General features: G+C 67.5%; 47 protein-coding genes (1 of these 47 running past the window's edge). 21 read left to right on the top strand and 26 right to left on the bottom strand.

From position 1 onward, the window contains the following. From GXY47_01505 to GXY47_01495, 3 genes are all read right to left on the bottom strand, one after another. Positions 1 to 1696: the 5' portion of an aldehyde ferredoxin oxidoreductase gene (locus tag GXY47_01505; GenBank protein ID NLV29804.1), read on the bottom strand. 17 nt of this gene lie to the left of the window's left edge; only the first 1696 of its 1713 coding nucleotides appear in the window; it begins with the start codon at positions 1694 to 1696; the stop codon falls past the left edge of the window. A gap of 179 nt (positions 1697 to 1875) precedes the next feature. After that, positions 1876 to 3051, bottom strand: coding sequence for a MinD/ParA family protein (locus GXY47_01500; GenBank protein ID NLV29803.1), 1176 nt, complete (start codon positions 3049 to 3051; stop codon positions 1876 to 1878). Positions 3052 to 3153: 102 nt separating this feature from the next. Continuing rightward, a complete protein-coding gene (locus GXY47_01495; GenBank protein ID NLV29802.1) occupies positions 3154 to 4248 on the bottom strand; it encodes a hypothetical protein in 1095 nt (364 codons plus the stop codon). 284 nt (positions 4249 to 4532) lie between these two features. Between GXY47_01495 and shc the strand changes: the two genes are divergently transcribed. Both shc and GXY47_01485 read left to right on the top strand, forming a co-directional pair. Next, positions 4533 to 6524, top strand: a complete 1992-nt coding sequence (gene shc, locus GXY47_01490; GenBank protein NLV29801.1) for a squalene--hopene cyclase — start codon at positions 4533 to 4535, stop codon at positions 6522 to 6524. A 100-nt stretch (positions 6525 to 6624) separates the two neighbouring features. Then, positions 6625 to 7773 (top strand): endo-1,4-beta-xylanase, encoded by a 1149-nt coding sequence (locus tag GXY47_01485; GenBank protein ID NLV29800.1) that lies wholly within the window; start codon positions 6625 to 6627, stop codon positions 7771 to 7773. On the opposite strand, the gene GXY47_01480 is transcribed toward GXY47_01485, so the two are convergent. After that, positions 7770 to 8666 (bottom strand): TraB/GumN family protein, encoded by an 897-nt coding sequence (locus GXY47_01480; GenBank protein ID NLV29799.1) that lies wholly within the window; start codon positions 8664 to 8666, stop codon positions 7770 to 7772. The two genes, GXY47_01485 and GXY47_01480, sit on opposite strands and share 4 nt — an antisense overlap. A 96-nt stretch (positions 8667 to 8762) precedes the next feature. On the opposite strand from GXY47_01480, the gene GXY47_01475 reads away from it, so the two are divergent. Next, positions 8763 to 9254, top strand: coding sequence for an alpha/beta fold hydrolase (locus GXY47_01475; GenBank protein ID NLV29798.1), 492 nt, complete (start codon positions 8763 to 8765; stop codon positions 9252 to 9254). A gap of 176 nt (positions 9255 to 9430) precedes the next feature. On the opposite strand, the gene GXY47_01470 is transcribed toward GXY47_01475, so the two are convergent. Genes GXY47_01470 through GXY47_01460 form a run of 3 tightly spaced genes read right to left on the bottom strand, consistent with a single transcriptional unit; the run spans position 9431 to position 12745 of the window. Further along, a complete protein-coding gene (locus GXY47_01470) occupies positions 9431 to 10873 on the bottom strand; it encodes a hypothetical protein (GenBank protein NLV29797.1) in 1443 nt (480 codons plus the stop codon). Then, positions 10866 to 11813 (bottom strand): alpha-1,2-fucosyltransferase, encoded by a 948-nt coding sequence (locus GXY47_01465; GenBank protein ID NLV29796.1) that lies wholly within the window; start codon positions 11811 to 11813, stop codon positions 10866 to 10868. The genes GXY47_01470 and GXY47_01465 overlap by 8 nt, the downstream gene beginning before the upstream one ends. Continuing rightward, on the bottom strand, positions 11774 to 12745 hold the full coding sequence (locus GXY47_01460) for an NAD-dependent epimerase/dehydratase family protein (GenBank protein NLV29795.1): 972 nt from the start codon (positions 12743 to 12745) through the stop codon (positions 11774 to 11776). Before GXY47_01460 ends, GXY47_01465 begins: the two co-directional genes overlap by 40 nt. Positions 12746 to 12817: 72 nt before the next feature. On the opposite strand from GXY47_01460, the gene GXY47_01455 reads away from it, so the two are divergent. Further along, positions 12818 to 14071, top strand: coding sequence for an MFS transporter (locus GXY47_01455; protein ID NLV29794.1), 1254 nt, complete (start codon positions 12818 to 12820; stop codon positions 14069 to 14071). A 19-nt stretch (positions 14072 to 14090) separates the two neighbouring features. On the opposite strand, the gene typA is transcribed toward GXY47_01455, so the two are convergent. Beyond that, positions 14091 to 15884, bottom strand: coding sequence for a translational GTPase TypA (gene typA, locus GXY47_01450; protein NLV29793.1), 1794 nt, complete (start codon positions 15882 to 15884; stop codon positions 14091 to 14093). Between the two features lie 341 nt (positions 15885 to 16225). On the opposite strand from typA, the gene GXY47_01445 reads away from it, so the two are divergent. The 9 genes from GXY47_01445 to GXY47_01405 all read left to right on the top strand — a co-directional run bounded on the left by GXY47_01445 (position 16226) and on the right by GXY47_01405 (position 28457). Beyond that, a complete protein-coding gene (locus tag GXY47_01445; GenBank protein NLV29792.1) occupies positions 16226 to 16783 on the top strand; it encodes a heterodisulfide reductase subunit C in 558 nt (185 codons plus the stop codon). After that, positions 16780 to 17634 (top strand): disulfide reductase, encoded by an 855-nt coding sequence (locus tag GXY47_01440; protein ID NLV29791.1) that lies wholly within the window; start codon positions 16780 to 16782, stop codon positions 17632 to 17634. Before GXY47_01445 ends, GXY47_01440 begins: the two co-directional genes overlap by 4 nt. 59 nt (positions 17635 to 17693) lie before the next feature. Further along, positions 17694 to 22205, top strand: a complete 4512-nt coding sequence (locus GXY47_01435; GenBank protein NLV29790.1) for an FAD-dependent oxidoreductase — start codon at positions 17694 to 17696, stop codon at positions 22203 to 22205. Between the two features lie 13 nt (positions 22206 to 22218). Next, positions 22219 to 22680: a hydrogenase iron-sulfur subunit gene (locus tag GXY47_01430; GenBank protein ID NLV29789.1), complete on the top strand. Its 462-nt coding sequence runs from the start codon at positions 22219 to 22221 to the stop codon at positions 22678 to 22680. 59 nt (positions 22681 to 22739) lie between these two features. Beyond that, positions 22740 to 23411, top strand: a complete 672-nt coding sequence (locus GXY47_01425; GenBank protein ID NLV29788.1) for a hypothetical protein — start codon at positions 22740 to 22742, stop codon at positions 23409 to 23411. A gap of 36 nt (positions 23412 to 23447) precedes the next feature. Next, positions 23448 to 24368 carry a methylenetetrahydrofolate reductase gene (locus tag GXY47_01420; protein ID NLV29787.1) on the top strand — a complete coding sequence of 307 codons (921 nt, stop codon included), beginning with the start codon at positions 23448 to 23450 and terminating at the stop codon, positions 24366 to 24368. An 83-nt stretch (positions 24369 to 24451) separates the two neighbouring features. Further along, positions 24452 to 24817 carry a response regulator gene (locus GXY47_01415; GenBank protein ID NLV29786.1) on the top strand — a complete coding sequence of 122 codons (366 nt, stop codon included), beginning with the start codon at positions 24452 to 24454 and terminating at the stop codon, positions 24815 to 24817. Next, the gene (locus tag GXY47_01410) at positions 24814 to 26580 is read left to right on the top strand and encodes an ABC transporter ATP-binding protein (GenBank protein NLV29785.1); all 1767 of its coding nucleotides are present in this window, start codon (positions 24814 to 24816) and stop codon (positions 26578 to 26580) included. The genes GXY47_01415 and GXY47_01410 overlap by 4 nt, the downstream gene beginning before the upstream one ends. Then, positions 26577 to 28457 (top strand): ABC transporter ATP-binding protein, encoded by a 1881-nt coding sequence (locus GXY47_01405; protein NLV29784.1) that lies wholly within the window; start codon positions 26577 to 26579, stop codon positions 28455 to 28457. The genes GXY47_01410 and GXY47_01405 overlap by 4 nt, the downstream gene beginning before the upstream one ends. Before the next feature lie 16 nt (positions 28458 to 28473). On the opposite strand, the gene GXY47_01400 is transcribed toward GXY47_01405, so the two are convergent. Beyond that, positions 28474 to 29895: an aldehyde dehydrogenase family protein gene (locus GXY47_01400; protein ID NLV29783.1), complete on the bottom strand. Its 1422-nt coding sequence runs from the start codon at positions 29893 to 29895 to the stop codon at positions 28474 to 28476. A gap of 138 nt (positions 29896 to 30033) precedes the next feature. On the opposite strand from GXY47_01400, the gene GXY47_01395 reads away from it, so the two are divergent. Further along, positions 30034 to 30909, top strand: a complete 876-nt coding sequence (locus tag GXY47_01395; GenBank protein ID NLV29782.1) for a LysR family transcriptional regulator — start codon at positions 30034 to 30036, stop codon at positions 30907 to 30909. A 32-nt stretch (positions 30910 to 30941) separates the two neighbouring features. Here the strand turns inward: GXY47_01395 and GXY47_01390 are convergent, their stop codons facing one another. Both GXY47_01390 and GXY47_01385 read right to left on the bottom strand, forming a co-directional pair. Continuing rightward, positions 30942 to 31484 carry a nuclear transport factor 2 family protein gene (locus GXY47_01390; protein NLV29781.1) on the bottom strand — a complete coding sequence of 181 codons (543 nt, stop codon included), beginning with the start codon at positions 31482 to 31484 and terminating at the stop codon, positions 30942 to 30944. Between the two features lie 40 nt (positions 31485 to 31524). After that, the gene (locus GXY47_01385) at positions 31525 to 31977 is read right to left on the bottom strand and encodes a hypothetical protein (GenBank protein ID NLV29780.1); all 453 of its coding nucleotides are present in this window, start codon (positions 31975 to 31977) and stop codon (positions 31525 to 31527) included. A 644-nt stretch (positions 31978 to 32621) separates the two neighbouring features. On the opposite strand from GXY47_01385, the gene GXY47_01380 reads away from it, so the two are divergent. Beyond that, positions 32622 to 33155 carry a PEP-CTERM sorting domain-containing protein gene (locus GXY47_01380; GenBank protein ID NLV29779.1) on the top strand — a complete coding sequence of 178 codons (534 nt, stop codon included), beginning with the start codon at positions 32622 to 32624 and terminating at the stop codon, positions 33153 to 33155. Between the two features lie 161 nt (positions 33156 to 33316). Here GXY47_01380 and GXY47_01375 read toward each other — a convergent pair whose 3' ends face one another. From GXY47_01375 to GXY47_01365, 3 genes are all read right to left on the bottom strand, one after another. Then, positions 33317 to 34669, bottom strand: coding sequence for a hypothetical protein (locus GXY47_01375; protein ID NLV29778.1), 1353 nt, complete (start codon positions 34667 to 34669; stop codon positions 33317 to 33319). Between the two features lie 9 nt (positions 34670 to 34678). Next, positions 34679 to 34993 carry a hypothetical protein gene (locus GXY47_01370; protein ID NLV29777.1) on the bottom strand — a complete coding sequence of 105 codons (315 nt, stop codon included), beginning with the start codon at positions 34991 to 34993 and terminating at the stop codon, positions 34679 to 34681. Between the two features lie 66 nt (positions 34994 to 35059). Further along, entirely contained in the window at positions 35060 to 37657 is a 2598-nt protein-coding gene (locus GXY47_01365; protein NLV29776.1) for a protein kinase, read from the bottom strand. A gap of 220 nt (positions 37658 to 37877) precedes the next feature. Here GXY47_01365 and GXY47_01360 point away from each other — a divergent pair, with 220 nt between their 5' ends. After that, positions 37878 to 38714: an EamA family transporter gene (locus GXY47_01360; protein ID NLV29775.1), complete on the top strand. Its 837-nt coding sequence runs from the start codon at positions 37878 to 37880 to the stop codon at positions 38712 to 38714. Between the two features lie 14 nt (positions 38715 to 38728). Here the strand turns inward: GXY47_01360 and GXY47_01355 are convergent, their stop codons facing one another. The 6 genes from GXY47_01355 to xylB form a co-directional block, all read right to left on the bottom strand. After that, positions 38729 to 39772, bottom strand: a complete 1044-nt coding sequence (locus tag GXY47_01355; GenBank protein NLV29774.1) for a pilus assembly protein TadE — start codon at positions 39770 to 39772, stop codon at positions 38729 to 38731. A 3-nt stretch (positions 39773 to 39775) separates the two neighbouring features. Further along, positions 39776 to 40198, bottom strand: coding sequence for a pilus assembly protein (locus tag GXY47_01350; GenBank protein ID NLV29773.1), 423 nt, complete (start codon positions 40196 to 40198; stop codon positions 39776 to 39778). A gap of 170 nt (positions 40199 to 40368) precedes the next feature. After that, entirely contained in the window at positions 40369 to 41154 is a 786-nt protein-coding gene (locus tag GXY47_01345) for an SDR family oxidoreductase (GenBank protein ID NLV29772.1), read from the bottom strand. Between the two features lie 75 nt (positions 41155 to 41229). Continuing rightward, positions 41230 to 42477 carry a hypothetical protein gene (locus GXY47_01340; protein ID NLV29771.1) on the bottom strand — a complete coding sequence of 416 codons (1248 nt, stop codon included), beginning with the start codon at positions 42475 to 42477 and terminating at the stop codon, positions 41230 to 41232. A gap of 17 nt (positions 42478 to 42494) precedes the next feature. Beyond that, on the bottom strand, positions 42495 to 43508 hold the full coding sequence (locus tag GXY47_01335) for a hypothetical protein (GenBank protein NLV29770.1): 1014 nt from the start codon (positions 43506 to 43508) through the stop codon (positions 42495 to 42497). Continuing rightward, positions 43505 to 45022: a xylulokinase gene (xylB, locus tag GXY47_01330; protein ID NLV29769.1), complete on the bottom strand. Its 1518-nt coding sequence runs from the start codon at positions 45020 to 45022 to the stop codon at positions 43505 to 43507. Before xylB ends, GXY47_01335 begins: the two co-directional genes overlap by 4 nt. A gap of 118 nt (positions 45023 to 45140) precedes the next feature. On the opposite strand from xylB, the gene uxaC reads away from it, so the two are divergent. The 4 genes from uxaC (at position 45141) to GXY47_01310 (ending at position 50370) form a co-directional block, all read left to right on the top strand. Continuing rightward, positions 45141 to 46556: a glucuronate isomerase gene (gene uxaC, locus GXY47_01325; protein NLV29768.1), complete on the top strand. Its 1416-nt coding sequence runs from the start codon at positions 45141 to 45143 to the stop codon at positions 46554 to 46556. A 42-nt stretch (positions 46557 to 46598) separates the two neighbouring features. After that, positions 46599 to 47750: a sugar MFS transporter gene (locus GXY47_01320; protein NLV29767.1), complete on the top strand. Its 1152-nt coding sequence runs from the start codon at positions 46599 to 46601 to the stop codon at positions 47748 to 47750. 89 nt (positions 47751 to 47839) lie between these two features. Further along, entirely contained in the window at positions 47840 to 48949 is a 1110-nt protein-coding gene (locus tag GXY47_01315) for an ROK family protein (protein NLV29766.1), read from the top strand. An 89-nt stretch (positions 48950 to 49038) separates the two neighbouring features. Next, entirely contained in the window at positions 49039 to 50370 is a 1332-nt protein-coding gene (locus GXY47_01310; GenBank protein ID NLV29765.1) for a hypothetical protein, read from the top strand. On the opposite strand, the gene GXY47_01305 is transcribed toward GXY47_01310, so the two are convergent. From GXY47_01305 to GXY47_01280, 6 genes are read right to left on the bottom strand one after another with little or no spacing between them, the layout of a single operon-like run. Then, on the bottom strand, positions 50367 to 50735 hold the full coding sequence (locus GXY47_01305; GenBank protein NLV29764.1) for a PilZ domain-containing protein: 369 nt from the start codon (positions 50733 to 50735) through the stop codon (positions 50367 to 50369). The two genes, GXY47_01310 and GXY47_01305, sit on opposite strands and share 4 nt — an antisense overlap. A 46-nt stretch (positions 50736 to 50781) precedes the next feature. Then, on the bottom strand, positions 50782 to 51222 hold the full coding sequence (locus GXY47_01300) for a nucleoside deaminase (GenBank protein ID NLV29763.1): 441 nt from the start codon (positions 51220 to 51222) through the stop codon (positions 50782 to 50784). Next, on the bottom strand, positions 51107 to 52051 hold the full coding sequence (locus GXY47_01295) for an HAD family hydrolase (GenBank protein ID NLV29762.1): 945 nt from the start codon (positions 52049 to 52051) through the stop codon (positions 51107 to 51109). Before GXY47_01295 ends, GXY47_01300 begins: the two co-directional genes overlap by 116 nt. A gap of 50 nt (positions 52052 to 52101) precedes the next feature. Next, positions 52102 to 52779, bottom strand: coding sequence for a hypothetical protein (locus GXY47_01290; protein NLV29761.1), 678 nt, complete (start codon positions 52777 to 52779; stop codon positions 52102 to 52104). A gap of 29 nt (positions 52780 to 52808) precedes the next feature. Next, positions 52809 to 55586, bottom strand: a complete 2778-nt coding sequence (locus GXY47_01285) for a TonB-dependent receptor (GenBank protein NLV29760.1) — start codon at positions 55584 to 55586, stop codon at positions 52809 to 52811. Positions 55587 to 55638: 52 nt separating this feature from the next. Next, positions 55639 to 56337: a hypothetical protein gene (locus GXY47_01280; protein ID NLV29759.1), complete on the bottom strand. Its 699-nt coding sequence runs from the start codon at positions 56335 to 56337 to the stop codon at positions 55639 to 55641. A gap of 186 nt (positions 56338 to 56523) precedes the next feature. Between GXY47_01280 and GXY47_01275 the strand changes: the two genes are divergently transcribed. Beyond that, on the top strand, positions 56524 to 57671 hold a 1148-nt coding region (locus GXY47_01275), incomplete at its 3' end, for a DEAD/DEAH box helicase (protein ID NLV29758.1).

Raw genomic sequence — 57671 nt, 5'->3', positions numbered from 1 at the left:
TGTCGATCTCGGCCTCCGAGACGTCGAAGACCTGGGCGCCGGGGCCGAACGGCTCCTCCAGGAAAAACTCCGGCAGCCGGTCGTCCTTTTCGGTGAACCCGGCGGCCTTGTTGAACCGGCGCTCGATATCGAGCACCGATCGGCCGAGTTCGAGGACGTACCCGTCGCCGAGTTCCTCCCCGAGGAGGGCGGAGACACTGGCGGCGAGTTTTTTATCGAGTCCCGGGGTCTCCCTCATCGTCATCCCGATCATCATGCAGATGCCGAGGGTGTCGATGGCGGCCATCCATTCCTGCATGAAACGGGAGCGGCGCGCCTGCTCGGTGGGCTGGACCGGGCTGTACTCCGGGTCCCAGGGACCGGGGAGAACGATCCCCGCGGTATGGTCGGCCCCCTGGGGGGAGGTGGCGAAGGTCACCCCGGTCCCTTTCAGGATCCTGGGGTCGTAGGCCGACAGCCCCTGCCCCTTGACGTGAGGCACTCTCCGCACCCCGAGCATTTCGCCCGTCACCTTGACCCCGCACCCTATGATCCTGCTGTTTTCCTCGCCCCGGGCGATCCCCTCGATCAGCCGGATCGCCGCCGCACCGTCACCCCAGGGGAGCAGCCCCCCTTCCATCGCCACCGCCAGGGCGCTGCCAGCGTCCATGGTGTCGATCCCGACGTCGTTACAGGCCCGGTTGAGGCGGGCGACGGTGTCGAAATCGTCGATCAGGCAGTTCGGGCCGAGCAGGGCGATCGATTCATACTCGATCCCGGAGGAGATCAGCTCCCCTTTCTCGTCGGTGTAGACGTTGGAGCAGCTGACGATGCAGCCGTTCATGCAGTGGTGCGTCATCGTCCCGTTCGGCCTGCCCTGGACGATCTCCTCCATCCGCTCGGCCGACAGGTTTTCCGCCTTCTCCCACTGCCCCTGGGAGAAGTTCCTGGTGGGGAGGGCGCCCGCGGTCTGGGTGTTCATGAAGATCACCGGGGTCCCGAAGCGCCGCTGCAGTTGCACGAAGGGATTCGCCAGGATCTCCCTGGAGAGGGCCCCCACGTTCGCCTTCAGCCCGGCCTTGTCCTTGATCTCGACCTGGTTCGATCCCGTGTCGTCCACGACCACGGTCTTCAGCTTCTTCGAACCCATGACGGCGCCCAGCCCGCCGCGGGCCGCTATCCGGATGTGGAAATCGGGGGTCGTGAACTGGATGGAGGCGGCCAGCAGCTGCTGGTCCCCCGCCGGTCCGGTGCAGGCGACCGAGACCTTGTCCCCGTATTCGCTCTTGAGTTTTTCGACGATGGCGTAGCAGCCCAGACCCATGTAGGCCGCGCCGGAGGAGAAGCTCACGCCGTCGGCCGTGATCTTGACCGAGACGGGCTCCCGGGCCTGCCCCTCGAAGATGACGGCCTTCAGCCCCAGCCGGGCCAGCTTCTGGGCCATGGAACCGCCGGTGTTCGCCTCCTTGACGCCCCCCGTCATCGGGCTCTTGGCGCCGACGGAGAGCCTGCCGCTGCACGGGAAGGGGGTACCCGCCAGAATTCCCGGGGCCCAGATCAGCTTGTTTTCGGGGCCCAGGGGATCGCAGGTTGCGGGAACCTCGTGCTGCAGGATGCAGGCGGAGAGCCCCCGGCCGCCCAGGTTGCGGTAGGCTTCGGGCACCTCTTCGGTGGCCGAGGCGTGCGTCGACAGGTTGATTCTCAGTATCTTAGCCATTGGATTTTCCTCGCGCTGAGTGCGACTCAGAACAGTGTATTAAAGGGTGACGGTTCGCTCCTTCCCGTAATGAGACCCTCCGCCCCGGCCTGCGACCGGACTCGGGACGGATGGATTCTACATCAATATAGTCGGAATGCGCGTCTTTTGCCAGCGAACAAAAAGGGCGGAGGCCAAGGCTAACGCTTCAGGAAGAAGTTCCAGGACCGCTTCGGTTTGTCTCCCCCCCCCGGGGCGGTTTCGGTCCAGAGCGCCCGGGAGATCCGGTGAATTTCCCGGGCGATCTTCGACCTGGGGTTGGACAGCACGAGCGGGGTCCCCATGTTGATGGACCCGACCACCACCTCGTAGTCGCTCAGGATCGACCCGAAAACCGGTTCTTCGAGAAACTCCTCCACCTGGGCCAGCCCGAGATCGACCCTTTTGCTCCACCGGTTGACGACGACCCGGACCTTCGAGCGCGGGTAGCCCACCCGGTCGAAAATCTGCAGCGACCGCCTGGCGCTGCGGATGGCGGCCAGGTCGAGCGACAGCACGAGCACGATTTCGTCGGCCTGGTCCAGCGCCGTGAGGGTTATGGGGTCGAAGGTGTGCTGCGGGTCGAGGACCACGTGGTCGTAGGACTCCGTCAGCCGCTCGAGCGCCTCCAGGACATGCTCCGGCCGGATCTTCTCTACGGGGTCCACCTCCCTGGGCGCGGCCAGCAGATGCAGGCCGTCCGAATGGGGGGTGACGAAGGCGGCCACGACGCGCTCGTCGATGCGGCCGTGCCGCTCCACCAGATCGGCGATCGAATGCTTGGGGTTCAGCCCGAGAAAGAGCGGCAGATCCCCCGCCTCCAGGTTGAGGTCGACCAGCACCGTGCGCGCGGGGGCGGAAGCGGCGAGGTTGGCGGCTATGAAGGAGGCGCCGCACCCCCCCTTGCTCGAAAACACCGCCGTCATGCGCCCCCGCTGCTTCGTTTCCTCCCGCCCCTGACGGTAGTCGCAGATCCGGTCGATCACCGTCCTGAGCTCGTCCGGGTCCACGGGCAGCCTGAGGAATTCCTTCGCCCCCGAGCGCAGGCTCTGGAGGATCAGGTCCGCCGAGGTCTCCCGGGCCGCGGAGATGACGGCCGTGCCCGGGCACTCGGCCGTCAGGCGCCGGATCAGCCCGATGGCCTGTTCGGCGTTCCGGCCCAGGTTGATGATGGCGGCCGAGGGCTTGTGCCGCGACACCTCTTCAAACACCTGTTCGACGTCGTTGCCCCCGGAGAGGATCCGCGCCCGCGGGTCGGAGGCCATGGCCGCGCGGATGTCGTTGAAGTTTTCGAGATCGGTGCTCAGTACCACCAGGGTGACGGGTTGGGCTGTCATGGACCTCCCTCGATAATGGGGCCGACCGCAACGAAAGGAATACCTGCACCATGTTAACCCCAAAGCCCGCTTCCGCCAAAGCCCGATCGCGGGCGGGACGCGTCAGCGCGGGACCGGGTCGTTGCGCGCCGCGTCGATGGTGAACAGGACGCGCCCCGCCCCGTGTCGCCAGAAGCCCGCCTCCCCGGGCCGCGCGCGGCGTGCCGCCACTTTCCCGTCCGCGGGCCCGCTCGGCAGGGCGAAGACCGCCCCCACCTCGAAATGGGTCGGATCCACCACCCGGTAGTGGTAGGGCTCCGCCGTCACGCGGTCCGTCTTCTGGTCGACATAGGTCCCCGGATTCCCATCGAGGTCATGGAGCGAGGGGGGGAGAACTCCTTCGTTGCGGTAGTACCTTTCGACCCTTTCGCTGATCCGGCCGAGGTCCTCCGCGCGCCGGGCGTCCTGGGCCAGCAACCGCGCCTCCATGGGACTCCCCGCATACCAGAACCCGAGGCCGAGGGCCGCCAGGACCACCAGGATCATGGCCCCGAAGCCCGCCCGGGCGCCCGGCGAGAGCCTCAGTTCCGACGGGGGGGCGGCCTGGTCCCCGCCGAGGTTCCGGATGAAGTAGACGAATGCGGCACCCGCCATCATCGCGACCACCAGGACCTTGAGGCCGAACCGGGGCGTGACCTCCCCCTCCAGCAGCCGCACCACCAGGGTGATGAGGTCGGCGATGACGGCGATCGAGGCGATGAACAGGGTCAGGTAGGTGAGCCAGCGGCGGACCGGGGATATGCGCTGCCCGGGATTGCGCACCCCTTCGCGGGCCACGACGCGGCTCATGAACAGGAAAAGGGGGAAGGAGACGATGGTCGAGGCGATCCCGTACCGGAGCGAGACGATGGTCCCGTAGGTGAGGTCGCCCGGCTGCGGCAGCGCGAGATGGATCAGGTCGAACAGGACGGAGGCCAGGGCGAAAGCGGCCGTGTACAGGGAGGCGAAGAGCATCAGAAAAAGAAAAGCCTCCCGGGCGGAACCCGAAACCCGCTTGCGCGGTACCGGCAGCGGCAGATCGCTTTCCACGAAGCCGTCGAGCGCGCTCTCAATCTCCTTCGCGGACCACCCCCCCTGCTCGAGCGCCCGGACGATATCGGCGCGCGCGATGCCGCGCCCGAGCGCGGCATGGACAAACTCCGTAACCGAAGAACCCATGGTGCACCTCCCTGCTCCCCTTCAATGCATTTTGCGTTCCAGATCCGGGAAAATTTAAATGACTGGAATCAGTGGTTTTGGAATAATACCGCATCGATCCCTGGTCCTAACCTGTACATTTTATGACCATTTGATGTACATAGCACGCAGGGTGGTGCGGGCCGATCCAGGGGGCGGGACCCGGCGGAGGGCTGTTTAAGCGCTTGCTTTTCCAAAACCTGTAGTAAAATAACGGTTTTGACAAACAGGGGAAAAACCAGGTGCCCCCGGAAAGGTGTGCGAGTATGCGCGAACCTCTGGCTATCGTATCCAATCCCGATGTCGTCATTGAAGAAACGGCGCCCGCCGCCCGGACCGTCGTGCGCGCCTCCGCCCACGAGGTCCGGGAGACCGCCGTCCGGGCGGCCCGGACCCTCGCATCCAAACAGTACGAGGAAGGGTATTGGGTGGGGGACCTGACGGCCGACTCCACCCTGCAGTCGGATTACATCCTGCTGCAGATGTGGCTCCACCCGGCCGATGCGGACGGCTCCTGGAACCCTCCCACCCTGACCAGGGTCCGCAAGGCCGCGCGCGCCATCCTGGACGCCCAGCGCCCGGACGGCGGCTGGAACACCTACGAACCCGGGCCGTCGGAGATCAACGCCACCGTGCGCGCCTACAGCATGCTCAAGATGACGGGGATGTCGCCCGAAGACCCGCGCATGAAGCGGGCGCGGGAACTCGTCCTCAAGCTGGGGGGGCTCCAGGCCTGCAACAGCTACACGAAGATCAACTACAGCTTCTTCGACCTCTTCCCCCGGAAATACTGTCCCACGATCCCTCCCGAGATCCTGATCCTCCCGGGCAACCTCCTGTACGAGATGTCCTCATGGACCCGGACCATCATCGTCCCCCTGTCCATCATCCAGGCCATCGGCAAGACCCGGCCGACGCCGGGGGGGATGCGGATCGACGAACTGATGCACCCGCACCGCAAGCTCGCGCTCCATCGCCGGGACCGGATCGGCAACATCTTCATCAAGGCCGACACCCTGTTCAAGCGCTGGGAGCGCCAGAGCGTCCAGAAGATCCGCGGGCGCGCGCTGCGGGAAGCGGAGCACTGGATGCTCGACCGTTTGCAGTTCAGCGACGGCCTGGGGGCCATCTACCCGGCGATGATGTACGCCATCATGGCCATGGACTCGCTCGGCTACGAGCGCGACCACCCCGATCTCGTGCAGGCGATCGGGCAGTTCGACGGCCTGATGCTGGAGGGGGAGGAAAGCCTGATCTTCCAGCCCTGTAAATCGCCGGTCTGGGACACGGCCATCGCCGCCTTCGCCCTGGGGGAACTCGGCGAAGCGGACCCCGCCCGGATGACGGCGGCCGCCGACTGGCTGCTCGACCGGGAAATCCGGCGCAAGGGGGACTGGGCGGCCAAGCGCCCCGGTCTGACCCCGTCCGGGTGGGTTTTCGAGTTCGCCAACGAGTTCTACCCCGACATGGACGACACGGCCATGGTCCTGCTGGCGCTGCTGCACGCCCGGGCGAGCGACCCCCAGCGGCAGGCGCGCGCCGAGCGCCGCGCCGTCCGCTGGCTGCTGGGGATGCAGAGCAGCGACGGCGGCTGGGCCGCCTTCGACGTCGACAACAACTGGGAGATCTTCAACAGCATCCCCTTCGCCGACCACAACGCCATGCTCGACCCGACCTGCCCCGACATCACGGGGCGCGCGCTGGAGTCGCTCTGCCGCCGCGGTTTCAAGTACACCGACTCCCCTGTCGCCCGGGGGATCGACTTCCTGCTCCGGCACCAGGAAATCAACGGGAGCTGGTTCGGCCGCTGGGGGGTCAACTACGTCTACGGCACCTTCCTGGCCATCCGCGGCCTCGCCGCCACGGGCGCCCCCCACGCGAAAACGGCCATCGCGCTCGCCGCGCGCTGGCTCCGGGAGGTTCAGAACCCGGACGGGGGGTGGGGCGAAAGCTGCCTCGGCTACCACACCCGGCGTTTCGAGCCCGCCGAGAGCACCCCCACGCAGACCGCCTGGGCCGTCCTGGGGCTGATCGCCGCCGGGGAAGTCTACTGCTCGGCGGTCCAGAAGGGGATCCGCTGGCTCCAGGAGCGCCAGCGCCCCGACGGTTCCTGGGACGAGTCGGTCACCACCGGGACCGGTTTCCCGCAGGTCTTCTACATCCATTACCATCTCTACCGGGACTACTTCCCCATCCTGGCGCTGGGGACCTACGCCAGACGCGCCGAAGCCCAGCCGGCCGGGGACAGGGTCCAGTAACCCCCGAAATACTTGAAGCCCGGCCCGCCCCCTTTGCGCTATGATGGCGCGGGGGCCGGGAGCCGGCCCGGGAACATTCCTTTCGAGCGAGGTACCCGCCATGCCGATGTCACGCCGCCGTTTCTGCACGCAGTCGATGGCCGTCCTGTCTCTGGCCGCCCTCTCGAAAAAACGCGCACTGGCCGAGGCGCTCGGCTCCACCGGCCTCGGGGACCTCTACCGGGGGGACTTTCTGATCGGGACCGCCGTCAGCAACCGCACCCTCGAGACCCAGGACCGCGGCATGCTGGACCTCGTCGCGCGCGAGTTCAGCGCGGTCACGGCCGAAAACTGCATGAAGTGGGGGCAGGTGCACCCCGAGGCCGGGCGCTGGGAGTGGGAGCTCCCCGACCGGCTGGTCCGCTTCGCGTCCGGGCACGGGATGTACATCCTCGGGCACACCCTCGTGTGGCATTCGCAGACGTCGCGCGACCTTTTCCAGGCGCCCTCCGGCGGGGGACGGATCTCGCGCGACGACCTGCTCCGGAAAATGGAAGAGCACATCCGCACCCTGGTCGGGCGCTACAAAGGGAAAGTCGCCGCCTGGGACGTGGTCAACGAGGCGGTCGACGAGGACAAGGGGTGGCGCCGGAGCCCCTGGCTGGAGATCCTGGGCCCGGAGTTCCTGGAGCGGGGGTTTCACTGGGCGCACGAGGTCGACCCCGCGGCGCGCCTCCTCTACAACGACTACAACATGCACAACCCCGGGAAGGCGAAGTTCGTGGCGGAGTTCGTCCGCGACTTCAAGAAACGCGGGGTGCCGATCCACGGCGTGGGGATGCAGGCCCACGTGATGCTCGACTCCCCCTCGATCGCGGAACTCGAGGCCAGCATCCGCCTCTTCGCCGAGGCGGGCGTGCAGGTACATATCACCGAGCTGGACGTGGACGTCCTGCCGGGGAGGGAGGGGTCCGCCACCTCCGAGATCTCCACCCGGGTCGGGTACTCGGCCGAACTCAACCCCTGGCCCGACGGCCTCCCCGCGGAGATGGAGCGGCGCCTGGCCCGGCGCTACGAGGAGCTGTTCCGCCTCTTCCTGAAGTACCGGGACCGGATCGACCGCGTCACCACCTGGGGGACAAGCGACGACGAGACGTGGAAGAACAACTTCCCGGTCCCCGGCCGCACCAACTACCCGCTCCTGTTCGACCGGAAGAAGCAGCCGAAGGGGGCTTATCGCGCCGTGGCCGCGCTGAAGAAGTCCGGCTAGAACTGCCGGACCCGGTAGCCCTCCTTCTCGAGCAGGCGCACGATGCCGCGGTCGCCGACGAAATGGGCGGCGCCCACGACGACGAAGCAGCTTCTGCCGGCCGACAGGTGCTCCTTGATCTTCTCCGTCATCGTGACGTTGCGTTCAAAAAGGATCTTTTCCAGGATCGGGGCGACCCTGGGCTCCTCCCTGAGGCTCTCCCCGATCATCGCCTCGTCCATCCCGTCGGCGTCCCCCGCCTTCCAGAGCTTCACGATCTCGTCGATCTGTTCCCCCACCCGCTCCAGGTCCCGGATGGTGTACATCAGCAGCAGGCTGGCGTCGGGGAGGCCAAGCAGCATGTCCAGCTGCTCCCTGACCGTTTCCAGTTCGAGAATCGGCTTGGAGTCCCCCGCCTTCCGGGCGAAGTAGATGTCGATCCCCTGCTGGGGGTCGTACCCCTGCCGCGTGAATTCGAGCGACGAGAGGGTGAGGGTGAGGACCGCGGGTTTCATGCCGAGGAACGCCTCGATGGGGAGACCGGCGCGGCGCGCGTATTCCTCGAGCATGGCGAACACCTCCGGGCTGAGATCGTCCTTGATCGTCCGCTTCCCCGTGTACATCCCTTCGGCCAGGATCTGCCGCGCGAGCCCGGCCTGGTCGATCTCGAGCGGGTTGATCTCGAGCACCAGGTTGGGCGAACGGGCGAAGGCGTCCTCGATCGCCTCGTCGAGCGGGTACATGTCGGCCTTCGCGTAATGGATCGACCCGAACAGGTAGACCGTCGCCTTGTCCGATGTCACCTCCCAGAGGAAGTTCTTCGCCGCCGCGCTCCCGGCCGATGAAGTCCCCAGCAGAACCAGCGCCAGGCAGAAGACCGCCCCCCTGCACCCCCGCCACCCGTTCCTTCGCATGCGCTCCTCCTGACCCGATAGGTTGCCTGCAGCACTGCGGCAAGCTTACACCGAAACCGGGCGCGGGCCCGAAGGAATTGTGGTATACAGGGGGGCATGGCGAAAGATCCGACGCGCGCCTTCATTCACGGCCTGGAAAGCTCCAGCCGGGGAAACAAGGGGCGCTTCTTCAGCGAGCGCTTCCCCGACATGATCGTCGAGGATTTCCCGGGCTCGTTCGAGCAAAGGATGGACAGGCTCGAGCGGCTGCTCGAGGGCCGGGCGCCCCTGATCCTGGTCGGCTCGAGCTACGGCGGGCTGATGGCCGCCGTCTACGCCTGCCGGCACGAGACCCGGGTCGCGCGCCTCGTCCTCCTGGCCCCCGCCCTGCACCTGGAACCGCTCGAACCCTACCGGGACCGGACGCTCCACATGCCCGTGACGATCTTCCACGGCAGGAGCGATGACGTGGTCCCCCTCGATGCCGTCCGCCCCGTAGCCCTCCGCCTCTTCGCGGACCACCGGCTGCACGTCGTCGAGGACGACCACCCCCTGTCCGCCACCTTCGCCACCTTCGACTGGGACGCGTTATTGGGGACGTCCCCCTAGCCCGCATTATTCATGAAGCTCCTGCTGCGTCGGTGCAATCGGGCATGTCTACTGCGTTACGCTTGGTCGGATTCCTCGACGTACCGTCCAGTACGCCTGCGGAATCCTCCCGGATCGCGCCTTGTATCCACGCCCACCTGCGCCGCCTCGCGACGTAGCCTCATGAATAATGCGGGCTAGTTCCCCATTTTATAGAGCTGGAGGTACACATCCTCGCCCAGCCCCCGGGGGGCCGCGCCCGGGGCGTAACCCCGCTCCCGCAACCGCGGGGCCGGCGATTGGCCCTCCCCGCGGTAGACGACATAGCACGCCTCCCCCGTGACCCCCTCCCAGCCGGGCACGGCCGGGATCCCGGGGAGGTGCGACGCTCCGATATAGGCGGGGGTCGCCCCGACATCCCCCACGTAGCGGCAGGAGGGGGCGTAATAGAGGCAGGGCATGATGTCGAAGCCGTGGGCCGCGTACACGGGGCGGGACAGGCGGGAGAGCGCCTCGTAGCGCGGGCGCCCGTCGGCGCGGATCAATCCTTCGACGGACAGGAGCGAAAAAACGAGGCAGGCGAGCATCAGGGGAGGGAAAAAGGCCGGGTGGCGGCGGGCCACACGGGCGGAGCCCGAACAAGCGAGGATGACCGTCAGCGGGACCAGCAGGGACAGGTAGCGGGTGTGGAGGATGGGGGCCGCCAGGGCGGAAAGGGGGTAATACAGGGCCGCGGCGATGGCATAGATCGCCCCGTAGAGGCGCGCACTCCCGCCGGTCTTCCGGGCCTCGACCAGGGCCAGGAGGAGCAGGCCGGCGAACAATGCCGCACTCCCCGCCTGGACCCACTCGAAGCGGACCCCTCCCTCGCCGTGGACGAGCAACCCCCGGTACTGCAGCAACGACCGGAGGGAGTGAAAGGACAGCCAGAAGTCCTCCCGCAAGCTCCGGACCTGGCCGGCCGTGACCTCGAGCCAGGGCGCATAGGCGGCCAGGGTGCCGAGCGAGACCAGGCCCAGCCGGCCCAGTTGCCGCCGGTCGCGGCGGAGGAGCAGCCACCCGGCCAGGGCCAGCCCCTGGCCCGCGACCCATACCCAGCCCAGGTTATGGGTATAGACCAGCAGGATGTGGACCCCCGCGAGAGCGGTCCACCACCCTCCATGGCGCGACAGGGCCGCGCTCATGGCGAGGATGGAGGCCATGACCAGCATCATGAGGAGCGCGTAGGAGCGCAGCTCCACCGAAAAATGGAGAAAGACCGGGTGCAGCGCAAGGAGAGCGAACACCAGGTCGCGCTGCCGGGGGGAGAACCCGTCGTCCGGGACGAGACAGCAATGGGCCCGGAACAGGACGAGGGTCCCGAGCGAGAAAAGGAGCGGCAGCAGGCGCAGGGCCACCGCCCCCTCCCCGGCCGCCTTGCGCCACCCGGCAAGCAGCAGGTAGAAGAGGGGCGGGGCGAAATCGGCGGCGGCGACGGCGATGACGTCCCCGAACGACCGGCGTGCGAGCAGGGCGGAGAACGCCTCGTCGCGCCACAGGGGCCTCCCGGCCGCGATGGCCAGCCCGCAGGCCGCGAACAGCGCCAGGACCGCGTACAGGGCGGGGTCCCGAAAGAGGCGCTTCTGTGCCCGGCTAGACATCGATGATGTTCCACGACTCGGGGTAGTAGCCGCCGATCGGGACCTCCAGGTGCATGAAATAGCGGCCGGGAGCGTACACCCGCTGCCCCGGCCTCCGCCCGAGCCACGCCCCCCACCAGCTGAAGGTGCTGTTGGCCGTGATGTGATGCCGGCAGCGTCCCATGAGCCTCAGGTCCTCGTAGTTCCTCTCGTCGCCGTTGCCGTCGACATAGGTGGTGTCGCCGCCCGGGCGCACGTTTTCCCTGGCCCATTCCGGGTCGTCCGAGAAGACGAAGAATCGGGGATCGGGCACGGCCCGGGCCAGGTCGTCGATCGCCCGGGCGTAATAATCCGGCGGCAGGACCCCGTGCTGCGGGGAATACCCGTAGGCGTTGTCCCCGTGCCGGATATGAACGCAGACCGATTCCGCCGCATCGATCCGCTCCAGCATCCGCCGGTTGTAGTCGTCGGGAGCCTCCCCGAGGACCAGTTCCTCGCGCAGGATGGACTCGCTGGCGGCGAAATACCTCTCCAGCTGCCAGTAGCCGTCCAGGTAGTACACTCCCCGGGGCCTTCGCTCCAGGACGCGCGGATAGTGGACATGCGCCTGCCGGAAAGACCTGTAGACATAGGTGTGACCGTACACGAATCCCAGGCCTCCCGCGCGGCGCAGGACGCGCGAGAGGAGGTCCGGCCGGTAATATCTCCGGAAGGGCGCCGTCTCGTCAGGCCCGGCGATCCCCGCCCGGATATTGAAATGCTGCAGGCAATAGACCCGGATCCCCTTCCGCGGGTCGGGACCGGCCGCCCGGTATTCGCTGGTGTCCAGCAGGAGCGGCCTGTCATGGATGATGGAGAGGTGGCGCCCCAGCGCGTACTGAAAGAGCTGGTTGCCCAGCCCGCCGCGCAGGCGCACCAGAATCAGGCCCCGCCCCCCCCTTCGACCTGCTGCCGTATCCATGCGTACAGACTCCTGAGACCGTCGACCAGGGGGGCCGAAGGCGCCCAGCCCAGCCTTGCCCTGATGAGGGTGTTGTCCGAATTCCTGCCGCGCACCCCGAGGGGGCCCTCGACATGGCGGAGAGACAACCGCTTGCCCGATATGCCGATCACCATTTCCGCCAGCTCGTCGATGCTGACCATCTCCTCGGAACCGATGTTGACCGGCCCCGTCAGCCCGGAGTCCATGAGCCTCCGGACCCCTTCCAGGCACTCGTCGATATGCAGGAAGGACCGGGTCTGGCGACCGTCCCCCCAGATCTCGACCGCCCCGCCGTCCCCGGCTTCGGCCACCTTGCGGCAGATGGCCGCGGGCGCCTTTTCCCTGCCGCCGGTCCACGCCCCCTCGGGCCCGAAGATGTTGTGGAAACGGGCGATCCTGACCTGCAGGCCGTGATTGCGCCGGAAGGCCAGATAGAGCCGCTCGCTGAAGAGCTTCTCCCAGCCGTACTCGCTGTCGGGATCGGCGGGATAGGCCGAATCCTCGCGGCAGAGGGGGCTGGAGGGGTCCTGCTGGTTATACCCCGGGTAGACGCAGGCCGAGGAGGAATAGAACACCTTCCCGGCCCCCGCCTCCAGGCAGCGGCGGAGCACGTTCAGGTTGATGGCGGCCGAATGGCTCATGATATCCGCGTCATGCGCGCCGGAGAACACATAGCCGGCGCCCCCCATGTCGGCCGCGAGTTGATAGACCTCGTCATACGGGCGGTCCAGGATTTCCCGGCACAGCGCCGGGTCGCGGAGATCCCCGATGACGAAATCATCGGCGGGGGTCCGGCGGAACTCCGGGTATTTCAGGTCCACTCCCCGGACCCGGTAGCCCTCCCGCTTCAGCCTTCCGACCAGATGGCCCCCGATGAACCCGCCCGCCCCGCAAACCAGCGCCGTCTTCATGATCCCCGCCTTATAACACAAAAACGGGAAACGTGTAGGCCGTCCCCCCTTTTTTTGCTACATTCACGCTCTATGGAAAAGAGCGGGAAGGCGCCTGGACCGGAGGGACGGGAGGAGGGAGGCGCCGGGAAGGCTCCGGGGGCCGGCCGGCCCCGCTCCTTTTTCCTCTCCTCTCTCCCCTTTTTCATCCTGGCCCACGCCACGCACCACCTGCTGACGGCGCTGCCGCAGCCGATGCAACCCTTCATCCAGGACGAATTCCGGCTGAGCAAGGCGCAGCTGGGCGGGGTGGCCGCGGCGTTTTCGCTCTCGAGCGGCGCCTCGCAGCTCCCGGCCGGGTGGCTGGCCGACCGCATCGGCCCCACCTGGCTCATCACCATCGGCGTGCTGGGGGTCGGCCTGGGGGGCCTGCTCGTCGGCGTGTCCCGCACCTACCTGATGCTGCTTGCGGCCCTCGTCTTCATGGGACTCGCCGCCGGCGGCTACCACCCGGCCTCCACCCCGCTGATTTCGCTCTCCGTCCCCCCCCACCAGCGCGGCCGGGCCCTGGGGCTGCACCTGATCGGCGGCAACTCCAGCTTCTTCCTCGCCCCCCTCATCGCCGGGGGGATCGCGGCGGCCTGGGGCTGGCGCGCCAGCTTCGTCACCCTGGCCGTCCCCACGGTGGTCCTGGGGCTGGCCTTCTTCCTCTACCTGAGAAAGCGGTACGGGCGGGCGCATGTCGAGGCGATGAAGCGGAGGCAAATGGAGGAGCGTCCGCCGCAGCCGGGGTACCGGCGGCGGCTGGCCGCCTTCCTGACCATGATGGTGATCGGCGGGGGCGCGGGAGCCACCGTCAACTCCTTCCTCCCGGTCTACATCAAGGAGGTGCTGGGCGCCTCCAACGAGGTCTCGGCGATGTCGCTGTCCATCATCTTCTCATCGGGGATGTGGGCGGGCCCGCTGGGGGGATGGCTGGCCGACCGCATCGGCTGCACCCGGGTCGTCATCGCCACGGGGATCCTGGGGGGGCTGGTGATCTTCGCCCTGCGGGCGGTCTCGCTCGGCTGGGGACTCTGGATCGTGCTCTGGGTGATGGGGGTGATCCAGGCGATGCGGTTCCCGGTCACCGAGATGTTCATCATGAACCAGTCCCCGGCCGCCCACCGCTCCACCCTGTACGGGGTCTACTATTCGACCATGCAGTACACCGGCGCCATCTTCGCCCCGGTCATGGGGGCCCTCATCGACCGCTTCGGGTACGCGGCCATGTTCCACTTCGCCGCCTGGGCCGTCACCCTCGTCGCCGTCGTCACCGCCCTCTTCATCCGGGACGCGAAGGACTGAGGGCGCGGAAGGTCCCCGCTTACCGGTCGTGGACGGAGAGGGCCTTCTTGCGCAGGCGGATCGTCTTCGGCGTGATCTCGACCAGTTCGTCGTCGTTGATGAACTCGAGGGCCTGCTCGAGCGAAAGGTCGCGGAAGGGGATCAGCCGGATCGCCTCGTCGGCCGTCGACGCGCGCATGTTGGTCAGCTTCTTCTCCTTGGTCACATTGACGTCCAGGTCGACCGTGCGGGCGTTCTCCCCGATGATCATCCCCTCGTACACCTCCGTCCCGGGGCGCACGAACAGTTCCCCCCGCTCCTGCAGGTTGTACAGGGCGTAGCTGGTGGCCTTCCCCGCCCGGTCCGCCACCAGCGCCCCGTTGAGCCGGTTGGCGATCTCCCCCATCCAGGGCCCCCAGCGGAGGAACATGGAGTTGAGCAGGCCGGTCCCCTTGGTGTCGGTCAGAAACTCCGAGCGGAAGCCGATCAGCCCGCGCGAGGGGACCTCGAAATCGATCCGCACGCGGCCGGCGCCGTGGTCCACGATCTTGGACAGCTTCCCCTTGCGCCGCCCGAGGGCCTCGGTGACCACGCCGATGAAATTCTCCGGGCAGTCGATGACCACCAGCTCGATCGGCTCCATGAGGACCCCGTCGATGGTGCGGGTGATCACCTGGGGCTTGGACACCTGCAGTTCGTACTCCTCGCGCCGCATCATCTCGATCAGGATGGCCAGCTGCAGTTCCCCCCGCCCGGAAACCCTGAAGCTGTCCACCACGTCCGTTTCGGAAACCCGGATGGCGACGTTCCCCAGCGTCTCCTTCTCCAGGCGGGCCCGGATATGGCGCGAGGTCACGAATTTCCCGTCCCGTCCCGACAGGGGGGAGGTGTTGGCGTGAAAGACCATGGAAATGGTCGGCTCGTCCACGTGGATGGGGGGGAGCGGGACGGGGTCTTCGGCGTCGGCGACCGTTTCGCCGATATAGATCCCCTCGATCCCGGCCAGGGCGATGATGTCCCCGGCGGAGGCGGACTCGACCGCCTGCTGCTTCAGCCCGTCGAAGGTGAAGAGCTTGGTGATGCGGGTCTTCTCGATCGCGCCGTCGAGCTTGCAGACCGAAACGGTGTCCCCGACCGCTATCTTCCCCGAAAAGATCCTGCCGATGGCGATCCGCCCCACGTAGTCGTTGTAGTCGAGCGTCGTCACCAGGACCTGGAGGCGGCCCTCATGGATCGCCCGGGGCGCGGGGATGGACTCGAGGATCTGCTCGAACAGGGGGCGGAGGTCCTCCGAGGGGTCCTCCAGGCTCCGCTTGGCGATGCCGCGCTTGCTGACCGCGTAAAGGATGGGGAAGGCGATCTGCTCCTCCCCCGCGTCGAGGTCGATGAAGAGGTCGTAGATCTCGTTGACCACCTCCTGCGGGCGGGCGTCGGACCGGTCGATCTTGTTGACGACGACAATGGCGGGGAGGTTCTGCTCGAGCGCCTTCCGGAGCACGAACCGCGTCTGCGGCAGCGGCCCCTCCGAGGCGTCCACCAGGAGCATCACCCCGTCCACCATCTTGAGCACCCGTTCGACCTCCCCGCCGAAATCGGAGTGCCCGGGGGTGTCCACGATGTTGATCTTGACCGCCCCGTAGCGGATGGCGGTGTTCTTGGCCATGATCGTGATCCCGCGCTCCCGCTCCAGGTCCATGCTGTCCATGACCCTTTCGGTCAGGCGCTCGTTGTCGCGAAAGGTGCCGCTCTGCCGGAGCATGGCGTCCACCAGGGTGGTCTTCCCGTGGTCGACGTGGGCGATGATGGCGATGTTCCGGATGTCGTCTCTTTTCATTCAATCCTCGTTGTTCCGCTTCATGGAGTATGCAGGATAGTCCCCGGAGGCTCCAACTCCAAGGGCCGCGTGCGGCTCCCCCCCTTTTTTGGCGCCTTTTTTGCCCCCCCGGTGCCGTCCCGGAATTGAAATTGCTTGCCAATCTCACCCTTTCCGGGTACCCGTTCCTATGCTATTTTAATCTGTTGAGGTTATGTCTGACAGAGGGTTGTGGAATCAAGGACGGCACCGGGATTCGAGTCGCGCGGCAGGCAGGATTGCGAAAGGATATCAGCATCCCCGCATCATTTCCTCCGACTATACCTGGAAAATCCTCCCCAGCCAAGAACTGGAGTGAACACATGGACGCACGCGGGCAGGCACCGAACAACAGTACCCCCCTGCTTTCAGAGATTTACGAGGAAAGCGGAGAGAAGATCCAGAACTGCTACCAGTGCCAGAAATGCTCGGCAGGATGCCCCCTCAATTTTGCCATGGATATCCTGCCCAACCAGCTGTTCCGGCACATACAGTACGGCCACCGGGACAAGGTATTGTCTTCTAACACGATATGGCTCTGCGCCTCATGCCACACCTGCAGCACCCGCTGCCCCAACCAGATCGACATCGCCAAGGTGATGGACACCCTGCGCGCCATCGCGCACCGGACGCGCGCGGAGAGCGGAGACAAGAACATTTCCCTGTTTCACAAGTTCTTCCTGAGTCTCACGAAGTACACGGGCCGCACCTGGGAGCCGGGATTTGCATTGTACGAACTGAAAAGCGGAGGCTTGGGCGGATTTATGGGATGGGGACTGAAGGCGTTTCTCAGGGGCAGGATGGGGCTTTTCCCGGGCTTCAAGGGGGGCGCGGCGTTCCGCAACCTTTTTAAAGAGGTGGGGAAAGGAGGGGCGCGATGATGGAATTCTCCTATTTCCCCGGATGTTCGCTCCACGGCACCTCCAAGGAATTTGACGAATCGGTCCGGGGCGTCACGGCGCAGCTGGGGATCAAGCTTCACGAACTGGACGACTGGACCTGCTGCGGCGCCACGAGCGCCCATTCCCTGGACGAACAGCTGGCGATCGAGATGCCGGCCCGGAACCTCGCCATCGCCGAGCGGAGCGACCGCGACCTGCTGGTCCCCTGCGCCAACTGCTACAGCCGCTTCAAGGGGGCGGAGTACGAGGTCAAGGAACATGGCAGGAAGGTCAGCTTCCCCTACGAGGGGAAGGTGACCATCCGGTTCGCCATGGACTACCTGTGCGACAAGCCGGTGGTCGAAGAGGTGAAGAAAAGGATCGTCAAGCCCCTCACGGGGCTCAAGGCCGTATGCTATTACGGGTGCCTCCCGGTGCGCCCCCCCCGCCTGACGGGGATCAAGAATTACGAAAATCCCACCCACATGGACGGGATCGTGAAGACGCTCGGGGCGGAGGCCCTGCAGTGGTCCTACAAGACCGACTGCTGCGGCGCCAGCCTGATGTTCACGCGCCTCGACATCTTCAAGAAACTGACCGGCAGGATTCTGGTCGAGGCCGCGAAGACCGGGGCCGACTGCGTGGTGGCCGGATGCTCCATGTGCCAGATGAACCTGGACACGCGCCAGGAGGACATCGAGAAGGACCTCGGCCGGAAAATCGGCATCCCGGTGCTTTACTACACCGAACTGATGGGGCTGGCCATGGGACACCCGGACACCGGGAAGTGGCTGAAACGGCACTTCATCGATCCCGTCCCGATGCTGAAGGCCAAGGGGTTGGTGCAGTGAGAATTGTGGGACCGGGCGGCCTGCGCGGCCGCTCCCATGAAAAGATTGCGAGGGAAAGCATGGCGGAAAAAGTTGGAGCCGTAATGGTCGTAGGCGGAGGCATCGCCGGGATTCAGTCCTCCCTGGACCTGGCGGAATCGGGATATTACGTCTACATGGTGGAGACGTCCCCCGCCATCGGCGGAACGATGGCGCAGCTCGACAAGACCTTCCCGACCAACGACTGCGCCATGTGCATCGTATCGCCCAAGCTGGTCGAAGCGGGCTGCAACCTGAACATCAAGGTGCTGACCGCAACCGACGTGGAGGCCATTTCGGGCGAGCCGGGGAACTTCTCGGTCCGCATCCGCAAGCGCGCGCGCTTCGTCGACCTGCAGAAGTGCACGGGTTGCGGCGACTGCGCCGCCGTCTGCCCCATCTCCCGGCCCAACGAATTCAACGCCCTGATCGACACCCGCAAGGCCATCTACAAGAGGTACCCCCAGGCGATCCCGAACGCCTTCGCCATCGAAAAGAGGGGCGAGGCCCCCTGCCGCAACGCCTGCCCGATCGAGCAGCGGGCCATGGGCTACGTGGCCCTGATCCGGGAAAGACGGTACGCCGACGCCTACCGCACGATCAAGGAGGACAACCCCTTCCCCTCCGTCTGCGGCCGCGTCTGTAACCACAAGTGCGAAGAGGCCTGCAGCCGCGGGGAAAACGGCGGGCACGAAGCGGTCAACATCATGCACCTCAAACGCTTCGTCACCGACTGGGCGTTCGCCCACCCCGAGGAGGTCGAGAAGGCGTACGCCGCCGGGGTCCAGGTCAAACCCGACACCAGCGGGCTGGGCAGGAAGGTGGCCGTCATCGGCGCAGGCCCGGCCGGCCTGACCACCGCCGCCGACCTGGCCAACCGCAACTACGCCGTCACCGTGTTCGACTCCCTGCCGGCCGCCGGCGGCATGATGCGCGTGGGGATCCCCGAATACCGCATGCCCTACGACCTGGTCCAGCGCGAGGTCGAGGAGATCGTCTCCCGCGGGATCGACCTCAGGCTCAACACCCGCGTCGACGACGCCGCGGCCCTGCTCGGGGAATACGACGCCGTCTTCGTGGCCGTGGGGGCCCACGCGGGCGTCAAGCTGCCGATCCCGGGGAACGACCTGCCCGGCGTTCACATGGCCACCGACTTCCTGCGCGAGGTAAGCCTCAGCGAACCCTCCAGGCGCCCCGATGTCGTCAAGGGAAAGCGCGTGCTGGTGCTCGGCGGCGGCAACGTCGCCATCGACGCCGCCATGTCCTCGGTCCGCCTGGGCGCCGACTGGGTCGGGATGTCGTGCCTCGAGAGCGAGGACCGGATGCCGGCCCACGACTGGGAGGTGCGCGACGCCCGGGACGAGGGGATCGAGGTCCTCGCCGGCCGGACGTTCAAGGAAATCACCGACGAGGCGGGGCGCGTCACCGGCGTCCGCACCGTCGACGTCGACTTCAGGGGATTCGTGGACGGCCGCCCCGATTTCGACGAGATCCCGGGGACCGAGACCGTCATCCCCTGCGACCTCGTCATCTTCGCCGTGGGCCAGAAACCGGACCTGGCCCCGCTCGGGGACAAGATAGAGACGGTGCGCGGCCGCACGATCCAGGCCGACCCGGTCACCATGGCGACCAACGTGCCGGGCATTTTCGCCGGCGGCGACGCCGTCACCGGGACCACCTTCGTCGTGGACGCCATCGACGCGGGCCACAAGGCCGCGCGCGCCATCCACGCCTTCCTCCAGGCCGAACCCACCAAGGCCTGGCCCCCCGTCGTTGAGGTTCCCGAAAGGCTCCCGGAAGCCAAGGTCAGCGACGAGGAAAAGGAGGAGCGGGTCGAGGAGCAGGCGCGGGCGAAGCGGGAGGAGCCCGCGAAACGCCCGGCTGCCGAGCGCAGGCGCGATTTCCTGGAGGTGGAAGCGGCGCTTACGGAGGAGCAGGCGATCGAGGCGGCCAAGCGCTGCCTGGAATGCGGCATCTGCTCCGAGTGCAACCAGTGCGCCTACGTCTGCCGCGCCGGCGCGATCAACCACGACGACCGCGACCAGGTGGAGGAGCTGAAGGTCGGGGCCGTGGTCCTCACCCCGGGATTCAAGACCGTCGACGGCGACATCAGGCCCGAACTGGGCTACGGGCAGTACCCCAACGTCGTCACCAGTCTCGAATTCGAGCGCATCCTCAGCGCCAGCGGCCCCTACGCGGGCACGGTCCAGCGGATCTCCGACGGCAAGCACCCGAAGAAGGTCGCCTTCATCCAGTGCGTGGGGAGCCGCGACAGCTCCTGCGGCCACGATTACTGCTCCTCGGTCTGCTGCATGTACGCCACCAAGGAAGCCGTCATCGCGCGCGAGCACGACGGCAACATCGAGCCCACGATCTTCTACATGGATATCCGGGCGTTCGGCAAGAACTTCGAGACCTACTACGAGCGCGCCCGGACCGAATCGGGCGTGCGTTACGTCAAGTGTTCCGTCTCCAGGGTCCGGGAGGACTTCAGCACCAAGAACCTCATCATCACCTACATCGACGAGGCCGGGAAGGTCGTCGAGGAGGAATTCGAGATGGTGGTCCTCTCCGTCGGCCTGGAGCCCGCCGGGCATACGGTCGCGATGGCCCGGCGCCTCGGCGTGGAGGTGGACAAGTACGGGTTCGCGAAGACCGCGGGCTTCGAGCCCCACCGCACCTCGAAGGACGGCGTCTACGTCTCGGGCGCGTACCAGGGGCCGAAGGACATCCCCGAGACCGTGGCGCAGGCCAGCGGGGCGGCGGCCGACGCCATGGCCCCCCTGTCGGCGGCGCGCGGCACCATGACGGTGAAGAAGGAATACCCCCCCGAGACGGACGTCGCCGGCCAGGAGCCCCGCATCGGGGTGTTCGTCTGCAACTGCGGCATCAACATCGGCGGGGTCGTCAACGTCCCGAAGGTGCGGGATTACGCGCGCACGCTCAAGAACGTCGTCCACGTCGAGGAGAACCTCTACACCTGCTCCCAGGACACCCAGGCCAAGATCCAGGACGCGATCCGGGAACACAAGCTCAACCGCGTCGTCGTCGCGTCCTGCTCCCCGCGCACGCACGAGGCGCTCTTCCGCGAGACCGTGCGGCAGGCGGGCCTGAACAAGTACCTGTTCGAGATGGCCAACATCCGCGACCAGTGCTCCTGGGTCCACATGAAGCAGAAGACGGAGGCGACCGAAAAGGCGGAGGACCTGGTGCGGATGGCGATCGCCAACGCGCGCATGATCGAGCCGCTCAACGAGCACCTGGTGGCCGTGACGCAGAAGGCCCTCGTGGTCGGCGGCGGCATCGCGGGGATGACGGCGGCGCTCAACATCGCCGACCAGGGGTACGAAGTCTTCCTGCTGGAGAAGGAGGACCGGCTGGGGGGGAACCTGTGGAACCTCCACTACACCCTCGACCGGCAGGACGTCCGCGCCCTGCTCGAAGGCACCATAGACAGGGTGGAAAACCACCCGCTGATCCACGTCCTCTTCAAGGCCAGCATCATCGATTCGGGCGGGTCGAAGGGGAACTTCACGACCGGCGTCAAGGCGGGCCCCGACGGGGAATACCGGAAGATCGACCACGGCGTCGTGATCGTGGCCACCGGCGCCGAGGAGGCGAAACCGGCGGAATACCTCTACGGCGAGGACCCGCGCGTCCTCACCCAGCTCGACCTGGAAGGGAAGATCGCCGGCGGATCCCCCGAAGTCGCCGCCGCCGGGAAGGTGGTGATGATCCAGTGCGTGGGCAGCCGCAACGAAGAGTGGCCCAACTGCAGCCGGACCTGCTGCGCCACCGCCGTCAAGAACGCCCTGAAGCTCAAGGAACTGCGCCCCGAGACGGAGGTCACGGTCCTCTACCGCGACGTGCGCACCTACGGGCTGGCGGAACCCTACTACGCCGAGGCGCGAGAAAAGGGGGTCCTGTTCGTCCGCTACGAGCCGGAGGAGAAGCCCGAGGTCCGCAGGGAGGGGGACGCGCTGAAGGTGGCCTTCACCGACAAGGTCATCCGGGAGCGGATCGAGATCGCTCCCGACCTGGTCGTCCTCTCCTCCGCGACCCACCCGCGCAACAACGACGAGGTCGCCGGCGTCCTGAAGCTCCAGCGCACGCTGGACGGCTTCTTCCTCGAGGCGCACATGAAGCTGCGCCCCGTGGACCTGGCCACCGACGGCATGTACCTGGCCGGCGGGGCGCACGGGCCGAAGCTGATCACGGAAACGCTGTCGCAGGCGAGCGCGGCCGCCGCCCGGGCCTCGACCATCCTCTCGAAGGAAAAGATGATGGTCGGGGGGATCGTGGCGGTGGTCGACGGGGACCGCTGCGCCGCCTGCCTGACCTGCGTCCGCGTCTGCCCCTACGAGGTGCCCGTCATCAATATCGAGGGGGCGGCCGAGATCGACCCGGCGAAGTGCCACGGTTGCGGCAGCTGCGCGGCCGAGTGCCCCGCCATGGCCATCGAGCTCGCGCACTTCCGCGAACCGCAGCTCTGGGCGAAGGCCGACGCCCTGGCCGCGGAAGCGGAACCCGCCGCGACGAATGCAGCGATGTAAAAAGGAGATGCGAATGGAAGCGACAGCACAGCCGTCACAGGACAACACCGGGTTCGAGCCGGAGATCGTGGCCTTCTGCTGCGAATTTTGAGCGTACAGCGCCGCGGACCTGGCAGGTTCGATGAGACTCAGTTACCCGACGTTCATCAAGATCATCAAGGTGCCCTGCACGGGAAGGGTGGACGTGCTCACCCTCCTCAAGGCATTCGAGTCCGGCGTGGACGGGGCCTATGTCGCCGGCTGCATGGAGGGGGAATGCCACTTCCTCAAGGGCAACATCCGGGCCCGGAGAAGGGTGGAGTACGCCAAGACGCTGCTGGCGGAGGTGGGAATCGAGCCGGAGCGGCTGGAGATGTACAACCTGAGCGCCGCCCAGGGGCAGAGGTTCGCGGCCATCGCCAACGAAATGGCCGAGAAGATCCGCGGGCTCGGGCCCAGCCCCCTGAAGAAGGCGAAAGCCGCGTTCGTTGCCTAGAACCGATTCGAGAGTTCCCCCTGAATGCGGGAGCAGCCGGGGGCCATTAGGAGGTCGTCATGATAGTTGGGAACAGGAAGCCTTTTGAAGAAATCCTGGAAATGGTCAAGCCTTTCAAGAAGATACTGCTCCTGGGCTGCAGGGAGTGCATCACGGTCTGTGCGGCGGGGGGGGAGCGCGAAGTCGGGGTCCTGGCGTCCGAGCTGAAGATGGCCCGGGCCAAGGACGGCCAGGAGATCGAGGTCAAGGAATTCACGCTGGAGCGCCAGTGCGATTACGAGTACATCGACCAGATCAAGCCCTTCCTCGACGAGTACGAGGCGGTCGTTTCCATGGCCTGCGGCGCGGGGATCCAGTACACGGCCGAACGCTACCCCCAGAAAATCGTGCTCCCCGCCATCAACACCACCTTCCTGGGCGTGACCCTGGAGCAGGGGGTGTGGAGCGAGCGCTGCCAGGGGTGCGGGGAGTGCGTCCTGCACCTGACCGGCGGCGTCTGCCCGGTCGCCCGCTGCGCCAAGAGCCTGTTCAACGGCCCCTGCGGGGGCTCCTCGAACGGCAAGTGCGAGGTGAACAAGGACACCGACTGCGCCTGGCAGCTGATCGTGGACCGGCTGAAGACGCTGGGCCAGCTGGACCGGTACGAGGACATCATCCCGGCCAAGGACTGGAAGGTGTCCAGGGACGGCGGCCCGCGCACGCGGGTGCGCGAGGATTTGAGGTTGGGCTAGGGTTTACGATATCCAGAGGGAGGAGTGACGGCGGTGATGACACAATCGAATATTGAGCGTCTCCTGGAAAAGGGCGTATTTGTGGTGACGTCGGAGTGCGGGCCGCCCAAAGGGGCGGACGCGGAGGCGGTGCGGAAAAAGGGGAGCCTGCTCAAGGGAGTGGTCGACGCCGTAAACGTCACCGACAACCAGACCTCCGTCGTGAGGATGAGTTCCTTCGCCTCCTGCCTCATCCTCAAGGAGATGGGATTCGACCCGATCCTTCAGATGGTGTGCCGGGACCGCAACCGGATCGCCATCCAGAGCGACATCCTGGGGGCGGCGGCCCACGGGATCAACAACATCCTCTGCCTCTCGGGCGACCACCAGAGTTTCGGCGACCACCCCGGCGGCAAGAACGTCTTCGACATCGACTCCATGCAGCTGATCCAGACCGTGCGGACCATGCGGGACGAGGGGCGCCTGATCGGCGGCGAGGAAGTCAAGGGACGGCCCAACCTCTTCATCGGCGCGGCGGAGAACCCCTTCGCCGACCCCTTCGAGATCCGCGCGATGCGCCTGGGCAAGAAGGTGAAGGCCGGGTGCCAGTTTCTGCAGACCCAGTGCATCTACAACCTGGAAAAATTCGGCAAGTGGATGGAGATGGTGCGGGAACGGGGACTGCACGAGAAATGCGCGATCCTGGCCGGCGTCACCCCGCTCAAGTCGGCCGGCATGGCCCGGTACATGAAGACGTCGGTCCCGGGGATGGACGTGCCGGACGAGCTGATCGACCGGCTCAAGGGCGTTCCCAAGGAGAAGCAGGCGGAAGAGGGAGTCAAGATCTGCGTGGAGATGATCCAGCAGCTGAAGGAAGTCCCCGGGGTCCGCGGCGTGCACATCATGGCGATCGAATGGGAAGAGAAGGTGGCCGAAATCGCCAAGGCCGCGGGGCTGTCCCCCAGGCCGGAAGCCTAGTCCCCTTCCCGGGATCCCGACCGCGGACTTCTCCGGGGGGCGCCCCCCCGGGAATCCGCGGTTTTTCTTTTTACGGCTGCGCCATGACTCGAATTCTGGTGATCGACGACGACGCTCACATGCGCCTCGCCTGTCGGCGCGTGCTCACGCGGGCGGGGTGGGAGGTCGTGTGCGCCGAAACCGGGGACGAGGGAGTGGACCTCCTCAAAAGGGGGGACGCCGCCGTCGACGCCGTGCTCCTGGACCGGTTGATGCCGGGAAGGATGACGAGCCTCGAGGTCCTTGCACAGATCGGGGACCTGGCGCCCGGCCTCCCCGTGATCCTCATGACGGGGTCGGCCACAGAGGAAACCGCGGCCGAATTCGCCCGCGCCGGAGCGCGCGGCTGCCTGGCCAAGCCCTTCACCCCCGGGGAGCTGCGCGATATCCTGGGTCGGGTGCTGGAGTGACCGCCCTTCTGAGGCTTTTCCGCTTCCTCCGCGGGTCGGTGCGGGCGCTCGCCCTCTCCTTCGGGCTGCTGCTCGCCTCGACGGCGCTGGGACTGGTGCAGCCGCGGCTGATCGAGCTGGCCATCGACCGCGGGATCGAGGCCGGGAGCCTCCGGGCCATCCTCTGGAGCGCCGCCGGCATCGTCCTCGCCGCCGTGGTGGCCGCCGGGCTGAACCTCGCCTCGGGCTACGCCCTGATCCGCTCCTCGCAGCGGATGGGGTACACCATGCGCAACGCCCTCTACCGCAAGGTTATGGGGTTCTCCTTCGAAAACCTCGACCGCTGGCGCACGGGCGAACTCATGGTACGGCTCAACTCGGACGTGAACACCGTCCGGATGTTCGTGCGCATGGGGATGTTCATCATCGTCCAGTCCGTCATCATGGTCGCCGGGACCGTCGTGGCCATGTACCTGACCGACCCTGGACTGGCACGGGTGATGGCCCTGTTCATGGCCCTGATCCTGGTCCTCTTCTTCGGCGTCGCCAGCTTCATCCGCCCCCTGTTCATGCGCTCGCGCGTCGCCCTGGACGCGCTCAACAACACGCTGCAGGAAAACCTGGCCGGCGCCAAGCTGGTCCGCGCCTTCGCCCGGCAACGGGAGGAGATCGACAAGTTCGCCCGCCGCAACCGCGATCTCTTCAACATCAGCCTCGACGTGGGGTACAAGCTCTCCCTCTTCTTCCCCCTCTTCTTCCTGATCGCCCAGCTGGCCACCGTCGTCGTCCTCTGGTCGGGCGGGACCACCCTGATCTCCGATTTCCTCTCCGGCGCCGCGGGGAACCTGACGCTGGGAAAACTGATCGCCTTCAACAACTACGCCACCATGGCCATGTTCCCCCTGCTGATGCTCGGGATGGTGCTGAACTTCGTCAGCATGGCCATGGCTTCGGCCGTCCGGCTGGAGGCCCTGCTGGCCGAGAAGGCGGCCGTGGAGGAAAAACCGGCCCCCCTGCGCCTCCCCTCCCTCAAGGGGGAGATCCGGTTCGAGGGGGTCTCCTTCCGCTACGGCGAAGGGGAGCGGGCGCTCGATGACATCGACCTCGTCATCCGCCCGGGGGAGAAGCTGGGCGTCATCGGCGCCACCGGGTCGGGCAAATCGACCCTGGCGCACCTCGTCCTCCGCTTTTACGACCCCGAGCGGGGGAGCGTGCGGGTCGACGGGGTGGACGTGCGCGACCTCGCCTTCGACACCCTGCGCACCCGCATCGCCCTGGTGCTGCAGGAGACGGTGCTCTTCAGCGGAACGGTGCGCGACAACATCGCCTTCGCCGCCCCCGACGCCCCGCCCGCGGATCTCGAGAGCGCGGCGGCGGTCGCCTGCGCCGACGAGTTCATCGAAACCTCGCCGAACGGGTGGGACACGCCGGTAGGGGAACGGGGCTCCGGCCTTTCCGGGGGGCAGCGCCAGCGCGTGGCCATAGCCCGGGCCGTCGCCGCGCGGCCCGACGTCATCATCCTGGACGACGTCACCTCCTCGCTCGACGCCGCCACCGAGCGCCGCATCGTCGAAAACCTCTACCGGGAATTCCGGGGGCGCACGGCCGTCATCATCAGCCAGAAGGTGAACACGGTGCGGCACGCCGACAGGATCGCGGTGATGGAAGGGGGGCGCATCGCCGCCGTCGGGACCCACTCGGAGCTGCTCGAACTCCATCCCACCTACCGCACCATCTGCGAGACCCAGGCCGGCCTGGGTCCCGGCGGGAGGGCGCCCGCATGAGCCGACCGCCGGCATCCCCCGGGACGAGGCCGCACGCGCCCAGCCGCGGCGCCATGATGGGGCCTCCCCCGATCGAGGCGCCCAGGGACTACGCGAAGACGCTCCGGCGCCTCCTGCGCTATTTCGGGGGGTTCAAGGCGCTGATCGTCGCTGCGACAATCTTCATCGCCGCCGCCACCCTCTTCCGGACGCTCGTGCCGGCGCTGGTGGGGGAGGCGATCAAGGTGGACCTGGAGCTCGGAAAAAACCTCCCCGATTTCATCCACCGGATGAAGATCATCCTGGCCATCGTCATCGGCGCGTGGATCGCCGACGCGGTCTCGGGCATCCTCATGACCCGGCTGTCGAACCGGCTCGTCTACCGCCTGCGCGAGGACTCCTTCGCCCGGGTGCAGACCCTCTCCATGGAGTCGTTCGACCGGCGCGGGATCGGCGATTTCATCAGCCGGATGACCAACGACATCGAGATGGTCTACAACGCCATGAACAACGGGTTCGCCAACCTCGTCGGCGGCCTCCTGTCGATGGTGACGGTGCTCGGGGCCATGCTCCTGCTCAGCTGGCCCCTCTCGCTCGTCGTCATCGCCGTGGTCCCCGTCATGGCGGTGCTGACGGCCGTCGTGGGGAAGAAGATCCGCAACGCCTTCCGCAAAAACCAGGAGTGGGTCGGCCGCCTCACCTCGAGCATCGAGGAATCGGTCACGGGGGTCAAGGTCACCCAGACTTTCAGCCGCGAGGAGGCCGAATTCGCCAAATTCGAAAAGATCAACGACGCGAACCAGCGGGCCGGGGTCGAGGCGGAGCTCATCTCCTACTCGTTCATGCCCCTGATGAACGTGATGACGTCTCTCACCCTCGGGCTGATCGTGGGGGTCGGGGGATACCTGGCCATGCGGGCCGCGGGGGCGCCGGACGCCGGCGGCGTTCCGGGTGGCGTGTCGATCGGCCTCCTGACGGCCTTCATCCTCTACTCCCAGCGCTTCTTCGAGCCGCTGCGGCAGATCACCCAGGTCTACAACATGCTGCAGTCGGCCCTGGCCGGCGCCGAGCGCCTCTTCGAGCTGATGGACACCCGCCCGGAGGTGGTCGAAAAACCGGACGCGCTCCCCATGGCCGACCCCGCCGGCACGGTCGAGTTCTCGGGCGTCTCGTTCGCCTACGAAGAGGGGAGGCCGGTGCTCGAACGGATCAGCTTCGGCACCCGGCCGGGCCAGGTGGTGGCCGTCGTCGGCCCCACCGGTGCGGGAAAGACCACCCTGGTGAACCTCCTCGGCCGCTTCTACGACGTCCGCGCCGGGAGCATCACCATCGACGGCACCGACATCCGCGACCTCCGCATCGACGATCTGCGCCGGTGCATGGGGGTGGTGCTTCAGGAGTCCTTCTTCTTCGCCACCACCATCCGTGAAAACCTCCTCTACGCCCGCCCCGGAGCCACCGAGGAGGAGATGGTGTCGGCCGCCCGCACCGCCAACGCCCACTACTTCATCTCGCGCCTCCCCCACGGATACGACACCCCCCTCTCCGAGCGGGGGGCCAACCTCTCCCAGGGGGAGCGCCAGCTCCTGGGGATCGCCCGCGCCATCCTGGCCGCCCCCCGCATCCTCATCCTGGACGAGGCGACCTCGAGCGTCGACAGCCTGACCGAGGCCCGCATCCAGGAGGGGCTGATCCGCCTGATGAAGGGGCGCACCAGCTTCATCATCGCCCACCGCCTCTCCACCATCCGCAACGCCGACCTGGTCCTCGTGCTCCACAACCGCCGCATCGTGGAATCGGGCACCCACGACGAGCTGATGCGGAAGCCCGACGGCTTCTACGCCCGGCTGTACGGCCTGCAGGGCCGGATGCCCGAGGTCCTCGAATCGGACCTGTAGGCGGCCCCTGGCCCCCTCACTGGTTGACGACGACGATCTTTTCCTCGGACATCTCCCGGACGGCGTACTTCCCCCCCTCCCTGCCGAAACCGCTCTGTTTCATCCCGCCGTAGGGCATGTTGCCCACCTTGTAATAGGCGGTGTCGTTGAGGATCACCCCCCCGCACTCGATTTTGCGGGCCGCCTCGAGCGCCAGGTGGATGTCCCGGGTGAAGACGCCCGCCTGCAGGCCGTACTTGGAGTCGTTGACCATGCGCACGGCCTCGCCGAAATCGTCATAAGCCCGCACGGCGAGCACCGGTCCGAAGACCTCTTCGTGCCACACCTTCATCCGCGGCTCGCACCCCACCAGAATCGTGGGCAGGTAAAAGCGTTCTCCCAGCGGGCTCCCGCCCGTGACGATCGTGGCGCCCTGCACGGCCGCCTCCCGGACCCAGGCATCGACGCGCCGGACCTCACCCGCGTCGATCATCGGCCCGAGCGTGGTCGCGGGGTCCATCGGATCGCCGGGGACCAGCGACTCCGCCGCCGACTTCGCCTCGGCGATGAACCGCTCGTACGCGTCCCGGTGCACCAGGACCCGCTGCACCGAGATGCAGACCTGGCCGGCGTTGTAGAACCCGCGCGCGGCGCAGGCGGAGGCCGCCCGGGGGATGTCGGCGTCGCGGTGAACGATCACGGCCGCGTTGCTCCCCAGTTCCATGGCACAGCGCCTGAGGCCGACGGTCTGGGTGATGTGCCGCCCTACCTCGGCGCTCCCGGTGAGGCTGTAGAAGTTGATGTCGGGGTTCTCGAGCAGCCACTGCCCCGCCCGGGAGCCCGGGCCTAGCACCAGCTGGATGTGTTCGGGCGGCAGCCCCGCTTCGAGCAGGAGTTCCACCAGCCGGCAGCCGCTCAGCGGCGTCTGCTGGGTTGGTTTCAGGATGACGACGTTGCCCGCGGCGATCGCCGGGCCGACCTTGGAGGCCGACAGGCTCAGCGGGTAGTTGAACGGGGTGATGGCGCACACGATCCCCACCGGGACCCTGAGCGTGAAGGCCATCCGGTTCTCCGACCCCGGGTTGGCCTCGACCGGCACCATTTCGCCCGCGATCCGCTTGGCCTCCTCGGCGAGGATCTCCATGTTGGCCGCCACCCCGGCCACCTCCCCCGACGCCTCGCCGATCGGTTTGCCCACCTCCCGCACCAGCGTTTCGGCCAGCTCCCCGGCATCCCTCCTGATCAGTCCGGCGAGCCGATGCAAGATCTCGTAACGCCGGTAGGGCGTCAGCCTCGTCTCGCCGAAAGACCTCCGGGCCGAACGCACGGCTTCATCCACCTGTTCGCGCGAGGCCTGGGCTATTGTGGCAAACGGCCGGCCGGTATATTTTTCAAGGACTTCGAACCGTTCCGGGCCTTCCACCCACCGGCCGCCGATATGCATCCTGTAGTGTTTCATCGCTCGATCCCTCCGGCTTTTCCTATTTCCTTTACGAACCTTTGTGCCGGCGGAAAAGATAACCCCGTGAGCCATTGACGCCAAATATTGTTTTGATATACATACATAGCTATCATCTATGGATGTGGAGATAAAACATTGGATTACCGCCAGATGGAATACTTCCAGAGGGCGGCGCGGCTGCGCAACATCACGCGGGCCGCGCGGGAACTGAACGTGTCCCAGCCCTCTGTCACAGTGGCCGTTCACCGGCTGGAGGAGGAACTCGGCGTCCCCCTCCTCGACCGGAGCCAGAAGCAGATCGCGCTGACCCCGGAAGGACAGGTCTTCCTGGAGCGCACCGACGACATCCTCGGCCGCCTGCGGGACCTGGCCGCGGAGATGAAGGATTTCCGCTTCGCGCGCAAGGGGAGGATCCGCATCGGCATCACCCCCGTCATCGGCGCCTATTTCTTCCCCGCGCTCCTCGCCCGCTTCCGGAAAGTCCACCCCCGGGTGGAGGCGGACGTCATCGAGGAAGGATCCCTGTCACTCAGCGAAAAGCTCTCAGGCGGGGACCTGGATCTGGCCATGATGGTCACTTCCAGGATCTCCTCGCATTTCGACACGGCCCCCGTGGCCAAGGGGCAGCTGCTGGCCTGCTTCTCGCGCCGCAACCCCCTCGCAAGGTTCCGGGCCCTCCCCTTCTCCCGGCTGCGCGACCAGCCCTTCATCATGTTCCACGAAGACACCTACAGCCGGCGCCTGGTCATGGACGAGTGCGCCCGGAATCGCTTCGTCCCCCGCGTGGTGTTCTCCTCGAGCCAGATCGAAACGATCATGGGGATGGTCAGCCGGGGAGTTGGCGTCTCCTTCATGCTCGACACCATCGTCGCCCGATACCCCGGAGTGGTGGGCCGGCCGCTGACCAGGCCGCTGCTCATCGAGGCGGGCCTCGCCTGGAACCGCGACCGCTACCTGTCCAGATCGGCCCGGCTGCTCGTGGACCTGTTTTTGGAGGATATGGGGGGTTGACCGGCCCCTTGCCGCGCGGGGCGGAGCTTCCGTCAGTCGCCGCCGCGCCCGGGCGGCACCCGCTTCCCCTGGTCGAGCAGGGCGTGGTGGGTGCGCGAGCCGAAGCGCCAGCCGGCCGGGGTGCGGACGTAAACGTCCTCGTAGTAGCCGTCGTGTTCGATCCGGTTCGGGTCCCCGCCGAGCCCGATCATCAGCATGTCGACCTTTCCCCTCGCCCCCGCGCCGTCGGCCGTGATCGTGTGGTTGACGTAGAGGTGGTGCACCCCCTCGTCGATCCAGGGGACGTCGCGGCACCCGCGCGCCCCGCCGCCGGAGACCTCGGCCAGCTGCTCCCTTCCCTGGAACCTGGGCCCGGAGACGCCCCCGAGCGAAGGCTCGAAATACCCGTCTTCCGCAAAGAGGTCGGCATAGTCGTACCCGTTGCCCGAGCAGGTGTCGATCGCGCGGGCATACCTGGCCACCAGCTGCTGGATCTCGAAGTAGTCGAGGGCCGTGAGCCCGCCGGGCTCCCGCTGCCGGCAGGACGCCGCACTCACGAGGACGAAAAACGCCGCAACCACCGTTCCGATCTTCATCACGCCTCCCCGGGGCAGGAATGCTTTCTTCCGGACCGCATCAGCCGCGCAGCGCCTTTATCGCTTCCCCGGGATCGAGGTAGCGATGGTGGAAGATGCGGATGCGCTTGAATTTCCCCTTCGCGTCCAGGTCGTAGAGCACCATCTGGTTCATGACGATGACGTCCCCCTTGTTCCACTGGGCGCCCGGGGCGCCGGCCGGGGGCTTGCGGAGGACGTGGAACTCCGTGACGAGTTCGACGCAGAACTGCCGCCCCCTGGAGAGAAACGCCCCCACGTGCAGCACCTCCCGGATGTTGGCCGTGAGCGCCTCGTAGTTGGCGATGAACTCCTTCGGGCCGCGCAGCGTGTTGCCCGTCAGGCCGGGGATCTGCTTCCCCATGAAGTTGTCGGGGTAGGACAGGGTGGCGTCGCGACGGAAGTAGCCCGCTACCTTGTCGAACCTGCGATGGTTGAAATGATCGACATATTTCATGAATTCCCTGCGGTTCATGGCGCACAGCCTCCTTCGGAGCGGGTGTCCTCCCGCCCCCTTCTGCCCTGCTGTTTCCTCTGGTGCCGGAAAACCACGGTTCGTATGCCCCGATTCTAGGTTTCCGCGCCCGGAAACGCAACCCCTTCCGGTCCCGGCCCGCAAACTCCCTTTTGTCATCCCATTTACTAATTCGTACAGAATTCGGGGTGTAAAGCCGCCCGACAGCGCGCACGCGGGGGCGCAAAGGGGAGCTCGCCGCCCGGACCCGTTCGCATACGCCTAACGTGTTGATATTTTTCAGGTTTAACAATCAACCCCCGCCGCCGCCCGCTACGGGTTCTTTAGTCCTTTACCTCCAGGCCCGCCCGGCAACGGTCCCGGGCACGAAGGGTGTAAATATTTTTGACATAACCGGCGCCGTCCAGCCTGTTCCTTCGCAGGGGCCCCTCCCTCACACCAGCCACATGTCTTTATTCTACAGTACAATGAGCCTCTCCCGGCCTCATAGGGGCTCATTTGGCACGTTTATTGCTTTATGGGCTCCTGGAGGTATGGAAATGCAAAATCGAATGCTCATGTTCGCAGCGCTTCTTTTCGCCATCTGCCTGTTCCCGCTGGCCGGCAATGCGGTTACCGTAGGCTGCAATGTTACTGATATGACCTTGAACGGATCCGATGCGGATGCGTGCGCTTTCGTTGACGGGAACACCACCGTCCCGGGCGGCGCCTGGGCGGTCAACACCATTCCTCTGTGGGAGGGGGGCTGGGTCGAGGAATTGAAGGTGGAAGGGAGCGACTCTTCCGACAGCGTAACCCTCGAGGGGATGCAGTTCACCCTGTCCGCCTCGCCGATTGGTGGCAATGAGGGCATCTGGTCTCTGGAGGCCGTCGATCTCAACGGATCGGTTCCGATGAACCTCGGCGATTTCGTCGATCTCATCGGGGTGCTCAAGGGCGGCAACATGTTCACCGCCTACTTTTTCGACGATGAGCTGATCCAGGCGACCGGCACGGGAACGTGGGAGATCACCTTCGTGAACAACGGGGGCCAGTTCCCCGGCCTATCCCATTTCTCCCTCTATCTCCGCCCGGATGACCAGGTCGGGTATACCCCGGTCCCCGAGCCCTCCTCCCTGCTGCTGATCGGGAGCGGCATTCTGGGGCTCGGCGTCCTGGGCCGCAGAATGAAGCGGTAGCCTTTCGTCCAAGCAGCAAAGATCCACCAAGGTGCGGCGCCCGCCGCACCTTTTTTGTTTTGGGGACAGTCACCACTGTCCCCATTGTACGGTCCCGGTTGCGATATTCGCCGCCGTCCAGTCAGGGGATGCGGGAGGGGGACAGTGGTGACTGTCCCCCTTCAAACCGCTCGAGGACCGAAGACGGCCGAGAGGGCGCGCTGCCAGCGGGTGCGGGGCACCGTGCCGGCCACGGTCCCGGTCTGGCCGTTGACGGCCACGGGGCAGCCGCGCCCGCCGTAACCATAACTCGCGAGCCAGAAGGGGAGGAGAACCAGTCGGTAGGAATCGACCGACATGCCGAGGCTGTTCATGGTGAAGTCGCGAAAGCTCCGGCCCGCCAGTGTCGTCTTCCGCTCGTACTCCTCGGCCCGCTCGAGCGCGCGCCGGCGCGCCTCGATCGAGGCGGCGGCCAGGGGCAGCCGGCCGATCTCCGTGGCGCAGCCGGCGAGGTGGTCGGCCGCGTAGGGAATCAGGGCGCCGGTGTCGAAGTCGGCGTATGCACCCGCGAGCGGGTCCGGGATCGCCGTTCCGGCGGGAACGAGGAGGTCGTCCTGGTAGAGAAGGTGCACCCCGGTCTCGGGCACCCACTCCCTCCGCTTGCCGTGCCCGCGGGCCACCAGCGCCCGCCACCCGGTCGTGCCCCCCAGGTCGAAGGTCCAGAAGGGGAGGAAAAAGGGGCGCGGCTCGACCGCCCCGGCGCGCCCGGGCAGGTCGGCCGGGCGGAAGCGCTCCTCCTCCATCCAGAGGCGGATGCGGCGCCTGGCTTCGGCGGCGTCGATCGCAAAGGGGATCAGGCTGTCGGGCTGGATGAGCCCTTCGTCCGATCCCCGGATCACGTGGGTCGAACGGCAGAAGGGGCACGCGCCCCCGGCGATCCCGGGGGGGAGGACGAAGCTTCCGCCGCACCCCTCGCAGCGCAGGGTCCGTTCGGTCGGGAGTTCCCAGCGCCGCGCCCGGGCCGTCGGGAGCGCCGCCGCGAAATCGTGCTCCCCGACCGGGTCGCTGCCCGGAGGGGAGGTCCCCTCGAGCGGCTGGCCGCACCAGGCACAGGCGGAGGTTCCCGACAGGACCGTGAGCCTGGCGCCGCATTTCGGGCACGCAAGCCGGCGGATGTCGCCCGGGGCCGGCGCGCTCTCCGGCAAGACCGGCGCGACCGGCCGGTCGGGGTCTACGATGTCCGCGGGGTCGAGCCGGCCGTCAAGGATAGCAAGCTCCCGCCGCGCTTCGGGATTTCCGGGATCGAGCGCCAGCGCGCTCTCCAGGCACCGCCGCCGCCGGGCCGGTTCTTCTTCCATACGGCCGAGGCCGATCCAGGCCCGGGCCTTCCGCCGCGGCCCGGCGTCGTCGGCGCCGATCACCCGCTCGAAACCACGGCGCGCCTCCGCATCCCGCCCGCCTTCCCCGCCCGTCCCCGTTCCCGGCAGCTTCCCGCTGGTCATGCCCCCATTGTAATCGATGATGGGGACAGTCACCACTGTCCCCTACGGCTGATCGATGATGATGGCGGGGCAGTTGGCGTCGAGGTAGACGCGCCCCTCGGCGAACACCGCGCAGGCGTAGGGGTAGGTCCCCGCAACCGCGTCCCGGCGCACGGCGCGGCTGGCCTGATTTCCCGCTTCCGACTGGGCGTCGCAGGTCTCGAGCGGCGAGACGCCGAAGAACTGGACGGCGAACGGGCCCTCTGCGCAGTTCCAGGAAACGCTCCCGCCGGGATGCGCGCGGTATTTTGACGGCGTGAACACGATGAGGCCGCCCGATACGCTGATGCTGATACCCTCCGTATTCCTTTTTCCCATTGTGTTTTCCTCCTTGTGGCGGGCGCCCGCCGGTCAGCGCCCGCTGTTTTCGGCCATCATGCCGCGCTAGCGCGGGTCCCGGCGCAGGCCGGCCAGGTCCGAGGTAGCCTCGACGATGGCCGGGGAAAAGCCCCCGGCGACGGCGCCGGAGAGCAGCTCGAGCGCCCGGTCGCGCTCTCCCGCCTCCTCGTGGACCAGGGCGGCCCAAAAGAGCACGCGCGCGTCCCCGGGCGCCGTTTTGAGCGCCCGCCCGATCTCGGCGAGCGCGCGTTCCCTCTCTCCCAGCCGCACCAGGTAGAAGGCCAGGGTGGCGCGTTCGGCCCCGTCCGAGGGCTTGAGCTCGAGATATTCCGCGGCCAGCCCCGCGGCTTTCTCGTAGGCCGGCCGCGCCTTCGGCTCCATCCCCGGCGTGAGCGCGCAGGCGTCGCCGAGATTCCCCCAGACCTGGTGCGTCGCGTCTTTCATCCGAGCCGCCTGCTCCAGGACCGGCACCGCCTCCGCCGCGCGCCCCTGGAGGATATAGGCGGCCGCCAGGTTCACCCCGGCCTGCATGGTCGACCGGATCTCGAGCGATTTGCGGAGCAGGATCTCGGCCTCGCCGAACCGGCCCTGGTGGATCCGGATCCCCCCGAGGCTGGAATAGGCCCGGAAATGGTTCGGGAAGAGGCGGATCACTTCGAGAAACTCCCCCGCCGAATCCTCGTAACGGGAATGGCGATAGAGATGAACGGCCAGCTCCCAGTGACAGCTCCAGGAGTCGGGCGCGAGTTCGATCGCCTTCCGGAAGGCCCTCTCGGCCTCGCCCCCCTTCTTCAGGCTCTCGTAGGCGCGGCCCAGTTCGCGGTACACGTCGGCGTTTGCAGGTTCGATGGCGATGGCGGCGCTCAATTCCCCGACCGCCTGTTCCGGCATCTCGAGTTCGGTGTAGAGCATGCTCCGGGTGATGTAGACCGGCGCCAGGCGGTCGTCGATCCCCCCGGCCGCCTCGCAGCTCGCCAGCGCCAGCCGGGCCCATTCGCGATCGTGGCTCCCCTTGAACTTCCAGTAGTAGGCCTCCCCCAGGCCCGCGTGGGCCAGCGCGTAGCGCGGGTCTTCGGCCAGCGCTTTCTTGAAAAGCTCGATGGCCCGGTCGAGGTTCTCGGGCATATCGTGGCGTGACAGCAGGCCCTCGGCCGGCAGGTATAAGGCGTAGGCGCCGGAAACGCGCGTCCGGCCGGCAGCCGCCAGGCGCCGCGCTTCAGGCTTCGGCTCCAGGCCCAGGATGGCGAGGGCCCTGTCGAAGATCTCCTCGTCCATCCCCATCATTTCAAAGACGCTGGCGCTGAAGTCGCCGCCACCGATCTGGCGCAGGGAGACCGCATCGGCAAAATAAAAGGTGACCCGCACCAGGCTCCCGAACACCTGGACGCTCCCGCAGAGCACCAGGTTGACGCCGAAGGCGCGGCGCGCTTCGGCCGCCCCGGTGATACCCTCCGCCCGGATGTCGGCGGGAGAGATGACGCTCAGGTTCCCATGATACTGGGCGATCCGGGCGAACCTGGCGGCCAGGACTTCCACCAGGCCGTCGGCGATCTCCTGGTTTTCGGGGCGCGCTCCGACATTGAGAAGCGGCAGGATGGCCATGCGGATCCTTGACGGCACCCCGACCTCCGGCCCCTCGGGCCCGACCCGGGCCCGGAAGGGGGAGACGAACAGGAGCGCGAGCAGCGCGATGCAGGCGGCCAGGGCGGGCCGGCGCGGAAAGCGGTCCCTCCCCGCCCGGGGGGCGCCCGCTTTCCGGCCCGCCACCGCGGCCCCGGGGTTCTCGGCTCCCTCCTCCAGGGAGCGCAGCGCCGCCGCCATCTCGTGCATGTCCCGGAACCGTTCGCCCGGATCCTTGGCCATGGCCCGATCGATCGTTTGTTCCACCTCTTCGGGCGCGCCCGGACAGGCGTCCCGCAGCGGGGGGGCCGGGGCATGCAGGATCTGCTCCAGGACCGACACCGCGTTCGGCCCTCTGAAAGGGAGCCGGCCCGACACCATGTGATAGGCCACCACCCCGAGGGAGAAGATGTCGGTCCGGTGGTCGAGCGCCTCCCCGCGGGCCTGTTCGGGGGACATGTAGGAAAGGGTCCCCATCACCGTCCCGGGGCCGGAGGAGGTAACCAGGGTGCGGGTCACCTCCTCCGTCGTGGCGGCTTCCCCCCCCGTACCGGCGGCGAGCTTGGCCAGGCCGAAATCGAAGACCTTGACCCTGTCTTCCCAGGTCACCATCACGTTGGAAGGCTTGAGGTCGCGGTGCACGATCCCGGCCGTGTGGGCGGCCGCGAGCGCCTCCGCGATCCGCGCGGCGTATCCAAGGCTCCGGGGGAGGGACATCGGCCCCTCCTTGAGGACCTGCTCGAGCGTCCGTCCGGTGAGATACTCCATGGCGATGAAGTGAACCCCCCGCGCCTCGTCGATGTCGTGAATGACGATGATGCCCGGATGGTTCAGCGCCGACGCCGCCTTGGCTTCAAGAACGAAGCGCCGCCGGCGCACCGGGTCGGACATCACCTCGGGGGGGAGGATCTTGACGGCCACGAAGCGGTCCAGGTGCAGATCGCGCGCCTTGTAGACGACGCCCATGCCGCCCTCGCCGAGCTTCTCGATGATCCGGTAGTGCAGGAGCGTCTGACCGATCATGGAGCCCTTCCGGTGATCTCCGGAGCCTTCGGGGTGAATCCCGCGGGGGGGATCGCAGCATGCGGGGAGGATGGCCGGACCTGGTCGCTCTGATGCCCCCGATTCGTGTGCCGTTGGACAGGATCTCTGCTTTGGATCCATTATCCGGCCCGGACCGGGCCGACTCAAGGGCAAATTGGGGACAGCCACCACTGTCCCCCTGCATGGTATCCTTCACCCCATGAGATCGCGCGCGGTGCTACTGCTGATCCTCGCGGCCCTGCTCTGGAGCCTGGGGGGGCTGCTGATCAAGATCGTGGACTGGAGCCCGATGGCGATCGCCGGGGCCCGCAGCGGGATCGCGGCGCTCGTGATGCTGGCCTTCCGCCCGAGGATGCGGCTCTCCTGGAGCGGGCCGCAGCTGGGGGGGGCGGTCTGCTACGCGGCCACGGTCATCCTCTTCGTGGTCGCCAACAAGTGGACCACGGCCGCCAACGCCATCCTGCTGCAGTACACCGCCCCCGCCTACGTGGCCCTCCTCAGCAGCTGGTTTCTGAAGGAGCGGGTCACCCGGATCGACGCCGCCGCCATCGCCGCCGCCCTGGGGGGGATGGTCCTCTTCTTCCTGGACGACCTCACCGGGGGAGGGTTCCGGGGGAACATCGTCGCGATCGTGAGCGGGGTGGCCTTCGCGGGCACCGCCCTGCTGCTGCGCAGGCAGAAGGACGGGTCCCCGCTCGAATCGGTCTTCCTGGGGAACATCCTGGCGCTGCTGATCGGGCTCCCGGCGATGCTCTCGTCCGCCCCGGCCCAGGGGAGCTGGCCGGGACTGGTCCTGCTGGGGGTGTTTCAGCTCGGACTCTCCTACATCCTCTACGCCGAGGCGATCCGCCACGTCACGGCGCTCGAAGCGATCCTGGTCCCCGTCATCGAGCCGGTCCTGAACCCGGTCTGGGTCCTCCTCCTGCTCGGCGAACAACCGGGGAGGTGGGCCGCTCTCGGCGGCGCCGTGGTGCTCGGCTCGGTCCTCCTGCGGGCCCTCGGGCGACGGCCCAGCGGGCACGCCCCCGCGTCATGACGCCGGAGCTCCGCCTACTGCACCAGGGTGGGAGGAGCGTAGGCGCCGTAGTTGGGCCCGACGCCGGTGGTGAGCCCCGCGTAACAACTGTCATTGAAGCAGCCTTCGATGTACTTTTTACTTCCGCCCTCCGACCCCGTAATATGAAAGCAGACAAACCCCCAGATGGGCACCGCCGAGTGGGTGGAGTCGCTGAGCACGGCGTCGACCACCGGCAGCATGACGTCTGCGGGGACCGGGATTGAATTGTAGAGCGTCGTCTTGCTCCCGGGTTGGATCCAGATATTGTCGCCGATACTTAGCGGCGTGGGGTTGCCGTTGGCGATCAGGTCCCTGACGGTGGGGACGTCGTTCCTGTCCGTTTCGAACGAGGTCCACTGGCCTGCCATGCTCGCCGGGTAGTGATACGAAGAGCCGATCTTAAAGGTATGATCCGGGCAGGTATAGCTGCTTTTCTGGTCGGCCACGGCCTTACTTATGGCCACGGGCAGGAGGGCACCTGGCTTGGCGGTACCGGGAGAGGCCATCACGGCCGTTGCCGTGGCACTCACATCAGAAGTCTTTATACCGAGGACGGGAGCAAAAAAGAGCCCCAGAGGGCCGCCATTTTTGCCATTGGCTCTCCGCACGGTCACCTTGATCGCCGCGAAGTCCTGTGCCCCGGGGGTGATCCCCGTACTCTGCAGTCCGGGCGGGGTATGGGCGAAGTTCCAGTAGCCTAATTGCACTTCGTAGTCGGTGATGACTACACCGCCCGCTTTATTTACGGGGGCGTTGGTGGATGCTGCGGTCTCGCCCGCAGCCCAGTCGGGGGGGGAGGGAGAGGCCGGAGGGATCTGCGGGTAGAGGTGAGAGGCGCCGGCCAGGGCGGCAGCGTCCGCGGCGTTCTGAAGCTCGTTGCGCACCACGAGCAGGTGGCCGATATCGATGGCCATGGCCGCGAACCCGACAAAAACGACGAGCAGGAGCGCGACCATGACGATCACCGCCCCGCACTGGTTACGGTCCGGCTCGGGCGTCCGGAACTGCCGCTCCTCAAGCATGAGGTTCTCTCCCATGGCCTATTCCAGCCGCATCACCGTGACGCCGCTCAACCGGGTCGGGTTGGGCAACCCGACAAAATTCGGAAGCACCAGCCACCGGTAGTCGAAGGTGACCGTCACCCTGAGCGGGTTTCCGAACCCCGTCCCCGCCGACCAGTCGGGGGTGACCGTCACGTCCGGCGACCCGAAGGAGATGAGCCGGCTGGCGCAGTAGCTGTTCACCGCTCCGAGGATATTCGCGTTGATGGGGTTGAGGTTGCCACGGTCCTGGTTGACGATACCCACCCGCGCCCCTTCCCTGCTGGCGTTCGTGATGACGGCCTTGTTGTAGAACAGCAGCCCGAACTCGATGATCCCGAGGAGCAGGATCAGCAGGAGGGGGAAGACCAGGGCGAACTCGACGATCGCCTGACCCGAGGAAGAGTGCTTTTGGGTATCCATTCCATCCGGCTCCTTGTCGGTCGTTTGCGCGAAAACCGCATTTCTATTTTGCCCGACCGAAAAGTCAACTTTGTCAAGGCAAAGCCAAATTATGCAAAAACCAGGGGCCCGCGCGCGCTCCGCGCAGGGGAAGCGCCGGCGGGCTGCCCCGGGGAGGAGGGCGGGGACGGCTAGACGCCCGAATACGCCGAGAACCCTCCGTCGATCGGGAGCACGACCCCGGTGACGAACCGGGACATGGGGGAAAGGAGCCAGAGCGTCGCTCCGACCAGGTCCTCGGGGGAGCCGAAGCGCCCCATCGGGGTGTGGGCCAGGATCTGTCCGCCCCGGGCGGTGAGCGCGCCGCTCTCCCGGTCGGTCAGCAGGAAGCGGTTCTGTTCGGTCAGGAAGAAGCCGGGGGCGATGGCGTTGACGCGGATGGCGGGCGAGTATTCCCGCGCCATGTGCACCGCGAGCCACTGGGTGAAGTTGGACACCGCCGCCTTCGCGGCGGAATAGGCCGGGATGCGGGTGAGCGGGCGGAAGGCGTTCATCGAGGAGACGTTCAGGATCACCCCCGCTTTCCGCTCCGCCATGACCCGGCCGAACGCCTGGCTGGGGATGACGGTCCCCAGCAGGTTCAGGTCGGAGACGAACCGGAGCGAGCTTTCGGGCAGGTCGAAGAACGTCTGCTCCGCCCCCGTCGTGGCGCCGGGATGGTTTCCCCCCGCCGCGTTGACCAGGCCGTCGATCCCGCCCCAGGCCCCGACGATGCGCCGCGCGGCCTGCTCCATGGAATCCTTCTCGAGGACGTCGCCGCCGGTGACGAGGAGGCGGTCCGCGCCGTCGCCGAGGCGTTCCCGGAGGCGTCCGGCCTCCTCCGGCTTGCGGTCCACGATCGCCACCCGGGCGCCGCACCCGGCCAGGGCGCAGGCCATTTCGCCGCCGAGGACGCCGGCGCCCCCGGTGACGACCATGACGCGATCGCGAAAATCATACTGCCGGGTGAGTTCTTCCAGGTTCACGGTCGGGTCCTCCCTGAAGGTTCCGGGTCACTCCGCCCCGAAAAAGAGCGGGACGATATGCTTGTCGTAGAGGTTGCGCTCCACACGCTTCCCGATGAGGTCCCGGTGGCGCCCGAGCAGCTCCTCGAAGCGCGCGCGCCGCTCGGCCGCCACCCGGAAGCCGACATGCAGGAGCTGGCGCAGATGGGGGTTGCAGCTCCGGCAGGGGAGATCGTGCTCGAGCGCGCGCACGAACTCCTCCGGACCCCAGCCGTCCACCTCTCCGGGCGGGGGGAGCCGTCGCGCGTCGATGTCGATCACCGCCAGGTAGGGGCGGCAGAGCTCCTCGCGGCGCCCGTACGCCTCCCGGTAGATCTCCCGGGCGAAATCGAGCCCCTCGCCTCTGGCGGCCGCCAGCCCGGCCAGCTCCTCGAGCCAGGTGGTCCCGGCGGTCTTGAGGTGGATCCCGGCGCCGGCGCTGCGGAGCGCCCGGTGCATCACGGGGTAGAGGGAGAACTTGTCGCTCCCGGTGTGGATGGAGAGCTTCAGGTTCCGGGGGAGGCCGAATTGCTCCACGGCGAAGGCGATGACGGCCAGGTCGTCCCGGAATTCGCGCTCGAAGCGCCGGACGTCGCCGACATAGTCGCTCCCCTTGAGGAAGGCGCCGGAAAATTTCGGGGCGAGAGTCTCGACCGGGACCCGCTCCAGGCCGAGGGCGGCCATGATGAGGAGGAGTTCGACCGGGGTCTGGGGAACGGCCGCCTCGTCGACCGATATCTCGGTGACGAAGGTCCCCTCCCCCTTCCTGTCCGCAATATGCCGGTAGACCCCGGCCGCCGCCGCTACGGCCCGGAGATACTTCCGGGCGAACGTCCCGAGCGCCGCGTCGGTGATCTCGACCGGCGCCGAGGCGCCCGGGATGTCGAGGCTCCCCCGGTAGGGCTCCATGGCCCGGAGAAAGAGGGCGGGGTCTTCCGGCGCCTTCCCGATGAAATCGGCGACGTCGATGGTGTAGAAGTCGCACCAGGGGAGGTAGCGGTCCACCGTTTCCATCCCGATGTGATCGGCGTCCACGCAATAGGCCTTGTCCCAGCCACGGGCGCGCACTGCCTCGTCCGCCGCCCGCCGCTGGTGTTCCGGCCCGGTACCGACGATCAGGTGCTCCCGCTCCGACTTGTTCCACACCGGGACCAGGGAGAGCCCGCGGGCCGCCGCCTTCTCGAGCGCCGCGAGCTGGGCCGCCCCCTGGCAGCCGAAGCGGTCGCCGATGCCGATCGAGTATTTCTCAAAGTTCACGGCTTCCTCCTCGCCCGTCAGCGGCCGGAACCGGGGGTCCAGCCGTTCCCCAGCCCGTAGGGGAGGGTCACGAAAGGAAAGGCCTCCACGTGGCGGATCAGCCCGTCGCGGATGGCGAAGGTTTCCATGGTCACGAGGTTCTGCAGCATCCCCGGGGGCGCCCCCGGCGCCGCCTTCCGGCTCGTCCCGTCATGGATGAAGAGCGGGAAGCTGGCGGCCAGCCCCTTCTGCTCGTCGAGGATCAGGACGCGCCGCGGCCGGATGCGCTTCATGTAGGCGAAGGTCCCGGTGTCGATCTGCTCCGCGCACGTCATCATGCTGAACTTCAGCATTTCGGGGTCGGTCGGGACAAAGGGGGCGGGCATCATGCGGCCGCCCGGCGGCGGGTGGTTGACGGTGCGGTAGCCGTTTTCGTGGCGCACGCAATCGTCGGCGAAGGCGCCGATCTTCCCGTTGTCCCCCTCCAGGGCGTCGAAATAGGAGTTTGCCGCGCGGTAGAGCAGGTCGCGCGAGGTCCTTCGCGCGGGGGGGACGTCGTCCGTCAGAACCGGCAGCGGCGTCGTCAGGAGCGGCAGCGCCGCATCGTCGATGCTCTTCTCGAAACCGGAGTTACGCACGTAGAGGTGTTCGATCTCCTGGATCCTCCCGCGGTCCACCTTGAGCCGGACGGCCACGAGCGCGTGCTGCCCCTCGATCTCGAGCCGTGCCTGCAGGGCGACCTGGCCCGCGACCGGGTCGGCGACATGGATCCCGAAACCGGTCGGCTCCACCTTCGATCGCCAGAGGACGCCCTCGCCCACATCGATGACGCCGGTGTTTTCGGTCATCCGCACGTCGACCGCGAGCGGGGGGACCGCTTCGGGGTCCCGCCGGTAGACGGCGTTCATGTAGCCGTCGATGATCGCAACCAGGCACGCCCGGTCGCATTCCCTGAGGGCGGCCGGGTTCCACTCCGGCTCCGCGGCCGGCAGCGCGCCCGCGGCCAGGCCCAGCATCCCGATAACAACGCAAATCACGCTCGTTCTGTTCATGGCTTCTCCCCCGTATTTGGGAAAACGAAAACCTGGCTGAGGGCCGGGTAGAGGCGGCGGTAGGCCTGGTACTGCTCCCCGAGGAGCGCGGCGGCTTCCGGCTGCGGAGCGATGACCCTCTCGACGCGCACGACTTCGGCGCACGCGGCGTCGACGCTGGGCCATCTCCCCGCCCCGACCGCGGCCAGAATGGCGGCGCCGTAAGCCGCGCCCTCCTCCGCCGCGACCGTCTCTACCTCGTGGCCGTAGACGTCGGCCTGGACCTGGCGCCACAGGGGGCTGCGCGCCCCGCCCCCCCCGAGCCGGATCTTGTGGACCGGAGTCCCCATTTCGGCAAACAGGGTGAAGGTGTCCTTGAGGCTGAAGGCGACCCCCTCGAGAATGGCGCGCACGACGTGCCCCCGGGTGTGGGACGCGGTGAGCCCTACCAGCGCGGCCCGCGCATTGGGGTCGAGGTGGGGCGTGCGCTCCCCCATCAGGTAGGGGGCCCACAGGAGCCCGTCCGCCCCGGGCGGGACCTGCGCCGCCTCCTTGGTCAGCCGCTCGTAGGGGTCGCGGGCGTCGTCGGGACCGGCGCCGAACCGGTCGCGGAACCAGCGCAGGCTGAGGCCCGCCGCCTGCGTCACCCCCATGACGTGCCAGCGCCCCGGCACGGCGTGGCAGAAGGTGTGGAGCCGCCCCCGCGCGTCGAGCGCCGGCCGGTCGGTGGCGGCGAACACCACCCCCGAGGTCCCGATCGTCGCGCTGACGGCCCCGGGGGCGACGATGCCCATGCCTATGGCACCGGCCGCCTGGTCCCCCGCCCCGGCGACCACGGGGGTGCCCGCCTTGAGACCCGTGGCCAGTTCCCCGGCCGCGCTCACCCGGCCGCAGACCGCCTGCGATTCATAAAGTCGGGGAAGGAGCGCGGCATCCATCTCCGCGGCGTCCAGGACCTCGCGCGACCAGGCGCGCGCGGCCACGTCGAGTAGCAGCGTCCCGGAAGCGTCCGCGACATCGATCGCCCGCTCCCCCGTCAGGCGGAAGCGGACATAGTCCTTCGGGAGCATGACCGAGCGGACGCGGCGCCAGTTTTCCGGCTCCCGCTCCCGCACCCAGAGGAATTTGGTCAGGGTGAAATTGGGGAGCGCGGGGTTGCACGTCAGCCGGATCAGCCGCTCGGCCCCCACCCGCTCGGTGAAGGCGCGGCACTGCGCCTCCGTCCTCACGTCGCACCAGATCAGCGCCGGCCGCACCACGGCGTCGGCCGCGTCGAGCATCACGGCGCCGTGCATCTGCCCCGAAAAGCCGACGCACCCGACCGCCTCCCCGCCGATGCCCGCCGCGGCGAGCACCCGGCGCACCGCGACCCCCGCCGCGCGCCACCAGTCCCCGGGGTCCTGTTCCGCCCACCCGATTTCGGGCGACGCGAAGGGCGCGTGTTCCTCGGTGGCCGAGCCGGCGATCGCGCCGGTTTCGTCCAGAATCAGGGCCCGGGTCCCCCCCGTGCCGACATCTATCCCCAGAAAATACATGGCCCATCCCCCGGGATTTCGAATTTCCTTAACCTTGGCTTGAACGAAGTGCTATAGTACCACGCATTTACAAGATTCGAAACAATCCCTTGCCCGCGGCGGGAAGGCGGAGACGGATATGAGTGAAGAGCTGCTGCTGCACGAAGACCGGCTGTTCCCCCCCGACCCGGCGGTACGCGCCGTCGCGCGCCGCCTTTATGCCGAGGTCCGGGACCTGCCGATCATCAGCCCCCACGGGCACACCGACCCCCGCTGGTTCGCCGACAACACACCCTTCCCCGACCCCGCCTCGTTCCTGATCGTCCCGGACCATTACATCTACCGCATGCTCTACAGCCAGGGGGTGGCGCTGGAGGAGCTGGGCGTCCCGGAAGCCGACGGCCGGAAACCCGGGGTGGACCCGCGCGCCGTCTGGCGCCTCCTGGCCTCGCACTGGCACCTGTTCCGGGGCACCCCCACCCGCAGCTGGCTCGACCATACCTTCCACGAGGTGTTCGGCGTCCGGGAGCGCCTCTCCCCCGCGTCGGCGGACCGGATCTACGACGCCGTCGCCGAAAAGCTCGCCAGCCCGCGGTTTCTGCCGCGCGCCCTGTTCGAGCGCTTCCACATCGAGGTCCTGGCCACGACCGAGTCGCCGCTCGATCCCCTGGAGCACCACCGCAGACTCCGCGCGGGGGGGTGGAAGGGGCGCGTCGTCCCCACCTTCCGTCCCGATCCCGTCGTCGATCCGGAATTCGAGGGGTTCCGGGAAAACGTCGCCCGGCTCGGGGAGCTGACGGGGGAGGACCCCGGGTCGTGGGCCGGCTACCTGCGGGCGCTCGAAAACCGCCGCCGTCATTTCGCCTCCCAGGGCGCCACGGCCACCGATCACGGGCACGAGACGGCGGCCACCGCCGACCTCTCGCGCCCCGAGTGCGAAAAGCTGTTCGCGCGGGCGCTCGAGGGATCGGCGACGCCCGAAGAGGCCGAGACGTTCCGCGCCCAGATGCTGACCGAAATGGCGCGGATGAGCCTCGAGGACGGACTGGTGATGCAGATCCACCCCGGATCCTGCCGCAACCACAACCGCGCGCTCTTCCTGCGCTACGGCCGGGACAAGGGGGCCGACATCCCCGTGCCCACCGACTACGTGCGCGCGCTCAAGCCGCTGCTCGACCGCTTCGGTAACGAGCCGCGCCTGACGGTCATCCTCTTCACCCTGGACGAGTCGACCTACTCGCGCGAGCTGGCGCCGCTGGCCGGCCACTACCCCGCGCTCCGGCTGGGGCCGGCCTGGTGGTTCCACGACAGCCCGGAGGGGATGCGGCGCTACCGCCGGCTCACCACGGAAACCGCCGGCTTCTACAACACGGTCGGCTTCAACGACGACACCCGGGCCTTCCCGTCCATCCCCGCCCGCCACGACGTGGCGCGCCGCGTCGATTGCGGGTACCTGGCCGAACTGGTGACGGAGCACCGGCTGTGCGAGGACGAGGCGCGGGAGACGGCCATCGACCTCGCCTGCCGCCTGGCGCGGCGGGCCTACCGGTTCTGACGCGCGGGGCACGAACCTTGACGGACTGACGGAGGAAGCACGATGCGACTGAGGACCCTGCCGATTTTCCTCACCTTCTTCCTCATGGGGCTGGCGGACGCCATGGGCCCCATGTCCGACGGCGTCCGGAAGCAGTACGAGCTCAGCAACCTGCTCGCCACCCTGCTCCCCTTCTTCGTCTACATCTCCTTCGCCCTTTTCAGCCTCCCCGGGGGCCTCCTGGCCGCCCGGATCGGCAAGAAGAGACTCCTGATGCTGGGGCTGGGGCTCAACGCCGCCGCGCTGCTGATCCCGTCGCTCCGGGTGCCGGGCTTCGCGCTCCTCCTCGGGTGCATCTTCCTCCTCGGGGTCGGGACCGCCTTCCTGCAGGTGGCGGGCAACCCCATCATGCGCGACGTCAGCCCCGCGGGGGCCTACGGCCGGAACCTGAGCTTCGCCCAGGGGATCAAGGGGATCGGGAGCACCGCCTCCACCTATCTCACCAGCGCCATCGTCTCCGTCGCCCTCCTGGCCGGCATGGGCTGGCGGGGGATCTTCCCCCTCTTTTTCGTCCTCATGCTCCTGGCCCTGGTCGCGGTGGCGTCTCTGCGGGTCGACGAGACCCGGGCGGAGACCCCCCCGAACCTCCGCTCCAGCCTGGCGCTGCTCCGGCAGCCCGTGTTCCTGCTTGCGGTGGGCGGCATCTTCCTCTATGTCGGCGCGGAATCGTGCCTGGGCCGCTTCCTCAAACCGACGCTCCAGGGCCTGGGCCTCGACGACCTGGCCGCCAACCGGTACGGCCCCGCCCTCTTCTTCCTCCTGCTGACCGTCGGCCGCCTGGCCGGGAGCGCCCTGCTCACCCGGATGAGCCCGCGCACCTGCTTCCGCCTCTCCGCCCTCGTGGGGCTGTTGGGGACAACCGCCCTCCTGACGGGCGGCGGCGGACTGGCCATCGCGGGAGTGGTCGCCGCGGGTCTCGGGTTCGCCAACATCTGGCCGATGCTCTTTTCCATCACCGTCGAAAAGAAGCCGGAATGCGCGAACGAACTGAGCGGGCTCATGTGCATGGCCATCTCCGGCGGCGCGCTCCTGCCGCTGCTGATGGGGTGGCTGGTGGACCTCGGCTGGGGCCCGGCGGCCTTCATCGTTCCCGCCGCCTCATTCGTTTACCTGTTCCTCCTTTCGCTCAAGGGGAGGTCGGAAGCCGCCGCATAGCCTCCGCCTGAATCTCCATGCCGAACGGGGGGCGGGTGTGATACGGTAGGGGGCCTCGGATTTCCCGGATTCTGTCTCAAGGAGCCGTCATGGATCTCTCAAGCGACCCCCGCATCGTGCTGACGCTCGACGCCGGCGGGACCAGTTTCCGCTTTTCGGCGATGCAGGGCGGCCGGCAGGTGACGGAGAGCATCGCCATGCCGTCCCGCGGGGACGACCTCGACCGGTGCCTCTCGGGGATCGTGGAGGGGTTTGACCTCGTCCGGGCGCGTTGCGCCGCGATGCCCGCGGCCATCAGCTTCGCCTTCCCCGGCCCCGCGGACTACCCCCGCGGCATCATCGGCGACCTGGGCAACCTGCCGGGCTTTCGCGGCGGGGTCGCGCTCGGCCCGATGCTCGAGGAACGCTTCGCCGTCCCCGTCTACATCAACAACGACGGGGACCTGTTCGCCTACGGCGAAGCGATCGCGGGGTTGCTCCCCCACGTGAACGCGCTCCTGGAGGAGTCGGGGAGCCCGCGCCGCTACCGGAACCTTCTCGGCGTGACCCTGGGGACGGGCTTCGGCGGGGGGATCGTCATCGACGGCCGGCTCCTGGCCGGGGACAACTCCATCGCGGGGGAGGTCTGGCTGCTGCGCCACAAGCTCGAGCGGGAAAGGAACGCGGAGGAGGGGGTGAGCATCCGCGCCGTGCGCCGCGCCTATGCGGCCGCCGCCTGCATCCCCCCCGGGGAGGCGCCCGACCCCGAGGCCATCTTCGAAATCGGGATGGAGCGGAGGGCGGGGAACGCCCCCGCGGCGCGCGAGGCGTTCCGCCGCCTGGGGGAGGTCGCCGGCGACGCCATGGCCCAGGCCCTCACCCTGGTGGACGGGCTGGCCGTCATCGGCGGGGGAATGTCGGGCGCGTGGCCCCTCTTCCTGCCGGCCCTGGTCGCGGAACTCAACGGCGCCTACACCGCTCCCGACGGCCGGCGCTTCCGGAGGCTGGCCTCCACGGCCTGCGACCTGGAGGATCCCGCCCAGGCCCGCGCCTTCCTGGCTGGGGACCTCTGCACGGTCCGCGTTCCCGGAAGCCGGAGGGAGATGGAGTACGACCCGACGCCCCGGATCGGCGTCGGCCTCTCGCGCCTGGGCACGAGCGGGGCGACCATGCTCGGCGCCTACGCCTTCGCGCTCGCCCGGCTCGACGGCAAGGGATGACGGCCGGGACGACGTCTGGAGGAACCTGTGGATCATTTTGCCGCCGCGGCCTCCACGGCCCTGGCAGGCGTGGATAGGAGGAGGATGTGATGGCGGGAAAACCGGACAACTGGAACACACTGACTGCGGAGCAGAAGAGACAATACCGGCTCGATGCCTGGGTGCGGGGGGACGGCATCGAGTTCGACGGCCCGGAAGCGGCGGCCGCCTACCGGCAGCGGGCCCAAAGGTTCCGGGACACCCTCGAGCTTCGCGTCCCCGACCGGGTTCCGGTCGCGGGGCTGGGCGGCGCCTTCATCTACCGCCGGATGGGGATCCCCCAGAAGGCGACCATGTACGACCGCTGGGAGGAAGCCGCCGCCGCGGTCGTCAAGTTCCAGCAGGACTTCCAGCCCGACAGCGCCACGGCCACCTTCATGATGTCGGGGCCCTCCATGGAGTTTCTGGGGCAGACCAGCATGAAATGGGCCGGGTGCGGCCTCCCCGACGACGTGCAGTACCAGTACGTCGAGCAGGAGTACATGAAGGGGGACGAGTACGACGCCTTCCTCCTGGACCCCTCCGACTACGTCATGCGCCGCTTCATGCCGCGGATGTACACGTCGCTCAAGGGCCTCGGGAAGATGCCCTGGTTCGGGAGCGACGGCATCCAGATCGGCGGGAGGGTGTTCGCCGCGATGCTGGACCCCGGCGTGCAGGAGGCGCTCGCCGTCATGAAGAAAGCGGCGGAGATGTCGCTCCAGCCGCTCCGGGTGACGATGGCCACCTCCGCCCGGCTCGGCGCGATGGGGTACCCGCAGTTCTTCCTCGGGTTCGGCGCCGCCCCGTTCGACATGCTGGGGGACACCCTGCGCGGCACGCGGGGGATCCTGACCGACCTCTACCGCTGCCCCGAAAAGGTGATCCGGGCGTGCGAGAAGATCCTGGAGCTGACCCCGGTCCCCGACGTCCCCATCGGCGCCCCGCCGCTGGTCATGATGCCGCTGCACAAGGGGGACGACACGCACATCTCCCTCGCCCAGTTCGAAAAATTCTACTGGCCCACCTTCAAGGAGATCATGCTGCGGATGATCGAAGACGGCCTGATCCCCGCCCCGTTCGCCGAAGGGTGCTACACCAAGCGGCTGCCGTACCTGACCCAGCTTCCCGAGGCGTCGGTCCTCTGGTTCTTCGACCGGACCGACATGCACCGGGCCAAGGACGTCCTCGGCGGCCACAGCCCCATCATGGGCAACGTCCCCATCACCATGATCGCCACCGGGACGCCGGAACAGGTGAAGGCGTGCTGCAAGGATCTGATAGATTATTGCGGCAAGGGGGGGGGGTACATCCTCTGCTCGGGAACGCAGCTGGACGACGCCCGGGAGGAAACGGTCCGGGCCATGATCGATTTCACCAAGGAATACGGGGTCTATCGCTAGCCCGCCCGCGGTTCCTTTGAGGAGACATTGTTGACCAGCCGGCCGATCAGGCGGGCCAGGTCGACCGGGGTGTGGTCGAATTCGACCCCGAACCGCCCCTTGCCGCTCCCGCTCATCCCCGCGTGCCACCGCCGGACCTTCCCCTCGATCGTCAACGGCCGCTCCAGCGGGCCGGAGAGGAGGGTCAGGCTGATGCGGCTCCCCCCCGGGGGGAGAAAGGCGGAGGAGACATAGGCCCCCTTGAGGGAAAGGTCGATCACGACCCCCTCCCTGGACGTGCCCGAGGCGTCGAAGCGGCAGTCGAGGCACGTGGCGATGCGGGACAGGTTGCGGCGATCCTGGGCTACGCGGCTCCGGCTGTGCATGATTCCCCCCGATGAGGTGCCTGATCGGCAAAAAGCGGGGGCGGCTTTAGGGCTTGCCGATATCCTCGTTCCAGAGCCCCGGGTTCGCGGCGATGAACTCCCTCATCAGCCGGACGCACTCCGCGTCGTCCAGGATCGCCAGTTCCATCCCGCGCGAGCGCAGGTAGTCCTCCGGGCCCCGGAAGGTCCGGTTCTCCCCGATCACGATCAGGGGTATCCCGTAGAGGAGGGCGGCGCCGCTGCACATGTCGCAGGGCGAGAGGGTGGTGTAGAGCGCGGAGGAGGCGTAGTCCCGGGCCGACAACCTGCCGGCGCTTTCCAGGGCGTCCATCTCCGCATGCAGGATCGCGCTCCCCCGCTGCACCCTCCGGTTATGCCCCCTCCCCGCGATCTTCCCGCCGACCACCAGCACGGAACCGATCGGGATCCCCCCTTCCGCCAGGCCTTTTTCGGCCTCCTCGATCGCCGCCCGCATGAATGCGTCCATCATCTTCCCCCTTTCGCCTGGCCCGGATCGACCCACCCCCCCCGGCGGCTTCGAGCACCGGTTCGAGTTCGGAGAGATCGGCGATCTCCCAGTCCGGGACGACACCGCCGGACGGGGCCGCGCCCGCACGGTTGACCCAGACCGCCCGCATCCCCGCGCGCTGCGCCGCGGCGATGTCGGTGACGGGGTTGTTGCCGATCATGAGCGCGGCGCGGGGCGCGGCCCCGAGCCGCTCGAGCATGAGGCCGTAGATCCGCGGGTCGGGCTTGCCGAATCCGATGTCGCCCGAAATCAGGATCTCCCGAAAGTATCCCGCGATCCCCGCCCCCTCGATCTTGCGCCGCTGGAGGTCCGCGGCTCCGTTGGTGAGGAGCCCGAGGGCATAGCCTTCCAGTTTCCGCAGGGCGGGGAGGGTATCGGGGTAGATGACGTGGAGCCGGCGCCGCAGGCGCGGGAAGGCCTCGGCCATCTCCCCGGCCAGGGCGGGGTCGTCGACTCCGTGCCGGCGGAGGGCCGTCTGCCACGACTGGAACCGATAGACCGGAGCCCAGGAGCGCAGCCGCTCCAGCTCCGGCCCCGGACCGGTGAACTCGGCCCACATCCCTTCCCACGAACTGATCCCCACCCGCTTGCAGTAGGGGTGCTCCGGGAACGCGTACCAGCGCTCGCGGCACGCCTTGCGCAGCGTCAGGTGGAGCGCACGGGGGTCGATCCGATACCGCTCCCGGGCCGGTTCACCCGCCGCGACGAAGGCCGCCTCGGCCGAACTCTCCTCGGCCATCAGGGTGTCGTCCAGGTCGAAGACCAGGGTGGAAAGCGCGGATTTCATGCGTCCATGATTATAACACGCCTCCCGACGGGCGCCGGGATGCGGGAGGGTCAGGCGATATTCCAGCCGGCGCGGGCGGCGCCGCACTCGGCGGCAAGAAGGGTGGAGAACCTTTCGGCCGCGGCCTCGAGGAGGGCCGCGCTCTCACCGGCGGGAGCGTAGACGACGGCCACGACGGCGCGCGTCGCCTCCCGGGTTTTGGTGGTCATGGAATCCTTGACCGGGTTCCCGCACGGCACCCAGAGTTCCCCCTGCCGCCGACAGACGCACAGGAGGTCTTCCAGCCCGATCTCCTGTCCCGAGGGGTTGAACACGTACGATTCCCGCGCCCTTCCGCGCCGCAGGCGCAGGGAGTGGCCCGTGAGGTCCAGGTCGAAGACGCTGGCGGGGTAGCCCGACTGGAGGCTCACGGCGTTGTTGGCGTCCACGGGCGGGTTGACCAGGGGGAAATCCCCCCCGAGGGCGGCGGCCAGGAGATACTCGCTCGCCGGCTTGCTCCGCCCCGAGGGCTTGAAGCGCCCGTGCCGCAGCATCCCGCGCACGGCCGCGCGGCGCCCGGCGTCGAGAAACCCTTCCCCGGCGGCGCGCACCCGCTCGAGCAACTCGGCAATGTACGTGGGGACGGCCGCGGTCGGCGCGCAGCCCGGGAGTTCCAGTCCCCAAACCAGGGCCGCGCGCACCGTCCCCGGTCCCAGCCCGGGATCGATTTCGAGCGTCGGAATCTCCATGGTTGCACTCCCCGAAAAACCTGTTTCCATCAGAAGGAATACTTCAGGGCGATCTCGATCTCCCGGGCGTCGTCCGCCCCCGAGATCACGCCGAAGGTGGGGGAGTTGATGAAATTCCCCGGCTGGTCGAAATTCACGTGGTTGAAGGCGTTGAAGAACTGCACCCGGAACTCGAGCAGGTTGCCCGAGCGGGTGACGGGCGTGGTCTTCATGACGCTGATGTCCCACTGGGTCGAACCGGGGGACAGGAGAACGTTCCGGCCCGAGTTGCCGAACCATCTCCCTTCGGGCCCGCCGTAGTCGGGTATGCGGAAGTCGGCGGTCTCGAACCACTTGTCGATCGACCGCTCCGACTTGGGAAGATTCCCCTCCCCGATCCGGTCGGGACGGTCGCCCCAGACGCCGTCGTTGTTGGGGTCCCCGAAAATCTCCGGGCTGAAGGGGCTCCCGCTCATGATGTTGGTAATCCCCGAAATCCGCCACCCTTCGAGCAGCACCCCGAGCCTGCCCGCCCAGCGGGTAGACAACAACCTGTCCTTCCCCAGCGGCAGGTCGAGGATGTAGTTCAGGTTGAACGACTTGGTCGGGAAGAATCCATAGAGCGAGCGCTCGGCGCCGAGGTCGCGGGGATTGTTCGGGTTGGCGAAGGTCCAGCTGTAGGCGTCGCTGATCGCGCGCCCCCAGGTGAAATTCGCCTGGAGCGAAAAGAAGTCGGTCAGGCGCCGGGTCACCCGGGCATTCATTTCGTTATTGGTATAGGTGGCGTCGCTCTTGAGGATTTCGAAGATCCCGTAGTCGGGGTTCGGCCGCCGCGGCTGGATCGGCTCGCCGGCGGGGGCGGGCAGGGGGACGTTCCCGGGGACCACGCGGTAGAAGCGGGTGGTGATCCGCCCCGAATACTTCAATTCCATGCTCCAGTTGCTCAAAAACTCGTACTGCAGCGCCACCTCCCGGTTCTGCATGAAGGAATTTCGCAGCTCCGGATCGGCCGCCGTGAAACTGAGCGCGGGGAGGGCGGCCGATTCGAAGGGATCGGCGATATCGAGGTCGGGCCGTACCGGGGATTCCGCCTTCTGGACATAGAAGAACGGGTAGTTCCGCCCCATGTAGGTCAGGGCCTGGAAGGTGTTCATCGAGCTGTGTCCGATGCTGTAGGACGCCCGCAGCACCAGCCGGTTGTTGCCGAAGGGGCTGTAGGCCACGCCGAAGCTCGGCTGCCAGTCGTTCTTGTCGTCGTAGGCCGCGTGCCCCGGGTCCAGGTCGAGCCCCAGCTCCCGGGCCCGGGAGCTGCCGGTCACGACGACCTCCCCGTCCCGCGGCGCTTCCTGCACCAGCGGGTAGAAGAACGACACGTTGTCGCGGGTGGAGTGGAAGAAGGGGGAATAGCTGTAGGCGAGCCCCATCGTGAGGGTGAAGTTGGGGCTCAGTTTCCAGCTGTCGTTCAGGTAGAGGCGCCAGGAGCGTTTTCTCAGGTCGGCCCGGTCCGAGCCGACGCCCCGGGCCGCGGTGTAGGGGATTCCCAGGAGGAAATCGGCGAAGGCATCCCCCGTGAACTGGCCCGAAAACCCGAACTGCCCGCGGCGGGTGCCCCAGGTCCTCATGTCGTTGTATTGATTGACATTCAGGCTCCCCCCCAGGGAGAGGGTGTGCTCCCCGCTCACGTAGGTATAGCCGGCGCTGAGGGAATAGCCGTTCTGGTTGAAGCTCTCGGGCGAGGGGCTCACGAAGCTGGCCATCGACATCGACCCGATCCCGGAATAGCCGAGGATCTCCATCTCCGGGTACCCCTCGTCCATCGGGTCGAGCACCCCGACGCCGGCGATCCCGATCGAATCGAGCAGCCCTTCCTGGAAAGCCTGGTCCGAGGTCTGCAGGCTGGAGAAGCGGTCGAACCCCACCTTCAGGCTGAACACCTTGTTCGGGCTGAAGGAGTGGCTCAGATCGATCGCAACCTCCTGGTCCCTCTCGTCAACCTCGTTGCCGAAGGCGGGAAGGGCGGAGACCAGCCGCCGCACGCCGTCGCTGATTTCGTAGGTGCCGAAGACCTTGGTCTGCGGGCTCCATTCGTAATCGATCCTGGTGGAGACGGTGTCGCGGTTCTCCACGGAGGGCTGGTTGTTGACGTAGTTGCGCACCGGGTCGTCCCGGTTGGGATCGGGAAAGAGCCCGAGCAGCCGGGAGGCCACCGGGTGGATGCGCTCCTCGGGGATCCGGTTGCCCACAAAGGGCTCGCCCGTGAAGGGGTCGATCAGTTGCCGCCCGGGGACGGCGCTGAAGTCCCCCTGTTTCATGGCGTCGGTGGGGACCAGGGAGAGGAGGGTCGAGCCCCGGATCACCCGCAGGCCGTCATAGCTGCCGAACACCTTCAGCCTCGAGGTGATCGAAGCCCCCAGGCTTACGCCGAACTGGTTGCGCTTGAATTCGGGCAGCTTCTGCCCCACCGGGTCGAAGAAATTGCGGGCGTCGAAATTGTCGTTGCGGTGGTATTCGTAGACCGAGCCGTAGATTTTCCCCCGCTTTCGGACCGAAAAGGGGTTGACGATCAGGGCGGTCGATTCGTCCCTGACCGGGCCCTCCGGCTGCCACTCGGTCCCCAGTCTCAACCGGAAGGACTTGATCTGCTGCAGGCCCGGCGACAGCGAGCGTTCCCCTTCGTCTTTGAAAAGTCCCCCGTCGAGTCCGGGTGGGGACTCGACGGTCCCCGCGTCGGGGGCGTCGGCCGTCGCCTCCGGTTCCTGTCCGGAAGCGGCCGCGCACAGTGGGGCCAAACATAACACCAGCGCCATCAGCGCAAAACGCATAAGCATGAAAAATCCTGCAAGAGGGAAAACCAGGGTTGACGGGTTCGGGGACCGGGGGTCAGAAAACAAGCTGGTCGCCGACCCTCATCGGCTTGACCTCGAACTTCGCGTACAGGCGGGATTCGGTCCCCGGGACATCCAGCAGCTCGAGGGTGATGTTGGGGCAATGCTCCCCGATCACGGGGACCCCGTCGACTTCACGGGGGAAGACGAATTTGGCCCCGACGCTCTCCTCCTGGTGCGGAAAATAGGCGATGAGTTCCACCTGGGGGCATGACGGGGTGGAGAGAAAGGCCTTGCTCCTGAGGGTCTCGACGGTCTCGCTCTGGAAGAAACGCCGGATGGCGCTCTCCTCGTTCGGGTCGTTGGAGCGAAAACCGACACTCAGGACGATGAAGCGCGACACGTCCATGTCGAGGTTGCCCGCCTGGAGCGCCTCGAACCGCCGCTTCTCCTCCGGCTTCATCCGGTCGTACCCGTGCTGGATCTGCTGGATCCGGGCGTAGGCCTCGCGCACCGGCCGGGCGGAAAGGAACCTCACGTAGAAGGTGTTGTAGATCTCCTTCTCCCCCGAAATGCCGCTCCCCACTCCGCGGATGACGCGGGTGAAGGTCTCCTGGCGCGCCCAGGGGGAATCGTTCAGGAGCTTGACCGCCCCTTCGAGTGACCATTTGCTGAAATTTTCGTGCCCGCCCCAGGAGGTCGCGGAAAACGCCAGCAGCGGGAAAAAGATAGCCACGAGAGAAGCTTTGATCATGGAATGCACGCAACCCCTTATATCTGAGTAATTTACATCTTCAATAAACAGAATGTCCCACCAGGCCCGGACCCTCCGTTCCAATTAAGACATACGACGCCGGGACCGCGTTGTTTCGCTTTCGGCCCGGTCGTGAAAAAACCGGCTCAAATCGCCCGGTCCTCATTAGATAGACAGGAGGATACCATGCGGCTCTCGTTCGATCGCGGCACCCTTCTGCTCCCGGGGGACCTCGGGGGTGCGGAAAGCCTCCCGGGGGTGCGGTGGGACGCGCGCGTGGGCGCCTGGCGCGCTCCCGCCTGCGCCTACCCGGAGCTCCGCCGCGAACTCCGGAGCCGCCGCATCCCCTTTTGCGACGAGGCCCTCCCCCCGTTGCCCCCCCCGCCGGCGGTGGCGGCGCCCGAACTGCGCCCCTACCAGGCCGCCGCGCTCGCCGCATGGGAGGCTTCCGGGCTGAGGGGCATCCTCTCCCTCCCCACCGGCGCCGGGAAGACGCGCGTCGCGGTCGCGGCGATGGCCCGGACCGGGCTGCGCACCCTCTGCCTCGTCCCCACCCGCGCCCTGATGGCGCAATGGGTCGAAACTCTCCGGGCCATCCCGGCCCTTCCCGTCGGGGAGTTCGGCGACGGGCGCCGGACCGAGGGGCCGGTCACCGTCGCCACCTTTTCGAGCGCCCGGCGGCATATGGAAACGCTGGGGAACCGCCATTCCCTCCTGGTGATCGACGAGGTGCACCACCTCGGCGCCGGGCTCGGGGAGGAGATCCTCGAGATGTCCACCGCCGGGGCGCGGCTGGGGCTGAGCGCCACCATGCCCGAGGACCCCCGCCGGGTCGGCCGCCTCGAAGCCCTCGTCGGCCCGGAAATCTACCGCGCTCGGGTGGAGGAACTGGCCGGCCGCTGGCTCGCCCCCTACAGCCTGGTCACCATTTCGGTGGGGCTCTCCCCCCGGGAACGGGAGGCCTACCAGTTCGAGCTGGCCGTCTTCCGCCCCTTCTGCCGGGAGTTTTTCGACCGCTCCCCCGGGGCCGGCTGGGAGGACTTCACACGCTTCGCCCTCCGCAGCGACGAGGGGAAAAGGGCGCTGGCCTCCTGGCGCCGTTCCCGGAAAATCATCCATTACACCGAGGAAAAGCGCCGGATCGTCGGCGCCCTCCTCGGGGAGCACCGGGACTCGCGCGTTTTGGCCTTCACGGCCGACAACGACGCCGCCTACGCGATCGCGCGCGAGCACCTCGTCCAGCCGGTCACCTGCGACATCGGCCGCCGGGAGCGGCGCCTGGCGCTCGAGCGCTTCGCCGCCGGGGAGTTGCGGGTCCTGGTCAGCGCCCGGGT

The organism is Acidobacteriota bacterium, from assembly GCA_012729555.1.
In the GTDB taxonomy this organism is placed as follows: Bacteria; Acidobacteriota; UBA6911; order UBA6911; family UBA6911; genus UBA6911.
Note: the sequence above shows the minus strand (reverse complement) of the source record. Positions and strands in the feature narration are given on the sequence as shown.

Bases quoted from the DNA above. Each gene is read 5' to 3' on its own strand.
- GXY47_01500 (NLV29803.1), bottom strand. From the start codon at position 3,051: ATGACAGCCCAACCCGTCACCCTGGTGGTACTGAGCACCGATCTCGAA.
- GXY47_01495 (NLV29802.1), bottom strand. From the start codon at position 4,248: ATGGGTTCTTCGGTTACGGAGTTTGTCCATGCCGCGCTCGGGCGCGGC.
- shc (NLV29801.1), top strand. From the start codon at position 4,533: ATGCGCGAACCTCTGGCTATCGTATCCAATCCCGATGTCGTCATTGAA.
- GXY47_01485 (NLV29800.1), top strand. From the start codon at position 6,625: ATGCCGATGTCACGCCGCCGTTTCTGCACGCAGTCGATGGCCGTCCTG.
- GXY47_01480 (NLV29799.1), bottom strand. From the start codon at position 8,666: ATGCGAAGGAACGGGTGGCGGGGGTGCAGGGGGGCGGTCTTCTGCCTG.
- GXY47_01475 (NLV29798.1), top strand. From the start codon at position 8,763: ATGGCGAAAGATCCGACGCGCGCCTTCATTCACGGCCTGGAAAGCTCC.
- GXY47_01470 (NLV29797.1), bottom strand. From the start codon at position 10,873: ATGTCTAGCCGGGCACAGAAGCGCCTCTTTCGGGACCCCGCCCTGTAC.
- GXY47_01465 (NLV29796.1), bottom strand. From the start codon at position 11,813: ATGGATACGGCAGCAGGTCGAAGGGGGGGGCGGGGCCTGATTCTGGTG.
- GXY47_01460 (NLV29795.1), bottom strand. From the start codon at position 12,745: ATGAAGACGGCGCTGGTTTGCGGGGCGGGCGGGTTCATCGGGGGCCAT.
- GXY47_01455 (NLV29794.1), top strand. From the start codon at position 12,818: ATGGAAAAGAGCGGGAAGGCGCCTGGACCGGAGGGACGGGAGGAGGGA.
- typA (NLV29793.1), bottom strand. From the start codon at position 15,884: ATGAAAAGAGACGACATCCGGAACATCGCCATCATCGCCCACGTCGAC.
- GXY47_01445 (NLV29792.1), top strand. From the start codon at position 16,226: ATGGACGCACGCGGGCAGGCACCGAACAACAGTACCCCCCTGCTTTCA.
- GXY47_01440 (NLV29791.1), top strand. From the start codon at position 16,780: ATGATGGAATTCTCCTATTTCCCCGGATGTTCGCTCCACGGCACCTCC.
- GXY47_01435 (NLV29790.1), top strand. From the start codon at position 17,694: ATGGCGGAAAAAGTTGGAGCCGTAATGGTCGTAGGCGGAGGCATCGCC.
- GXY47_01425 (NLV29788.1), top strand. From the start codon at position 22,740: ATGATAGTTGGGAACAGGAAGCCTTTTGAAGAAATCCTGGAAATGGTC.
- GXY47_01420 (NLV29787.1), top strand. From the start codon at position 23,448: ATGACACAATCGAATATTGAGCGTCTCCTGGAAAAGGGCGTATTTGTG.
- GXY47_01415 (NLV29786.1), top strand. From the start codon at position 24,452: ATGACTCGAATTCTGGTGATCGACGACGACGCTCACATGCGCCTCGCC.
- GXY47_01405 (NLV29784.1), top strand. From the start codon at position 26,577: ATGAGCCGACCGCCGGCATCCCCCGGGACGAGGCCGCACGCGCCCAGC.
- GXY47_01400 (NLV29783.1), bottom strand. From the start codon at position 29,895: ATGAAACACTACAGGATGCATATCGGCGGCCGGTGGGTGGAAGGCCCG.
- GXY47_01390 (NLV29781.1), bottom strand. From the start codon at position 31,484: ATGAAGATCGGAACGGTGGTTGCGGCGTTTTTCGTCCTCGTGAGTGCG.
- GXY47_01385 (NLV29780.1), bottom strand. From the start codon at position 31,977: ATGAACCGCAGGGAATTCATGAAATATGTCGATCATTTCAACCATCGC.
- GXY47_01370 (NLV29777.1), bottom strand. From the start codon at position 34,993: ATGGGAAAAAGGAATACGGAGGGTATCAGCATCAGCGTATCGGGCGGC.
- GXY47_01365 (NLV29776.1), bottom strand. From the start codon at position 37,657: ATGATCGGTCAGACGCTCCTGCACTACCGGATCATCGAGAAGCTCGGC.
- GXY47_01360 (NLV29775.1), top strand. From the start codon at position 37,878: ATGAGATCGCGCGCGGTGCTACTGCTGATCCTCGCGGCCCTGCTCTGG.
- GXY47_01355 (NLV29774.1), bottom strand. From the start codon at position 39,772: ATGGGAGAGAACCTCATGCTTGAGGAGCGGCAGTTCCGGACGCCCGAG.
- GXY47_01350 (NLV29773.1), bottom strand. From the start codon at position 40,198: ATGGATACCCAAAAGCACTCTTCCTCGGGTCAGGCGATCGTCGAGTTC.
- GXY47_01345 (NLV29772.1), bottom strand. From the start codon at position 41,154: ATGGTCGTCACCGGGGGCGCCGGCGTCCTCGGCGGCGAAATGGCCTGC.
- GXY47_01335 (NLV29770.1), bottom strand. From the start codon at position 43,508: ATGAACAGAACGAGCGTGATTTGCGTTGTTATCGGGATGCTGGGCCTG.
- xylB (NLV29769.1), bottom strand. From the start codon at position 45,022: ATGTATTTTCTGGGGATAGATGTCGGCACGGGGGGGACCCGGGCCCTG.
- uxaC (NLV29768.1), top strand. From the start codon at position 45,141: ATGAGTGAAGAGCTGCTGCTGCACGAAGACCGGCTGTTCCCCCCCGAC.
- GXY47_01320 (NLV29767.1), top strand. From the start codon at position 46,599: ATGCGACTGAGGACCCTGCCGATTTTCCTCACCTTCTTCCTCATGGGG.
- GXY47_01315 (NLV29766.1), top strand. From the start codon at position 47,840: ATGGATCTCTCAAGCGACCCCCGCATCGTGCTGACGCTCGACGCCGGC.
- GXY47_01310 (NLV29765.1), top strand. From the start codon at position 49,039: ATGGCGGGAAAACCGGACAACTGGAACACACTGACTGCGGAGCAGAAG.
- GXY47_01305 (NLV29764.1), bottom strand. From the start codon at position 50,735: ATGCACAGCCGGAGCCGCGTAGCCCAGGATCGCCGCAACCTGTCCCGC.
- GXY47_01300 (NLV29763.1), bottom strand. From the start codon at position 51,222: ATGGACGCATTCATGCGGGCGGCGATCGAGGAGGCCGAAAAAGGCCTG.
- GXY47_01295 (NLV29762.1), bottom strand. From the start codon at position 52,051: ATGAAATCCGCGCTTTCCACCCTGGTCTTCGACCTGGACGACACCCTG.
- GXY47_01290 (NLV29761.1), bottom strand. From the start codon at position 52,779: ATGGAGATTCCGACGCTCGAAATCGATCCCGGGCTGGGACCGGGGACG.
- GXY47_01285 (NLV29760.1), bottom strand. From the start codon at position 55,586: ATGCTTATGCGTTTTGCGCTGATGGCGCTGGTGTTATGTTTGGCCCCA.
- GXY47_01280 (NLV29759.1), bottom strand. From the start codon at position 56,337: ATGATCAAAGCTTCTCTCGTGGCTATCTTTTTCCCGCTGCTGGCGTTT.